54 protein-coding genes, 1 tRNA gene, 1 other RNA gene and 1 pseudogene (2 of these 57 cut by a window edge) are annotated in these 55,712 nt (G+C 58.5%); 21 read left to right on the plus strand and 36 right to left on the minus strand.

What is annotated here, in order from left to right; translation table 11 throughout:
• On the minus strand, window positions 1-289 hold the 5' portion of the coding sequence (gene fur, locus ADS46_RS03165) for a ferric iron uptake transcriptional regulator (RefSeq protein WP_066316169.1). The gene continues 164 nt to the left of window position 1, outside the view; only the first 289 of its 453 coding nucleotides appear in the window; it begins with the start codon at window positions 287-289; its stop codon lies off the left edge, out of view.
• A gap of 72 nt (window positions 290-361) precedes the next feature.
• Between fur and ADS46_RS03170 the strand changes: the two genes are divergently transcribed.
• A complete protein-coding gene (locus tag ADS46_RS03170) occupies window positions 362-805 on the plus strand; it encodes an outer membrane protein assembly factor BamE (RefSeq protein ID WP_066316172.1) in 444 nt (147 codons plus the stop codon).
• A gap of 8 nt (window positions 806-813) precedes the next feature.
• Here the strand turns inward: ADS46_RS03170 and ADS46_RS03175 are convergent, their stop codons facing one another.
• Both ADS46_RS03175 and ADS46_RS03180 read right to left on the minus strand, forming a co-directional pair.
• Window positions 814-1,140 (minus strand): RnfH family protein, encoded by a 327-nt coding sequence (locus ADS46_RS03175; RefSeq protein WP_066316175.1) that lies wholly within the window; start codon window positions 1,138-1,140, stop codon window positions 814-816.
• A complete protein-coding gene (locus ADS46_RS03180; RefSeq protein WP_066316177.1) occupies window positions 1,130-1,564 on the minus strand; it encodes a type II toxin-antitoxin system RatA family toxin in 435 nt (144 codons plus the stop codon). Before ADS46_RS03180 ends, ADS46_RS03175 begins: the two co-directional genes overlap by 11 nt.
• 125 nt (window positions 1,565-1,689) lie before the next feature.
• Here ADS46_RS03180 and smpB point away from each other — a divergent pair, with 125 nt between their 5' ends.
• Both smpB and ssrA read left to right on the plus strand, forming a co-directional pair.
• Entirely contained in the window at window positions 1,690-2,181 is a 492-nt protein-coding gene (smpB, locus tag ADS46_RS03185; protein ID WP_066316179.1) for an SsrA-binding protein SmpB, read from the plus strand.
• A gap of 44 nt (window positions 2,182-2,225) precedes the next feature.
• Window positions 2,226-2,603, plus strand: a transfer-messenger RNA (tmRNA) gene (ssrA, locus tag ADS46_RS03190).
• Window positions 2,604-2,681: 78 nt separating this feature from the next.
• On the opposite strand, the gene ADS46_RS03195 is transcribed toward ssrA, so the two are convergent.
• Together ADS46_RS03195 and ADS46_RS03200 are read right to left on the minus strand one after the other, a co-directional pair.
• Complete coding sequence (locus ADS46_RS03195; protein ID WP_234346755.1) at window positions 2,682-3,110, minus strand: lysozyme inhibitor LprI family protein; 429 nt, start codon at window positions 3,108-3,110, stop codon at window positions 2,682-2,684.
• Between the two features lie 119 nt (window positions 3,111-3,229).
• Entirely contained in the window at window positions 3,230-3,946 is a 717-nt protein-coding gene (locus ADS46_RS03200) for a metal-binding protein ZinT (RefSeq protein ID WP_066316182.1), read from the minus strand.
• Between the two features lie 188 nt (window positions 3,947-4,134).
• Here ADS46_RS03200 and ADS46_RS03205 point away from each other — a divergent pair, with 188 nt between their 5' ends.
• Window positions 4,135-5,100: a calcium/sodium antiporter gene (locus ADS46_RS03205; RefSeq protein WP_066316185.1), complete on the plus strand. Its 966-nt coding sequence runs from the start codon at window positions 4,135-4,137 to the stop codon at window positions 5,098-5,100.
• Window positions 5,101-5,280: 180 nt separating this feature from the next.
• Window positions 5,281-6,756 (plus strand): sodium:proton antiporter NhaD, encoded by a 1,476-nt coding sequence (nhaD, locus tag ADS46_RS03210; protein WP_066316187.1) that lies wholly within the window; start codon window positions 5,281-5,283, stop codon window positions 6,754-6,756.
• A 39-nt stretch (window positions 6,757-6,795) separates the two neighbouring features.
• Here the strand turns inward: nhaD and ADS46_RS03215 are convergent, their stop codons facing one another.
• The 5 genes from ADS46_RS03215 to ADS46_RS03235 form a co-directional block, all read right to left on the minus strand.
• Entirely contained in the window at window positions 6,796-9,399 is a 2,604-nt protein-coding gene (locus tag ADS46_RS03215; protein ID WP_234346756.1) for an EAL domain-containing protein, read from the minus strand.
• Between the two features lie 8 nt (window positions 9,400-9,407).
• Window positions 9,408-10,079 carry a glutathione S-transferase gene (locus ADS46_RS03220; protein WP_066316188.1) on the minus strand — a complete coding sequence of 224 codons (672 nt, stop codon included), beginning with the start codon at window positions 10,077-10,079 and terminating at the stop codon, window positions 9,408-9,410.
• 137 nt (window positions 10,080-10,216) lie between these two features.
• Window positions 10,217-10,792: an antibiotic biosynthesis monooxygenase gene (locus tag ADS46_RS03225; RefSeq protein ID WP_066316190.1), complete on the minus strand. Its 576-nt coding sequence runs from the start codon at window positions 10,790-10,792 to the stop codon at window positions 10,217-10,219.
• A gap of 141 nt (window positions 10,793-10,933) precedes the next feature.
• Window positions 10,934-11,317, minus strand: a complete 384-nt coding sequence (locus ADS46_RS03230) for a hypothetical protein (RefSeq protein ID WP_066316197.1) — start codon at window positions 11,315-11,317, stop codon at window positions 10,934-10,936.
• 6 nt (window positions 11,318-11,323) lie between these two features.
• Window positions 11,324-11,551: a DUF2835 family protein gene (locus tag ADS46_RS03235; protein WP_066316201.1), complete on the minus strand. Its 228-nt coding sequence runs from the start codon at window positions 11,549-11,551 to the stop codon at window positions 11,324-11,326.
• 108 nt (window positions 11,552-11,659) lie between these two features.
• On the opposite strand from ADS46_RS03235, the gene ADS46_RS03240 reads away from it, so the two are divergent.
• The gene (locus ADS46_RS03240) at window positions 11,660-12,307 is read left to right on the plus strand and encodes a putative metalloprotease CJM1_0395 family protein (RefSeq protein WP_066316202.1); all 648 of its coding nucleotides are present in this window, start codon (window positions 11,660-11,662) and stop codon (window positions 12,305-12,307) included.
• Between the two features lie 24 nt (window positions 12,308-12,331).
• Here ADS46_RS03240 and ADS46_RS03245 read toward each other — a convergent pair whose 3' ends face one another.
• The 8 genes from ADS46_RS03245 to ADS46_RS03280 all read right to left on the minus strand — a co-directional run bounded on the left by ADS46_RS03245 (window position 12,332) and on the right by ADS46_RS03280 (window position 22,393).
• Window positions 12,332-14,137 (minus strand): putative bifunctional diguanylate cyclase/phosphodiesterase, encoded by a 1,806-nt coding sequence (locus tag ADS46_RS03245; RefSeq protein WP_082925962.1) that lies wholly within the window; start codon window positions 14,135-14,137, stop codon window positions 12,332-12,334.
• 232 nt (window positions 14,138-14,369) lie between these two features.
• On the minus strand, window positions 14,370-14,849 hold the full coding sequence (locus tag ADS46_RS03250) for a C40 family peptidase (RefSeq protein WP_066316204.1): 480 nt from the start codon (window positions 14,847-14,849) through the stop codon (window positions 14,370-14,372).
• Window positions 14,850-14,915: 66 nt separating this feature from the next.
• The gene (gene phnE, locus ADS46_RS03255; RefSeq protein ID WP_066316207.1) at window positions 14,916-15,731 is read right to left on the minus strand and encodes a phosphonate ABC transporter, permease protein PhnE; all 816 of its coding nucleotides are present in this window, start codon (window positions 15,729-15,731) and stop codon (window positions 14,916-14,918) included.
• Window positions 15,732-15,776: 45 nt separating this feature from the next.
• Complete coding sequence (phnE, locus tag ADS46_RS03260) at window positions 15,777-16,610, minus strand: phosphonate ABC transporter, permease protein PhnE (protein ID WP_066316210.1); 834 nt, start codon at window positions 16,608-16,610, stop codon at window positions 15,777-15,779.
• On the minus strand, window positions 16,607-17,449 hold the full coding sequence (gene phnC / locus ADS46_RS03265; protein WP_066316212.1) for a phosphonate ABC transporter ATP-binding protein: 843 nt from the start codon (window positions 17,447-17,449) through the stop codon (window positions 16,607-16,609). The genes phnE (ADS46_RS03260) and phnC overlap by 4 nt, the downstream gene beginning before the upstream one ends.
• A gap of 76 nt (window positions 17,450-17,525) precedes the next feature.
• Window positions 17,526-18,491: a phosphate/phosphite/phosphonate ABC transporter substrate-binding protein gene (gene phnD, locus ADS46_RS03270; RefSeq protein WP_066316214.1), complete on the minus strand. Its 966-nt coding sequence runs from the start codon at window positions 18,489-18,491 to the stop codon at window positions 17,526-17,528.
• Between the two features lie 107 nt (window positions 18,492-18,598).
• Window positions 18,599-20,359 carry a bifunctional diguanylate cyclase/phosphodiesterase gene (locus ADS46_RS03275; protein WP_066316216.1) on the minus strand — a complete coding sequence of 587 codons (1,761 nt, stop codon included), beginning with the start codon at window positions 20,357-20,359 and terminating at the stop codon, window positions 18,599-18,601.
• Window positions 20,360-20,464: 105 nt separating this feature from the next.
• Window positions 20,465-22,393 carry a hypothetical protein gene (locus ADS46_RS03280; protein WP_066316220.1) on the minus strand — a complete coding sequence of 643 codons (1,929 nt, stop codon included), beginning with the start codon at window positions 22,391-22,393 and terminating at the stop codon, window positions 20,465-20,467.
• Window positions 22,394-22,533: 140 nt separating this feature from the next.
• Here ADS46_RS03280 and ADS46_RS03285 point away from each other — a divergent pair, with 140 nt between their 5' ends.
• Window positions 22,534-23,526 carry a DUF1853 family protein gene (locus ADS46_RS03285; RefSeq protein ID WP_066316222.1) on the plus strand — a complete coding sequence of 331 codons (993 nt, stop codon included), beginning with the start codon at window positions 22,534-22,536 and terminating at the stop codon, window positions 23,524-23,526.
• Here the strand turns inward: ADS46_RS03285 and proB are convergent.
• The 4 genes from proB to rplU form a co-directional block, all read right to left on the minus strand.
• The gene (proB, locus tag ADS46_RS03290; RefSeq protein WP_066316224.1) at window positions 23,523-24,662 is read right to left on the minus strand and encodes a glutamate 5-kinase; all 1,140 of its coding nucleotides are present in this window, start codon (window positions 24,660-24,662) and stop codon (window positions 23,523-23,525) included. The two genes, ADS46_RS03285 and proB, sit on opposite strands and share 4 nt — an antisense overlap.
• A 41-nt stretch (window positions 24,663-24,703) precedes the next feature.
• On the minus strand, window positions 24,704-25,891 hold the full coding sequence (gene cgtA / locus ADS46_RS03295; protein ID WP_066316227.1) for an Obg family GTPase CgtA: 1,188 nt from the start codon (window positions 25,889-25,891) through the stop codon (window positions 24,704-24,706).
• Between the two features lie 137 nt (window positions 25,892-26,028).
• The gene (gene rpmA / locus ADS46_RS03300) at window positions 26,029-26,286 is read right to left on the minus strand and encodes a 50S ribosomal protein L27 (protein WP_066316237.1); all 258 of its coding nucleotides are present in this window, start codon (window positions 26,284-26,286) and stop codon (window positions 26,029-26,031) included.
• A gap of 31 nt (window positions 26,287-26,317) precedes the next feature.
• Window positions 26,318-26,629: a 50S ribosomal protein L21 gene (gene rplU / locus ADS46_RS03305; RefSeq protein ID WP_027337601.1), complete on the minus strand. Its 312-nt coding sequence runs from the start codon at window positions 26,627-26,629 to the stop codon at window positions 26,318-26,320.
• Window positions 26,630-26,925: 296 nt separating this feature from the next.
• Between rplU and ispB the strand changes: the two genes are divergently transcribed.
• Window positions 26,926-27,930 carry an octaprenyl diphosphate synthase gene (gene ispB, locus ADS46_RS03310; RefSeq protein ID WP_066316239.1) on the plus strand — a complete coding sequence of 335 codons (1,005 nt, stop codon included), beginning with the start codon at window positions 26,926-26,928 and terminating at the stop codon, window positions 27,928-27,930.
• Between the two features lie 86 nt (window positions 27,931-28,016).
• Window positions 28,017-28,093: transfer RNA gene (locus ADS46_RS03315), tRNA-Pro, on the plus strand.
• 95 nt (window positions 28,094-28,188) lie between these two features.
• Here ADS46_RS03315 and ADS46_RS03320 read toward each other — a convergent pair.
• The 8 genes and pseudogenes from ADS46_RS03320 to ADS46_RS03350 form a co-directional block, all read right to left on the minus strand.
• A complete protein-coding gene (locus ADS46_RS03320; RefSeq protein ID WP_066316240.1) occupies window positions 28,189-28,971 on the minus strand; it encodes a sulfite exporter TauE/SafE family protein in 783 nt (260 codons plus the stop codon).
• 38 nt (window positions 28,972-29,009) lie between these two features.
• On the minus strand, window positions 29,010-31,334 hold the full coding sequence (locus ADS46_RS03325; RefSeq protein WP_066316241.1) for an ATP-dependent DNA helicase: 2,325 nt from the start codon (window positions 31,332-31,334) through the stop codon (window positions 29,010-29,012).
• On the minus strand, window positions 31,331-33,022 hold the full coding sequence (locus ADS46_RS03330) for a VRR-NUC domain-containing protein (protein WP_066316243.1): 1,692 nt from the start codon (window positions 33,020-33,022) through the stop codon (window positions 31,331-31,333). Before ADS46_RS03330 ends, ADS46_RS03325 begins: the two co-directional genes overlap by 4 nt.
• A gap of 53 nt (window positions 33,023-33,075) precedes the next feature.
• Window positions 33,076-33,411 (minus strand): hypothetical protein, encoded by a 336-nt coding sequence (locus tag ADS46_RS03335; protein WP_066316246.1) that lies wholly within the window; start codon window positions 33,409-33,411, stop codon window positions 33,076-33,078.
• A 72-nt stretch (window positions 33,412-33,483) separates the two neighbouring features.
• A complete protein-coding gene (locus tag ADS46_RS03340) occupies window positions 33,484-34,521 on the minus strand; it encodes a histone deacetylase family protein (RefSeq protein WP_066316298.1) in 1,038 nt (345 codons plus the stop codon).
• A 69-nt stretch (window positions 34,522-34,590) separates the two neighbouring features.
• A pseudogene (locus tag ADS46_RS18820) lies at window positions 34,591-34,836 on the minus strand (GIY-YIG nuclease family protein); the annotation flags it as partial.
• Window positions 34,833-38,825: an EAL domain-containing protein gene (locus ADS46_RS18955; protein WP_082925964.1), complete on the minus strand. Its 3,993-nt coding sequence runs from the start codon at window positions 38,823-38,825 to the stop codon at window positions 34,833-34,835. The pseudogene ADS46_RS18820 and the gene ADS46_RS18955, both read right to left, overlap by 4 nt.
• A 39-nt stretch (window positions 38,826-38,864) precedes the next feature.
• Window positions 38,865-39,845 carry a tripartite tricarboxylate transporter substrate binding protein gene (locus ADS46_RS03350; RefSeq protein WP_082925965.1) on the minus strand — a complete coding sequence of 327 codons (981 nt, stop codon included), beginning with the start codon at window positions 39,843-39,845 and terminating at the stop codon, window positions 38,865-38,867.
• A 74-nt stretch (window positions 39,846-39,919) separates the two neighbouring features.
• Between ADS46_RS03350 and ADS46_RS19070 the strand changes: the two genes are divergently transcribed.
• Complete coding sequence (locus ADS46_RS19070; protein WP_267886931.1) at window positions 39,920-40,042, plus strand: hypothetical protein; 123 nt, start codon at window positions 39,920-39,922, stop codon at window positions 40,040-40,042.
• A 221-nt stretch (window positions 40,043-40,263) separates the two neighbouring features.
• Complete coding sequence (locus ADS46_RS03355; RefSeq protein ID WP_066316248.1) at window positions 40,264-40,575, plus strand: hypothetical protein; 312 nt, start codon at window positions 40,264-40,266, stop codon at window positions 40,573-40,575.
• Between the two features lie 52 nt (window positions 40,576-40,627).
• Here the strand turns inward: ADS46_RS03355 and argE are convergent, their stop codons facing one another.
• On the minus strand, window positions 40,628-41,797 hold the full coding sequence (gene argE, locus ADS46_RS03360; protein WP_066316250.1) for an acetylornithine deacetylase: 1,170 nt from the start codon (window positions 41,795-41,797) through the stop codon (window positions 40,628-40,630).
• A 202-nt stretch (window positions 41,798-41,999) separates the two neighbouring features.
• Between argE and ugpB the strand changes: the two genes are divergently transcribed.
• The 4 genes from ugpB to ADS46_RS03380 all read left to right on the plus strand — a co-directional run bounded on the left by ugpB (window position 42,000) and on the right by ADS46_RS03380 (window position 46,231).
• Complete coding sequence (gene ugpB / locus ADS46_RS03365) at window positions 42,000-43,325, plus strand: sn-glycerol-3-phosphate ABC transporter substrate-binding protein UgpB (RefSeq protein WP_066316252.1); 1,326 nt, start codon at window positions 42,000-42,002, stop codon at window positions 43,323-43,325.
• 88 nt (window positions 43,326-43,413) lie between these two features.
• A complete protein-coding gene (gene ugpA / locus ADS46_RS03370; protein ID WP_066316254.1) occupies window positions 43,414-44,298 on the plus strand; it encodes a sn-glycerol-3-phosphate ABC transporter permease UgpA in 885 nt (294 codons plus the stop codon).
• Window positions 44,299-44,322: 24 nt separating this feature from the next.
• Entirely contained in the window at window positions 44,323-45,165 is an 843-nt protein-coding gene (gene ugpE / locus ADS46_RS03375; protein WP_066316255.1) for a sn-glycerol-3-phosphate ABC transporter permease UgpE, read from the plus strand.
• 1 nt (window position 45,166) lies between these two features.
• The gene (locus tag ADS46_RS03380; RefSeq protein ID WP_066316258.1) at window positions 45,167-46,231 is read left to right on the plus strand and encodes a sn-glycerol-3-phosphate import ATP-binding protein UgpC; all 1,065 of its coding nucleotides are present in this window, start codon (window positions 45,167-45,169) and stop codon (window positions 46,229-46,231) included.
• Here the strand turns inward: ADS46_RS03380 and ADS46_RS03385 are convergent.
• Complete coding sequence (locus tag ADS46_RS03385; RefSeq protein WP_066316260.1) at window positions 46,217-46,882, minus strand: SDR family oxidoreductase; 666 nt, start codon at window positions 46,880-46,882, stop codon at window positions 46,217-46,219. The genes ADS46_RS03380 and ADS46_RS03385 overlap by 15 nt on opposite strands.
• Window positions 46,883-47,065: 183 nt before the next feature.
• Between ADS46_RS03385 and ADS46_RS03390 the strand changes: the two genes are divergently transcribed.
• The 5 genes from ADS46_RS03390 to ADS46_RS18695 all read left to right on the plus strand — a co-directional run bounded on the left by ADS46_RS03390 (window position 47,066) and on the right by ADS46_RS18695 (window position 50,364).
• Window positions 47,066-48,229 carry a glycosyltransferase family 4 protein gene (locus tag ADS46_RS03390; protein WP_066316262.1) on the plus strand — a complete coding sequence of 388 codons (1,164 nt, stop codon included), beginning with the start codon at window positions 47,066-47,068 and terminating at the stop codon, window positions 48,227-48,229.
• Window positions 48,192-48,731, plus strand: a complete 540-nt coding sequence (locus ADS46_RS03395; RefSeq protein WP_066316263.1) for a phosphatase PAP2 family protein — start codon at window positions 48,192-48,194, stop codon at window positions 48,729-48,731. Before ADS46_RS03390 ends, ADS46_RS03395 begins: the two co-directional genes overlap by 38 nt.
• Window positions 48,732-49,429: 698 nt before the next feature.
• Window positions 49,430-49,561, plus strand: coding sequence for an entericidin A/B family lipoprotein (locus ADS46_RS03400; RefSeq protein WP_066316266.1), 132 nt, complete (start codon window positions 49,430-49,432; stop codon window positions 49,559-49,561).
• A 7-nt stretch (window positions 49,562-49,568) separates the two neighbouring features.
• A complete protein-coding gene (locus ADS46_RS03405) occupies window positions 49,569-50,117 on the plus strand; it encodes a YqiA/YcfP family alpha/beta fold hydrolase (RefSeq protein WP_066316267.1) in 549 nt (182 codons plus the stop codon).
• Between the two features lie 70 nt (window positions 50,118-50,187).
• Entirely contained in the window at window positions 50,188-50,364 is a 177-nt protein-coding gene (locus ADS46_RS18695; RefSeq protein WP_156524465.1) for a DUF6435 family protein, read from the plus strand.
• Window positions 50,365-50,386: 22 nt separating this feature from the next.
• Here ADS46_RS18695 and ntrC read toward each other — a convergent pair whose 3' ends face one another.
• The 4 genes from ntrC to glnA form a co-directional block, all read right to left on the minus strand.
• A complete protein-coding gene (ntrC, locus tag ADS46_RS03410) occupies window positions 50,387-51,814 on the minus strand; it encodes a nitrogen regulation protein NR(I) (protein WP_066316268.1) in 1,428 nt (475 codons plus the stop codon).
• Window positions 51,811-52,869, minus strand: a complete 1,059-nt coding sequence (gene glnL, locus ADS46_RS03415) for a nitrogen regulation protein NR(II) (protein WP_066316302.1) — start codon at window positions 52,867-52,869, stop codon at window positions 51,811-51,813. Before glnL ends, ntrC begins: the two co-directional genes overlap by 4 nt.
• Before the next feature lie 206 nt (window positions 52,870-53,075).
• A complete protein-coding gene (locus ADS46_RS03420) occupies window positions 53,076-53,597 on the minus strand; it encodes a DUF4124 domain-containing protein (RefSeq protein WP_082925966.1) in 522 nt (173 codons plus the stop codon).
• A gap of 80 nt (window positions 53,598-53,677) precedes the next feature.
• A complete protein-coding gene (gene glnA, locus ADS46_RS03425) occupies window positions 53,678-55,084 on the minus strand; it encodes a glutamate--ammonia ligase (protein WP_066316270.1) in 1,407 nt (468 codons plus the stop codon).
• A 540-nt stretch (window positions 55,085-55,624) separates the two neighbouring features.
• On the opposite strand from glnA, the gene ADS46_RS03430 reads away from it, so the two are divergent.
• On the plus strand, window positions 55,625-55,712 hold the 5' portion of the coding sequence (locus ADS46_RS03430) for a hypothetical protein (RefSeq protein WP_066316272.1). It continues 485 nt past the right edge of the window; only the first 88 of its 573 coding nucleotides appear in the window; its start codon is at window positions 55,625-55,627; the stop codon falls past the right edge of the window.

Raw genomic sequence — 55,712 nt, forward strand, 5'->3', positions numbered from 1 at the left:
TTTCCAGACACACCATGTGGTCATGGTGGTCTTCTTGCGTCATCTCGAATACCGCGTGGCCGCCATCGAAATTATGACGAATCACGAGGCCCGCTGACTCGAACTGAGTCAGCACACGGTAGACAGTTGCCAGCCCCACATCTTCGCCCGCATCTATCAGTGTTTTATACACTTCTTCTGCGCTAAGGTGGTGCTGACCCGATGCAGTTTCGAGAATCTGCAGGATTTTGACGCGCGGCAGGGTCACTTTCAGCCCGGCTTTACGTAATTCATGGTTCTTATCGGCCATGGTTGCTCTTCGCAGTAACAGGTTAGGTCGGGTATGATCGACCGAAACCACGATAGTGAAGAATAGGCTCAAATGCAAAAATTGACTCGAATCATTACGCTTTCCGTCTCCATTGCCGTGATCAGCGGCTGTAGCTACGTTGGCGTGTATAAACGCGACATCCCGCAAGGCAACCTGGTCACCGAGGAAATGGTCGACCAACTGCAACCAGGGATGACCCAGGAACAGGTGACCTATGTGATGGGCCGCCCACTGCTTGAAGCCCCCTTTGATGCTAGCGAGTGGGATTACGTGTTCCGGCTCGACAAAGCTTACGCGGGCGTTGAGCAGCGGCGTGTCACGCTGACGTTTGATGACCAGGGACGGCTTGCCAATATCGATCAGGAAGGCGATTTCTCCAAGGACATCCCTCTGGAGGCCGACAGCACTGGCGGCCCGGCGCCGGACACAACCGACCCCACTGAGGCGATTCCTAACGAGCCGAGGCAAAACACGACGCCCAGCACCACCAATTGATCGTGCGGCTACTCGCCTTTATCGGCGCTCCCGCTCGCCTGACGTTTTGCACGTTCGCGGCGAGCGGCCTTGGGGTCGATGAGCAGTGGCCGATAAACCTCCACCCGATCGCCGGGCGCCACCTGATACTGGGATGGGTCGCGTAGCGCCTGACCAAAAATGCCCAGTGGTGCGTTTTCAAACGTTTCCGGGGCCAGCTCGGGGAAAAGGTGGGGCAAATCTGCCAGGGCGACAGCTTCACGTGCCGTCGTCCCCGGCGGCACGCTCAGTGCGACCAGGCGTTGTTTGTGCGGGAGACCAAACGCCACCTCGATGGCAAGGGTGTCATCGTCCATGGATCTCGTCGGCGCGGCGGGTAAAGGCATCCACTAACTGCCCGGCAATCTGCTGGAACAACCTGCCGAATGCCATGCCCAACAGCCGGTTGGCAAATTCAAACTCCATGTCCAGGCTCACCTTGCAGGCACCATCCCCCATCGGAATGAATTGCCAGCGCCCTTTCAATCGCTTGAAAGGGCCGCTAACCAAGGACATTTCAATACGTTCGGGAGCAAATAGGTCGTTGCGGGTAGTGATCGATTGCTCAACGCCGGCGCGTCCCAGGGTCATTTCGCCGATCAAATGATCGTCGTCGTGCTCAAGCAAACGCGCACGCCGACAGCCCGGCAGGAACTCTGGATAGCGTTCGAAGTCGTTGACAAGATCGAACATTTGTTTCGGGGTGTGCCGCACCAAGGCGGAACGATTGACGGTTGGCATTGACCTCTCCGCTGACTTCACAGTGCCCAAGGCGTATCATGGGAATCATAGTTAAGACCTTGAATGGTATCATGCCTCCCCACATAACGAAGGGGGTGTCACAGACAGATCGAATATGAGGTTTCATGGCCACGAAAAAAGGTAAGAGCAAAGGCCCTACCAGCAGCGTTATCGCGCAAAACAAGAAGGCACGCTTTGAGTATCATATCAATGAAACCTTCGAAGCGGGTCTATCGCTGGCAGGCTGGGAAGTCAAAAGCCTTCGCGCAGGCAAAGGGCAGTTAACAGACACCTATATTTTAGTTCGCAATGGCGAAGCGTGGCTGCTGGGTAGCCATATCATGCCGCTGAACACCGCGAGCACCCATGAAATCGCCGACCCTACGCGGACGCGAAAATTGCTCCTGCATCGCAAAGAAATTGCCAAGATCTTCTCGGTGACTCAGGACAAAGGCCATACCTGCGTTCCCCTGAAGCTTTACTGGAAGCGCAACAAGGTGAAGTGCGAACTGGCCCTGGTGACCGGCAAGAAAATCCACGATAAGCGGGCCACCGAGAAGGACCGTGACTGGAATCGTCAAAAAGGGAGAATCATGCGGGAACATAACAAGGCATAGCTGGTCAATTCTGGGTGAGCACGTTAGAATGCTTAGGTAACTAAGGGGGCGACATGGTTTCGACGCCGGTGACAACCCCTGCGGTGCATGCCGAGAGTGTGATGTATCTCGTAAATACCACATCACGAAAAATAGTCGCAAACGACGAAAACTATGCTCAGGGCGCGCTAGCAGCGTAAGCTGGTAGCTTCTTGTCCGGCCCCAAGGCGATGTGCCTATCCATCGTTGAGGGGATACGAGCTAAAGCTGATAGGACCGCGGTTGGCGGTGTCTTCTCGTCAACCGTTAAACCTTAGAAGACTCGCGAGGCTGAATCCTGATCGTCGGAGTCAGCCGAGTTAAAGCAAAAGACGAAATCTAAGCATGTAGAGCCAATGGGCGAGTGCTGGCGGACGCGGGTTCAATTCCCGCCGCCTCCACCAGACACCCCTTCAAATCAAGCACCTATGGGTGCTTTTTTTGTTTCTGTAGCCCTTACACCGCATTAATAGTGTGTGTCATTAGCGCGGGCAGCTCAGATCGCCCTCTTCGCATTGCGCATGCTCGCGCAGCCGCTCCGTGCGCTGCTTGGTCAGCGTGGCAAGGCAGCCGTTACGGACCATGGGCTGCGCGCTGCCGCCTTCTACGCCACTGCTCTCGAGCGTGCATTCGGCATCGCGAAAGCTTATCCAGGCCCGCTGGGCAACGCGCAGTTTTTCGAGCGTTGCTGGACTTGCCTCCAGTTTGCTGACAAGTGACTGATACGCTTCGTTAAGCTCATCATCGGCCGATTGATACGCCTGCGCCGAACATTCCGTTAGCGCTAACTGGGTTGTCGGGTTAGCGCATCCCGTGTCTGCGGTTACCCAACTGCTCGAGACCAAAAGCCCGATCCCCAGCAAACGTGCAAATGAAGGTATTGCGCTTGATAAAGACCAATAGGGCATCATGGGTCGACTCTTCGCAGCTTTCGTTTCGCCCCATACAAGCAAAGCGCTGGCATTTCTGCCAGCGCTTTTTCACATTGCCGAACCTGTCAGAAGGCAGAGGACCGTCTTGACCACCGACATCAGTGCGCCAGCATTTCATCGACGATCTCATCACCATCCAGCGCTGAAGGGTAGTACGTCGGCCAGTTAGTGACCTCTTCCAGCAGCGCTTCACGGTCATCGCCCCAGTAGAGATGGAAGTGGGACGCATCGGTGGGATAGATACTGTGATCACTGAACTGGATATAGTGAGGAAGGTCGTCAGATGGCTCTTCCAGCTCAAAGATAAAGCGTACACCGCGGTTGCCAGCCTCGTAGGTCAATATCTCATAGCCATCGTACTGATACTCCCCCGTACGCTGCGCGCCATCTTCATGAAAGGTCACGTTTTGCCCTTCAATCACGATACGATCCACGTCCGTTTGATACCCTGTATCGTAATACGCCTTGTACTCTTCAGCCGTTTTATCGCCTTCCGATGCTTTATGCGCAAACACCTCGTCCAGCGTCCCATCTTCCAGGTAGGGGTAGACGGACTGCCATTCACCTTCCCAGTCTGAAAGAGCCCGATCCTTTACTTGCTCGTCATCAAAGTAGCCTGCATAGATATCGCTGTCATGGCTGTGGTCGTGGTCGTGGTCGTGGTCGTGGTCGTGGTCGTGAGCATGGTCATGATCGTGCGAATGGTCATGATCGTGCGAATGGTCATGGTCCTTGGCATACCCATTTTGCACCCCCGCCATCAGCACGGTGCTCAGGGCCAATAAAATCACTTTTTGACGATACGTCTTCAACATGTCGATGTATTCCCTTGGTCAGAAACAGGCTCAAAATAGCGGCTTTAAATTATGTTATAACATAATAAATGTCAACTAACTGGATCTCGTTGCCACCGATATAAAAATCATTAGGCAGAGACCGATACTCTCCGCTATGTTATGCCAACGTCCGACGATTTCGGGCCAATATCAGAAGGAAATGGTACATGCTGTATGCTTTAAGCTTATTGATAGGGATAGGCTTTTTAACCCTGGGAGGCGAGGCGCTGATACGGGGCGCCGTAGCAGGCGCACGGCGGGCGGGCGTCTCTCCGTTATTGACCGGGTTAGTGGTTGTGGGGTTTGGCACCTCTGCTCCCGAGCTGGTGGTATCGATACACGCGGCCATGAACCAACAGCCGGATATTGCCGTAGGCAACATCGTCGGCAGTAATATCGGCAATATCTTATTAATCCTGGGGCTGTGTGCCATCATCTGCCCCATGACCGTGCAACCCAAGGCGCTCAGCCGGGACGGTGTCGTCATGGTGGCAGCCAGCTTGCTGTTTATCGGCCTGGCGTTCGGGGGCGCCTTGGGGCGCATTGACGCGGGTATCTTCCTGGCCGGGCTGGTCAGCTATCTCGTTTGGGCTTATCTCAGCGAGCGCCAGCAGACGATCCCCGCCGCCCAGATGCATGCCTCAGAAGCGGATGAGCTGAACGCGCTGCCTAGAACGTCTATAGGGATCATCATTGCGCTGGCGCTGGGTCTTGGCCTACTGATCGGCGGGTCTCAGCTATTACTTTATGGCGCGATCGGTCTGGCCCAGGCGATGGGCATTTCAGAAGCAGTCATTGGCCTGACCATTGTCGCCGTAGGCACCTCTCTGCCGGAAATGGCCGTGTCGGTAATCGCCGCTTTACGGCGTCATGCGGATGTTGCCGTGGGCAACATTCTGGGTAGCAACATCTTCAATATTCTCGGCATTTTGGGTATTTCGGCGTTTTTACAGCCGCTGCCCATTGCTGCGCGTGTGAACCTGTTCGACCAGTGGGTGATGCTGGGTGCGGCGGGCCTACTGGTGCTGTTTCTATATACCGGTATGCGGCTATCGCGCCTGGAGGGGGCTTTATTGTTAATAGGCTACATCATTTATCTCATGTTGAGCTTCACCTTGATCAGCGGGATATGAACCGCAATATTCACCACTTTACTATTACCTAAACGATTAATTTGCTAAAAAATAATCGTTGGTGGATAAGAAGCGCTAATTTCATTCGCTTTTATTACATATTGCATCGCAATACAGACTGATAGACTGACGCGGCTTATAAATCCTTCCAATAATCCAAACGAAAGGAAACGCATCGTCATGCCTTTTTTTCGCCCCCCATGCCAGCCACGATTTGATCGTCGCTGGCTTTTTTTGTTGGCCGCCTTGCTGCTGGTGTTCAGCCCTGCCGTTTCAGCCGTGACCGGTGAGCTCGACCTTACCCAGTCCATCGTCGGCTTTTTCGCGCTGGGCATTTTCGTGATGGCCTATGCACTGGTAATGGCCGAAGAAAAAATCCACATGCGCAAGTCCAAGCCCGTACTGGTCGCTGCCGGTATTATCTGGAGCCTCATCGGCTGGGTGTATGTCCAAAACGGCATGTCGGAGGCATCTGAGCATGCTTTCCGTGTGACGCTCCTGGAGTTCACCGAGCTGATGCTGTTCCTGCTGGTGGCCATGACCTATATCAATGCCCTGGAAGAGCGCCGGGTGTTTGATGCGCTGCGTTCGTGGATGCTGCGCAAGGGCTTCAATTACCGTTCGCTCTTCTGGTTAACGGGTGGATTAGCGTTCATTCTGTCGCCGATTGCCGACAACCTGACCACGGCGCTGCTCATGTGTGCGGTGGTGACCAAAGTGGCAGAGGGCGACAAGCGCTTCATCAACGTTGCATGTATCAATATCGTGGTCGCCGCCAATGCGGGCGGGGCTTTCAGCCCCTTCGGTGATATCACGACGCTGATGGTCTGGCAGGCTGGCATCGTGCCGTTCCAGGACTTCTTTATTCTGTTCTTCCCGGCGCTGGTCAACTTCCTGATCCCCGCTGTCATCATGAGCTTGTTCATTCCCAACAAGAAACCGGAAAGCGTGCAGGAAGACGTGTGGATGAAGCGCGGTGCGCGGCGCATTGTGGTGCTTTTCCTGCTGACGATCACCACCGCCGTACTTTGCCATACGCTGCTGCACCTGCCACCGGTGCTGGGCATGATGACGGGTCTTGGCTATCTGCAGTTTTTTGGCTATTACCTGCGCCGCAGCCTGCCGCGCTCATTGGAGCGCAAGCGCGAGCGCTACAGCCGTCGTGGCGACAACAAGAAGCTCGAGCAGCTGGGCAGCGTCGTGCCGTTCGATGTCTTCAATCGCGTGGCGCGCGCCGAGTGGGATACCCTGCTGTTCTTTTACGGGGTGGTAATGTGTGTGGGCGGACTTGGCTTTATGGGCTACCTCGGCCTGCTCTCGGAAGCGCTATATCTCGGCTGGAACCCCACGGCGGCCAACATTGTGCTCGGCGTCGTCTCTGCCGTGGTCGATAATATTCCGGTCATGTTTGCGGTGCTGACAATGGAGCCCGAGATGTCGCACGGGCACTGGTTGCTCATCACCCTCACCGCCGGGGTCGGCGGTAGCCTGCTGTCGATTGGCTCCGCAGCGGGCGTCGCCGTCATGGGCCAGGCACGCGGCTCCTATACGTTCATGGGCCACCTGAGGTGGTCGCCGGTCATTTTGCTGGGTTACGTTGCCAGTATCCTGGTTCATATGTGGCTGAATGCGGAAAGCTTCGCCCTGTTTGGCTAGCCGCACCCGGCGTTTTTGATGATTGATGCCCTGCCGCGCTTAGCGGCGGGGCATTTTTTCTTTGAACAGGTCATCAATGGGCTTGGGGTGACCCAGCAGATAGCCCTGATACCGATAGCAGCCATGGCCTTTTAACCAGTCCAACTGGGCCTGGGTTTCCACGCCTTCGGCCACTACCAACAAGCCCAAACTCACTGCTAACAGAATAATGGTATCGACGATCGCAGCGTCCGCCTTATCCGTCAGCAACTCACGGATAAACGACTGATCGATCTTGAGCTCATCGAGAGGCAGCCGTTTTAGATAACTCAGAGACGAATATCCCGTACCAAAATCATCCAAGGCAAAGCGAACGCCCTGTTCTCGCAACCTGAGCATGGTGTGACGTACACGGGTCGGCTCGCGCATCAGCAGACTTTCGGTGACTTCCAGTACCAACCGATTGGCAGGTGCCTGTGTCTGCTCGAGGCGTTTTTCCACCAGGTTGATAAAGTCGGGCTGCTGGAACTGAACCGAACTGACATTGACCGAAAGGGTCAGCGGTGCATAGGCGGTTTGCTGCGACCATTGGGCAAGTTGCTGGCAGGCCTGGGTCAACACCCAGTCGCCAATGGGAATAATCAGGCCGCTTTCTTCGGCTAGCGGTATAAACTCGGCGGGCGAAACCCAGCCACGCGCCGGATGATACCAGCGCAGCAACGCTTCGACGCCGGTCGTGACGCCCTTGTGGTTCACCTGAATCTGATAATGCAATTCCAGTTCATGACGAGCCAGGGCATGGTGGAGGTCGGCTTCCAGGTTCGCCCGTTCCAGCACGCTGGCTTGCATGTCGGGGTTGAAAAAGCGCAGCGTATTGCCGCCCGACGCCTTGGCCTGCTGAAGCGCCATATCTGCCTGCTGCAGGACCGCATCAAGCGACCCCGACTTGCCATTGAAAAGCGCCAACCCCAGGCTCGCGCTGATGGGCAGCGAGCGACTATTGCGCAATTGGTGGATCGTGGTCATCAGTTGCCGTGCAATGCGCTCAGCCTTGGCGGCAGCCTCCTCCTGCTGCGGGTCCAACTGGTTGACCAGCACCACGAATTCGTCGCTACTGAAGCGCGCCAACATGGCGTCCTTATCCAACGCCTGGCGGAGTTGTTCGGCCACATTGATCAACAGCTGGTCGCCGCTGGCATGCCCCTGCAGATCGTTCACCAACCGGAAATGATCGAGGTCGACGACCATCAACGCACCGAACTGCCTGTTCTGTCCGTCTTCCTCTATGGTGGTCGCCAGGGATTCCATCAGCAGACGCCGGTTAGGCAGACCCGTCAAGGCATCGTAATACGCCAGATAATGCGTACGCGACTGCATCTCCAGGTACTCGGTCAATTCGGTCGAGATCCCACACAACGAAGGTGGGCTACCCGGCGTTAATGTCAGCGGCATCTTGATCGACAGGAAGGTTCTTACCCGGTCGTCGTGCTTGAGGACATGACTCTCTTCCAGGGTGATTTTTTCACCCGACGCCAACACGCGGCGGTCGACCTGGACAATCTCGGCAGCCGTCGCAGGGTCAAAAAAAACCTCGTCGCGCTGCCCTATCACCGCCTCTGCTGGGCGATCAAAAAGCTCACAAATGCGATGATTGACATACTGATATGTCAGGTCAGGCGATTTGATGTAGATATAGGCATCCACGCTATCCAGAATGGTGCCCAGCATGGCCTCATTGGTTGCCAGCCGTACCCGCTGCCGTGCCACGCGCCGTTTCAATACAAGGTTCACCAGCAGCGCCACGACCAGTGACACAATCAATGCCGCCACGCCCCAGCGCAGCCACTTGTGGGTCTCGGGTGGGCTGGGTGCTCCCGCCTGCCAGGCTCGAAGCGTGGTAAAGTAGGGGGAACCCGTGTCCGCTTTCCAGCGCGTCAGATAGTCATCAAGGCGCTCAAGTACCGTTTGGGGAAACGATGGTGACCCTGCAAAATAAAGCTGGACGGGCTGAAACATTAACGGGGTATCAACCAGCCCAACTTCCCTAGCGCGCCATTCGCCAAACTGACGATTCGCTGCAGCGGCGTCAGCCTCACCGCTGGCAACCTTTGTAAAGCCCTCTTCAAAATCGGGAACGTTGATCCAGTCAACCGGTATATCAAAGCGTTGGGTAAGCGCTAATAAATGGTCTTGCTGAATTGATCCATCGACCACGGTTACCCGCTGTTCGGCTAAGTCCACCACTGCCTCTATCGATAGCCCTTCCCGCTGGTAAATTTGCGACCAGCTGTGCAGCGCGGGTTCGCTATGAAACCTGAATCGCTCGGCCCTTGCCTCGCTCCATGCCACATCGGGCAACAGGTCGATATCGCCGCGTTCGAGAAGCGCCAGGCAGCGCTGCCACTCACACGCGACCGGCTCGACCTGCCAGGTTTCGCGCTCGGCAATGGCCAGTAGCAGATCGCCCAAAATACCATCCAGGTGCTGCTGGTCATTGAGAAACAGTTTAGGTGGGTTGTGATGAACCCCGACACGCAGAGGCTCATCTGCCATTAGCGCCGGGGCTATCAGCAGGCTACCAAGCGCAAAGACGGCTCGGCCGACGCGATACCCTCGTGACAGACTTACGTTGGGACCTGACCGAGCCGCCATCAAGGTTACCATGATGCCTTTTACGCCCCGGGCATGGTGAGCGGGCCTGCGCGCTCCACAACGCGCTGCCAGGCGGTGTCAGCTTCAACGCGCTCGACGAAACGGGCAATTGCCGGGTAGGTCGACAAGGAATGCGTTGCCGCTACCGCCTGGAGGGGGAAGCTCATCTGCACATCCGCCCCACTCGGCCATGGGCCGGCAAAATGCTCGCGTGTTGCCAGATAGTCATCAATAAAGCGCAGGTGCTGATTGATTTGCGGATGCAGGAAAGTGCGGTTAACGGTCTGGGTAATGCCGTTGGCGACCGGCTTTACCAACCAGGGCGCGCGCTTGGGGAGTTGGCCAAACACCAGGTGCATGACCAGCAACGGCATCAAGGAGCCTTCGGCATAGTGCAGCCAGTAACGATAATCGACCCAGTCATTGGCGTTATCGCTATTCGGCTGGCAGCGGCCGTTGCCATAGCGTTGCAATAGATAGTCGATGATCGCGCCGGACTCGGCGACCGTCAGCTCACCGTCAGTGATCACCGGCGACTTACCCAGCGGATGCACTTCCTTGAGCGTTGCGGGGGCCTGCTGAGTGGAAGCGTCACGCTGATAAACGATGATCTCGTAGTCCAGCCCCAGCGTTTCGAGGAGCCATAAGATACGGTGCGAACGGGACTTTTCCAGATGGTGGACGTGGATCATAGTCTCTCCATGGGCAATTGGGCATGCCAGCCATGTACTGGCGCCAGTCTTCCTTTCACTGTGCCCATTCAGCATAGCAGCGTTGGCTGCGTAGTAGAAAACCTCTCTATGACCCTGCAGCCAACGCTAACATCAACTTAGGTGCTACGTTCAGAAAAGCACCGCTGGAGAGCTTCCAAGGGTGACACTTTGCCTTCAAGCCAGGGCGCCAACAAGCGCATCGAGAGCGGAATAAAGACAAACACCATGACCGGCGTCAGCATCAGCGTGCTGACCATAACCCGGGAGAGCATCGGCCAACTGGCGAAGGTGCTACCAAATAGCCAATGAAAAAGCAGCGATACAGGAAAAAAGGCGAGCCATACCGCCACGGCCTGTTTCCAGCGGGGCGGCGCTGGCGAATTCGCCTGGAACCAGGCATCGAGGCCGACAGCCCGATGCTCATGCGGGGCATCAAACAGGCCCTGGCCACGGGCCAGCCAGGCGCGCCGGGAAGCCGAATGTTCCCAAACAGCCAGTGTCTCGGCACTGCTGAAACGGAAGATAATCTGATACTCATCGTCGTCGGCGGGCGGTGCCAATACCCCGGATCCCAGGTAACCGGGGAAGTCCGCGGCCAGATGGCGGCCTTCATTGAGCCAGCGGGTGAAATGCGGATAACGTTCTTTGGCGACGCGACGCGCCACCATCAAGGTGACCGGTGAGGCAGACATGGTATATCTCCTGATAGCTCAGCAGCCGTCGCCGGGTAGGCAGGCTGTCAACGTACCCGGCGGGTAAGCCAGGACGTTCATTGAAGCGATCATTATAGCCTAGACCGAGGTCTTTTGGAGGTTCGGACCTGCAGAGGGAACTTAGCGGTTCGCCAGGGGATGGCGGCGCTCACCCCGCTGATAGGCCCGCACATGCTGATAAATCTCAACGGCACTGCGCAACGCCTGTGCCTCGTCGGGGTCAAGGATCACCTGCGGGCCTCTTTTACGGCCGTCGGCGTTCACCAGGGCCTCTACTTCCTCCCGATAGCGCGTCAACACATGCTCGAGGTGCATGCGCACAAGGCGCGCTTCCAGACGGAAAGCGTCCTGCTGTTCTTTGCGCCGCATAATCTCCAGTGGATCCGCGGACGCCTCCATAATGCTTTCCAGGGTATTGTTGATCAGCTTTTCGGCCGTATTGAGGTTGGGAATCACCTCGTAGACGACCTCATATAATGACACGTCAGATTTAGTATCGGGCATATAAACTCAACAGATACCGAGCGGATGAATACTGATAAATCGGCCCATTTCAGAAAACTTTAGTCGGTAGTGACCGTAAACGCCGTCGTGGGTCATGACGCGACGCAGCGCCTCTGCCGGGAACACCACACGGCGGCCGTCAAGGCTGTAGGTATAGACCTGGGCAATGCGCCCCTCGTAGTGCGCCAGGCACGCCTCATAGGAGAGATTAATCACCACATCAATCGTCTGCATCGCCTGTTTTCCTCGTCTCGGAGGTCCATTCAGCCAACGTTAACTTGCGCGACCGGCTTACCTCACCGATACTTTACGACACTTCTTTGTTTTCATGGAGCGCTTGCCATGACAATCGCCGTGCTAGGTGCTGCCTCGCTGTCAGCTTGGGCATCACCCACCTTCAATGCAGGTTCAGCCAAGGTCACAACGGCTGAGCCCAAGGCGGCTAACGCGTCATCTGCAGAGCCGGAAGCCTCATCGGACGAAGTCTCATCCGACAATGCGACCCGTGGCGAATCGGCGGGCCCAAAGCGCGCCGACGGTACGCCGATGGCCCCAGAAGAAATTGAACAGCTGGAGCAGCTCAAGCAGACCGACCGCGCAGTCAGGCAACACGAGATGGCCCACCAGACGGTTGGCGGTGCTTATGCAGGCGGTGCAAGCTATGATTACGAAGTAGGCCCTGACGGCCAGCGCTACGCCGTCGCGGGCGAGGTGTCGATCGATTACGGCCCGGTGCCTAACGACCCCAAAGCCACCATTGAGAAAATGCAAACCGTGATTGCCGCCGCGCTAGCCCCCGCCGATCCTTCACCAAAGGATTATCAGGTCGCCGCCCAGGCCAGGCAATATCTGCTTGAAGCCAAGCTTGAAGCGGCCATGCAAACCAGCGAAATGGCTCAGGCACGTGCCAGCGCAGAAGGTACAACACCGGCCAACGATGCAACGACTGACAGTGCCTTGAACCCTAGCAACGCGCCAAGCGCTGCTTAAGCTGTCGGCTTCTGCGCCTGACGGTTAATGCGTCTTTCCAAGCCCGCTCCAATCGGCCCGTCTCGGCCACGCGGCCAGCCATTGCGGCAGCTCAGTAGGCGGCATGGGGCGAGCAATGCCATAACCTTGTGCCAACTCACAGCCCAATGCGATCAGCGCTTTCGCATGCGCCAGCGTCTCAACACCCTCCGCCAGCATCGGCCGCTGAAAGCGATTTGCCATATAGATCACGCTTTCCACAATCGCCATGTCGTCCGCATCGCTTAACATATCGCGAACAAAGCTCTGGTCGATCTTGATCAGGTTCACCGGCAGTTGGCGCAGGTGGGTCAGCGATGAGAAGCCGGTACCAAAATCATCAATCGCAAAGTTGACCCCCAGGGCCTGGCATTTCGCCATGGTGTTCAACGCCGCCTGGATGTCGTGCATGGCCGCGCTTTCCAGCACTTCGAGCTTGAGCATGGCCGGCGGCACGCTGGGGTAGCGCGCCAACAGCTCACCCAGGCGCTGGCTGAAGTTTTCCAGGAGCAGGTGCGACGGGCTGATGTTGACGTTGACGGGCAGCGAAATCCCCGCCGCTTGCCACTTCACCAGTTGGCGCATCGCCTCTTCCAGCACCCATTCGCCAAGGTCAACCTCAAGCGGCGTCGCTTCAATGGTGGGCAGAAACTGGCCGGGGGCCAGCAGCCCTCTTTCAGGGTGCTGCCAGCGAATCAGGGCTTCCACCCCCACGACCTGGCCGGAACGCATATCGACCTGCGGCTGGTAGTAAAGCCGCAGCTCGTCGTTTGCCAATGCGTCCACAAAGCGCTGACGCTTTTCGTGGCGAACCTGCAGCAGACGGTCATGATTCGGATCAAAGACATGGAAGGTATCACGCCCCCGCTGCTTGGCCCGGTACATCGCCTGATGGGCATGGCGTAACAGGCCGTCTCCCTGCGCCGGGTCGTTAGGATAAAACGTCACCCCCAGGCTGACCGTGAGGTGAACCGTGTGCCCTTCAATAAAGAGCGGCCGCCGAATGGAGGCCAGCAGCTTTTCGAGGAACGCCTCGTCCACACCATGGTGGAGCAGCAGCACAAACTCATCACCGCCTACCCGAGCCAGCACATCGTCGCCATACAGCAGGTGACTGATACGTTGCGCAAAGCTCGATAGCAGCGCATCGCCCACGCTTGAGCCCAGACGGTCGTTGATGGCTTTAAAAAGGTCGATATCCAGGGAACACACCGCCAGCGACTGCTGCTTGTTTTCAGCGTGCTGTATGGATTCTTGAATGAGTTGCGTCAGCAGTTGCAGGTTGGGCAGCCCCGTCAAGGCATCAAAGTACACTTCCCGGTTAAGATGCCGCGCATGGGCAGGAATCGCGGACAGATCCGCCAGTACGATGACATGGTGGTCAACGTTACCCTCGGCATCGCGCACTCGATTGGTCGACATCATCCCGGGATAGAACTGGCCGTCGTGACTACAGTAACTCACCTGACTTTTACTGCGGTCTCGAAGATGAAGCTCTTCACGCATCAACCGAGCGGTGCGGCTGTCGTCCAACGGCAGGACACTGAATGCCTCGGGCGTCTTTCCCTTCACAGCCTCAAGCGTGCAGCCGGTCAGTTCACTGAAGGCCGGATTGACATCGATCACGCGGTTTTCCGCATCGGTAATGATAATTGCCTCGTTGGCATGCAGGAAAGCGGCTTGGGCGGGCTGCAGGGCCGACAGTCCAGTCGCGTCCAAGTCGTCGAGCGCATCGGCTTCGCCATGGGATAACGATAAAGCACGGGAATGAGGCAAAGACTGCGCCTTTGGTGTCGTGAAAGACTGGCTCATACGTCCCAGCGCTCCTCAATTTATAATAGTCGTCAATGTATTTTTAGCTGCGTCAGAGGCCTCCCATACACAGCAGGCTCATTATATTATCACCTGCTGTTAAACCCTGCGCGACACGAAAATCATCGCTAATCATCCGATCATGTCATTATCGGGAAAAAGGCAGATAACTTTAGGGTAATGGCGAATAAGGCGTATTGATCTGGTTCATCAAATTGATCGTTGGGAAGACTCAGGGGGCGGGGCTGGCAGCGCCCAAAAAACGTTGCTGCCAGTAGTCGATATCCAGCGGCACACTCACCACTTTGCGGCCGCTGCCGGGGGCGTGAATCATCTGCCCCTGCCCGCGGTAAATGCCCACATGGGTGGCCTTCTGGCGTGAGCCAAAAAACAGCAGATCACCGGGGCGCGGGGCATCCACGGTGGCCAGTTGGCGAAACTGCTGGTCGGCGGTGCGAGGCACGTTAATGCCCGCCGCTCGATAGACCATTTCCACCAGCCCGGAGCAGTCCAGGCCGTCGGGCGAATTACCGCCAAAGCGGTAGGGAGTGCCCAGCGCTTGCTGGGCATGGGAAAGAATCAGCGCCCGCTCCATGGACAAGCCCTGGGCGTCGTCGAGGCGTTCATTGAGCGCGGTGTCGCGGCTGGCACAGCCTGACACCATCATGAGGATTAGCACACCTACCACAGGTAAACCGCGCGCGAAGGGCATGGATGCGCCTCTACTTAGGCCGATTCGTCTATAGCATGGCGCAAACACCGCCACTCTGCAAAATGGTCATATAATCGCGTGGCGTACCCGGGCGGATATCCATTCGGACACCAAGACGGTGGCAAAAATCATGACGAAAATCACGCTGACCTGATCCCAGGCAAGACTGTTGATCGAGGCGTTCAACTGCAGGCCGATACCGCCCGCCCCCACCAGACCCAGCACGGTCGATTCGCGGATGTTGATATCCCAGCGGTAAACGCTGATACCGGCAAACGCCGGCATGACCTGGGGCAGTACGCCATAGTTCATGACCTGCATGCGGCTTGCTCCGGTCGCGCTGATCGCCTCGACCGGCGTGGGATGAATCTCTTCGATGGATTCGTAGAGCAGCTTGCCCACAAAGCCGATGGAGCGCAGGGCAATGGCGATAATGCCTGCCAGCACGCCGGGGCCCAGAATGGTCACCAGCAGCATTGCCCAGATCAGCGAGTTGATCGAGCGCGACGACACGATCACCACCAGCGCGGCGCTGCGAATCAGCGGATGCGGTGTGGTATTGCGAGCCGCCAGAAACGCCACCGGAAAGGCCATGATAATGCCCAGTGCCGTGCCCAGGGTGGCAATGTTCAGGGTGTCCCACATGGGCTTCCACAAGACATTGGCGTAGCCCCACGCCGGTGGGGTCATGCGGCTGATCAGGTCGGCTCCCTGGCGGCCGGCGTCTTCGACAAACACCCACATGGTGTTATCCGAAATCAGCTTCCAGCAGAGCAGAAACAGGCTGACCCCTGCCAGCCAAGCCAGGTACTGCAGCCATTGCGCGCGGGTCGTGCGCCGCCGCCAGACCGGTTGACCCAGAGGTGAGGTGGAAACGGGCATTCAACTTCTCCACAAAGTATCGATTCAGCAAGGACTGATTCAGGGTTATTGGGTCCAGCGGCGGACATGGCTCGAACTGTATTCGCACAGCAGGACGATGGCGATGATGATCAGCAGGATCGCCGCGGAGGTATCATATTCGTAGCGGCTCAGCGAGGTGTTCAAGGTGGCCCCGATACCGCCTGCGCCGACAATCCCGATGACCGAAGATTCGCGGAAGTTGATATCCAGGCGGTACATGGAAAGCCCGATCAAACGCGGCATGACCTGGGGTTGAATCGCGTGATTCATGGTCTGCCACCAGCTGGCACCCGTGGCGCGCACTGCCTCGACCTGCCGCCAATCCAGGTCCTCGATGTCTTCGGCCAGCAGCTTGGCCATGAACCCAATCGTCGCAAACGCCAGGGTAATCATGCCGGCAAAAGGCCCGAAGCCGAACATCACCACGAACAGGATGGCGATGATGACCTCCTGAAAAGTGCGTGATACCGCAATGATCGCCCGGCAGACAGTGTAAATCGGCAATGGTGCAATATTGCGCGCGCCCCCCAGCCCGACGGGTATCGCCAGCAGCACCCCAATCACCGTGGAGGTCAGCGTCATGGTCAAGCTTTCCAGCAGGCCCGCGACGATATCGTCGTAACGGCTGACAAAATCGGGCTGCATAAACGCGCCCAGAAAATTCACGGCACGGCCCGCCCCCTCGGCCACGCGCTCCCAGTCCACCTCCACCGAGGCCAGTGCCAACACAAGATACACCAACACCCCGAGGACAATGCCCCAGCGCAGCCGCGGGCTTTCGATCAGCGGTAGCCGCCGCCACTCGCCGCGGTGCGCCGCTTGCTGGCGCGCTGTCAACATCTCGGCCTGCTCGCTCATCGTCCGCCTCCGACGGCCATTGCGGGGGCCGCGCCGTACGAGGCTGTATCGCGCGGGTCTTCGCTAACCTCGTCATCCATTGGTTCGGGCGTGGTATCCCAGTCCTCCTCGCCGTAGATCGTGGTGAGAATCTCGCTGGTGAGCTCACTGGGGTCACCGTCGAAGACGATTTCACCCGCCCGCAGTCCGACGATGCGGTCGGCAAACTGCTTCGCCAGCGCCACATCATGGATATTGATAATCGCCGCCAGATCGCGCTCGGCACACAGCTCGCGGATCAAGCGCATGATTTGACGGGAGGTTTTCGGGTCCAGGCTGGCAGTAGGCTCATCAACCAACAGCAGCTTGGGGCTTTGCAACAGGGCCCGGGCGATCCCCACGCGCTGGCGCTGGCCGCCCGATAACGCATCGGCTCGTTTATCGATGGCGTGGGTCAAGCCAACCCGCTCCAACAGCCGAAACGCTTCCACCACCGCTTCCTGGGGGTAGCGGCGCAGAAAGCTGCGCCAGAACCCCACGTAACCCAGCTGACCGGAGAGTACGTTTTCCATCACCGTGAGCCGGTCAACCAGGGCGTACTCCTGGAAAATCATGCCCATGGAACGCCGCGCATGACGCAGCTTGTGGCCTGAAAGCTTGGTGAGCTCGGTATCTTCCAGGCGAATGCTGCCCTGGGTGGGCTCTACCAGCCGGTTCACACAGCGAATCAGGGTGCTTTTACCGGCACCGGATGGCCCAATCAGCGCCATCACCTGGCCATTGGGGAGTGTCAAATCGATATCGGTCAGCGCCCGGTCCCCGGTTGGGTAGCGCTTGGCGACACCACTGAGTGTCAACATTTTCTTACCTCGCGTGTATAGCGAAACGGCCAGAAAGGCGCGCCTTCCTGGCCGGTTAACAACCTCTATCCCGCGATCAGTCGCAGTCGTAGGTCACTCCATTGGCGTCAGCGATGGTGCGAATTACCGCCCAGTTATCCTCATAGGTAATCGGAATGAACTGCGCTTCGCCGGAGTTAGCGAACTCTTCTTCCAGGGCCGTGCCTTCCCAGTCGTAGCTGAAGAAGGCGTCCTGGATGTCCTCTGCCAGTTCGGGGGCCAGGTTATGGGCCGTGCCATAGGCAGTGGTCGGGAACGTATCGGAGGTGTAGATGACTTCGTAATCGCCTTCCTGGACGACGTCACGCGCCAGCATGCGGCGGGCGACAGAATTGGCGATGGCGGCCGCTTCGTAGTCTTCGTTGACCACGCCGAGAATCGAGTTGTCATGGGAACCGGAGAACGCTGTTTCAAAGTCTTCTCCCGCTTCCATATCGTACTCGGAGCGCAGCAGCGCGGAAGGTGCACGGAAACCGGAGTTGGACGTCTCGGAAGTGAACGCCAGTTGACGACCTTCCAGATCTTCAACGGACTCGATGCCGCTGCCCGGATAGGTGATGATCTCCATTTCGTAACCGAAGCTGCCGTCCTCGGCGGCCATCATGGCGAACGGGCGGAAACCACCGCAGTTGACCGCCACCGGAACGCCGCCAGTGTTAAAACCGGCGACGTGCAACCGGCCCGCGCGCATGGCTTCCTGCTGGGCAGCGTTGGACTGCACCGGGAAGAACTGCACCTCTTTGCCTGTAGCCTCACTCAAGTGATCAAGAAAGTCAGACCAGACATCGGCATAGACCGCAGGGTCTTCCACCGGCGTGTAGGCAAACACCAGCGTATCCGGGTCAACCCACTGGGACTCATCGCTGGGTACATCCGCGATCAGATCGCCATCCGAATCCTGGTAGCGGCTGGAAAGATCGGCCTGAACCGCCACGGCGGAGAAGGCAAAGGCACTGGCAACGGCGGCGCTGATGAGGGTACGAGGAAGAGATAACGTCTGCATGGATCACCTGATGCGTTGTTAGAAGACACAACGATACTGACGCGCTCATATGACAGGAGCGGGACATTCAGATGACCCATTGATGACGTTTTGACGAACGTAATGTGTCATTCCGCCTTGGAGCTGGCAATGTTGCGGCTACGTCGCTCGACAAACAGGCTGTTGCCAGGAATTTTTTTGGCCTGCTTTTTTAACTCCGAAAGCTCGGCAGCGACATCCAGGGCCTTACAGTCGGCGGCGGGAGGAATCGGCTTGACAGCAATCGAGACGCTGACGAACGGGAAAAAGCTGATTGTTCCCTGCCGGTTTTCAATGTGAATTCCACCACGCTTGCGGTCGTCCTCTTCATAAAACCCGGGGGCCATCAATTCCATATGATGCAGGATCTGCTGGCACGCTTTTTCCCAATGCGCCAACGGCAGCAGCAGCATGAAATCATCCCCGCCGATATGGCCGATAAAGCCACCGACGCTATCCACCTGAGCCTCCAGCAGCCGGGATAACGAAATGATCATATGATCGCCACGGGCATAGCCGTAGGCGTCGTTAAAGGCCTTGAAATTGTCCAGGTCGACATAGGCAGCGGCCACCCCCTCACCGGCATTCAGGTAGCGCCCCAGGGTTTCATTGATCAGGATATTGCCTGGCAAGCCGGTAAGCGGGTTGGCGTGGCGCGCCTGGCGAACCTGGATGGCGGTAATTTCACGCAACAGGTCGACAATATTGCCCATGCCCAGGTAGTGGCTGTTTTCGTCGACAATCACAAAGTCTTCCTGCTCGATATCGCGGCTATCCGTCAGTTGCTGACTCAATATTTCCAGCGGGGTACTGGCATTGGTGATCAATGACTTGTTGTCGGCGACATCCAGCACGCAACGCTTGGCATAAAGCGCATGGCTGTAGGGGTTAGTAAACAAGGTTAAAAACGCATTACGGCGTACCACGGCCACGGGCTTGCCGTCATCGACCACCGCCACGCAGCGAAGACTCGTCTGTTGTCGAAAGCGCTCGGCCAGCGTGAGAACAGCGCAGTTGGGGGTGACCGCGTCAATCGCCTGACAGATCGAACGGGCCGTTCGTCCCGCCGGGCTTGCCTGCGGTTTAGCGGCAGGCAGCCGCATATGCAGTTGCAGCGGTGGCTCCGTGCTGGGCCTGGCAAAATAAAACCCTTGAAGCAAGGCCAGGCCACGATCAAGCTCCCATAGGCACAGGTGCTCAGCGGCGGTTTCAACACCCTCCGCAATCAACTGGCAGTCCAGGCTACGCGCGACATCCAGAATGGAGCGCAGAAACTCGCGCTTGGCGGGCTCCTGGTCAATGCCCGAAATAAAGTGGCGATCCAGTTTGACGAAGTCCGGGCGCAGCTCCGACCAGTGGCGCAGGCTTGAGTGGCCTGCGCCGAGATCGTCCAAGGCCACCTGAAAGCCCATCTGGCGATAGTGATCCACGGCCTGGCGCATCAACTGGTAATCATGAATGGGCACATGCTCCGTCAGCTCGATCACGACACGTTCTGGAGGAAGGCCGCTTTCGCGAATGAAGCCTAGCGTCAAGCCTTCGCGAAAATCACGCTCCAGGATGGTGAGCGGCATGACGTTCAGAAATAGCAGGCCGGGTAGCTGAAGCTCTGCAAAGCGACAGATTGCCAGGCGACGGCAAAGCAGGTCCAACTCCACCAGAAGCCCTGCCTGAGTGGCGACTTCAAACAACCGCAGCGGTGAATAAAGGGGGGAGGCGCGAGGCCCACGCACCAATGCCTCGTACCCATAGATGGCTTGCTGGCTGGCATCCACAATGGGCTGGAAAAGAACCTGCAAGTCTTCTGTATGAATGATGCGGTTAAGCCACTGCGCTTCTTGTGCGGTCATTGCCTGTTCGTCACATTAAATAACAATCGGTTATCCCTAGCGTTTTTATCCATTCGCTAAGCGTGGGCCAATACCGTGACGAAATGATGACAGCCGCTATAACCCCTAACGCGCCGGTATATCGGGCGGTGGAAAACAGGCTTCTCCTCCGCTGGCGTCCAGCTGGCGAATGTCGACCGGGCAGCCGTGTTCGTCGAGGGTCACCAGCCCGATACCGCTGGCGTTCCAAAGCCGTTCGCCAGCACTTGCACGGTCGGGGTCCCGGGGGTGAACACTCAGTTTACGTCGTTTGGTAAACCAGTTGAGCGGTGACCAGGGGGCATACAGCCAGCGATTGAGCCGATCGAAGGTGTCCAACAGCGAATCGGGAAAGGTATTTTTGACCCCGCTGGAGGTGATCTGCCATAGCCTGGGCGCCTGCTTGCGGTGACGCACCACGATGTCGTAGGCAAAGGAGTAGTGCACATCGCCGGACAGGATCACGTAGTTGCCGGGGGTTTTGGAATGCTGCCAAATCTGCAGCAGCACGTTTGCGGCCCCGCGATGCGCCATCCAGTTTTCGGCGTCGACCATCAGCGGTTTGCCCGCCAGGGTAAACAGCTTCTGGATGCCTTCGATCAGCTTGACGCCAAACATCGGCGCGGGAGAAATGATCACCGCGCTGGGCGCTCCGATCAACGCCTGCTGCATTTCGATCAGCGCCTCCCAATCCATCAACCCGGAAGGGCGCTGCGGGTGTCGCTCGTTACGCCAGCGGCGCGTACGCGTGTCCAGCACGATCAATGGCGGTTCGCCGGCGACCTGAAACGCCCAGCTCTGGAACGCCAGCAGGCTGTCAATCAGCCCATCCTGGGCAACGGTGGCGAGATAGCCGGTGCTGTCTACCGACTCAAGCATCGCCTTGGTCTCGTCAATCAGCGGGTTGAGCCTTTCCGGCGCGTTACCCCACCCCTGACAAAGCAGGTAAGCGATCAAGGCATTGCCGATAATCTGCTTCGAGAACGGGTGGCCATAGGCACTGCGCTCCCACTCGGCGGTCAGGTTCCAATCGTCGGTTACATCGTGATCGTCGAAGATCATCAGACTCGGCAAATGCGCCATGGCGCGCGCGCACTGGGGCAGCCCCGCCACAAACGCCTCGATCACGGCCTGCTCCTGCTGATAGCGCGCAGCGTCCTTGTCACTCAGTGGTGGCTGAGTGGGCGCAATGACCTGCCATGCCACGGGCGACCACACCAGGCAATACATGGCCAGCATTTCGCCCAGCGTCATCAGGTGATTCTGCGCATTGGCCGAGGTAAAGACGGGCTTTTTGACGCCGCCAAAAAAACGCTCGCGTAGCGCCACGTTGCTGGTGATATCCGGTAGTAACTGACTGCGCTGGTAGTAGCTATCCGGGGACGCATAGAGCGCCTGGCTGTCGCTGATGGTCGCCCCTTCCAGATACTCGTCGACCAGCCCCAGGCGTTCCGTCAGAGCATGAATTGCCCGCAGCATCGGCCCTGCCACGTCATCCACATACACCTGATCGCCGGTCATCAGCAACCACGCGGGCCATTCACCTGGCGTCGCCTGACGCTCGCCCAACCACTGGTCGGCACGCACCAGGCCGTCGGCGCTATCATGGTGGGGCTTGCGGCAGGAGCCGTGCATCAGGCGATGATGCCGCGAGGCGATCACACAACCCGGGTAGGCCTGGTCGTCGTAGCATAACCACGGCGCCCATTCGGGAAGCGACAGGTAACCGCCATCGCGCTGCTGCACCTTCAGGTCATAGGCAATGCGCTCATCCCGGGGCAAAGGGCTCGCCAAGGGCACGTCGATCAAATGGATAAACGCATGCTGCCCGACCGGCAGGCATTGCTGGTAAGCCGCGAGCGGATACGTCTGCGCTTGCGGCTCTCCGGGGTGCAACACCAGGGACATGGTGAGCGGCCGCGACGTCAGGCACCACATCACCCAACGTGATGGGGTGATGCGGCGCAGAATAGGACCAACCAGTACATCCGGGAGGGCTGCCGCGGGGTGGCTCATTGATGGCTCCTTGTCTACTCATCGTCCAAATGGCAACGCGCCACGGCTGATACATTCGAGCGGTGCCGCTACCCGTCAACGCCATAACACGATACCGTATTTCTCAAGCGGCGAGAGCCGTCACTTGATCAGGAGGTGTCATGCTAGCCATCAACACACCGCCACTGGAAGGCGTGTCGTCAACGCATCAGGACGTGACGTTGCGCGATCTTGCGTGGCTGGCGGTGACCCCGGACGTAATCGAGTTGCCACCCTCCTTCCCTCAGGCAGGTCGCCCGAGCCTTGAAGAACTCGGCCTGGGCGAGTCGCTGGATGACTGGCTGCAGCGCTTGGCAATACCGATCTTGGCAGGCAACGGCCAACGGGCAAACCGGATGGGCCATTACCATGAGCGGCTGTGGCACTGGCTGCTGGATCGCGCGCCCAACACCTGTTTGCTGGGCCATAACCTGCGCATTACCCGCAAGCGCATTACCTTGGGCGAGCTTGACATGCTCTACCGCAGGCGGGATCACCCGGCACCGGTGCACCTGGAAGTGGCGATCAAGTTTTATCTGGGCTTGCCCGAAGGGCCTGGAGACGCCACCAGCCAGAGCCGCTGGATAGGCCCGGGCGGTCTGGACAGCCTGGCACTGAAATACCGCCATTTGCAGCGTCATCAGTTGCCACTGTCTTCCACAACACCCGCGCTGGAAACACTAGGCCACTGGCTGGCCCCTCGGGATACAGGACATATAGAGGCGGACCTTGGCGGGCAGCTAACCCAGCGGATGGCCATGCCGGGCGTGCTGTTTTATCCATGGCACGCGCCCATGCCATCGCCGGAGGGTGCCACCGCTGCACACCGCAGAGGACGCTGGTGCCACGTTAGCGATTGGCCAGCGTTTGCCTCTACCCTACCCGCTGATTTTCTGGTGGCCTGGCTCGAAAAACCGCACTGGTTGGCGCCGCCAACGTTTGACGCCTTCAAACCAGCGTCACAATCACTGATGCCGCTATTGGCGATGGCCCGGCATCAGCCGCAGCAGGTCATGATATACCTGCCCTCGACCCAGCGCTGCGAGCGGCTGTTTATCGTGCCCGACGACTGGCCGCGCCAGGTGCCTTTGCCACCGCGTTTGCAAGCGCATTAAACCACCACCAGATTATCCCGGTGAATCAACTCGTGAGCCTCCACGTAGCCAAGGATGGCTTCAATTTGATGGCTTGGCTTGCCCGCTAGCTGACGGGCTTCGTCGGCCCCGTAGTTGACCAGGCCTTTTGCCACGGTCGTGCCCTGTTCATCGACACAGGCCACCATATCGCCGCGCTTGAAGCTGCCCTGGACGGTGCGCACGCCAACGGCCAGCAGGCTGGAGCCTTTATCGCGCAGTACCTTGACCGCCCCAGGGTCAAGCACCAGGGTGCCACGCACCTGGAGTTGCCCTGCCAACCAGCGTTTACGCGCCGCGATGGGGGCTTGCTCCGGTCGCAGCAGCGTGCCCAGCACCTCGCCCGCCATGACCCGGGTGATGACATCGGGCTGCCGACCACTGGCGATCACCGTGACCGCACCGGAACGGGCCGCCAATTGAGCGGCGCGCACCTTGGTGGTCATGCCGCCCCGCCCCAGCGACCCGCCGCTACCCGCAACGGCCGCCAGGCGCGGGTCGTCGGCCCGGGCCTCGCCAATCAGCTGTGCGTCTGGGACGTGGCGGGGATCCGCGTCGAACAAGCCTTCCTGGTCAGTCAGCAGCAGCAGGGCGTCGGCTTCGAGCAGGTTGGCGACCAGGGCGCCCAAGGTGTCGTTATCGCCAAAGCGAATCTCATCGGTGACCACGGTGTCGTTTTCGTTGACCACCGGGACGACGCGCATTTCCACCAGGGTGCGCAATGCGGAAAGCGCGTTAAGGTAGCGCTTGCGGTTGGAAAGGTCGTCGTGGGTCAGCAGGATCTGCGCGGTCAGCACACCGTGGCGGGCGAAGTGCTGCTCATAACACTGGGTCAGGCCGTTTTGGCCCACCGCCGCCGCGGCCTGGAGTTCGTGTACCGCGCTGGGGCGTGCCTGCCAGCCCAGCCGCACCATGCCAGCGGCAACCGCACCCGACGACACCAGGACGACCTCGATGCCCCGCTGGTGCAAGGCCGCCACTTGATCGACCCAACGGCCAATCGCCACTTCATCCAGGCCACGACCGTCATTGGTCAGCAGCGCGCTGCCCAGCTTGACCACGACGCGGCGAGCCCTGCTCAACGCCGCTCTACCCAGCACCGACTCATTGCTTGCCACGTCGCTCTCCTCCCTTTTGGCCAACCCTGCGCCTTTAGCCCTCAAGGCGCGTATTCGACGTCCACATCGTAATCATCATCGTCGAAGTCGTCGTCATCTTCATCGTCGCGTTTGCGCTTGCGGCCGAGTCGCGCTTCGGTGCGGGCCACGGACTCTTCCTCCATGCGCCGACGCATTTCCTGTTCGCGGGCATGGGCTTCTTCGTCTTCGTGTTCCAGGCGCTGCTGCTCGGTGAGCCACCGATAGGCCGCCTGCACCAGTTTGTCGGTGCCGTCGCTGCTGATCGCCGAAATGCGGAACACCGGCCCTTGCCAGTTCAGCGCATCGATAATCGCCTGGGCACGCGCCTCGCGCTCTTCTTCATGCAGCAGGTCGAACTTGTTCAGCACCAGCCAGCGGGGGCGCTCGGAAAGCGCCGGTGAGAACTGGCCCAGTTCGTGAACGATCGCCTTGGCCGCCTCGACCGGGTCGGATTCATCGAACGGAGCCACGTCGACCACATGGAACAGCAGCCGCGTACGGGTCAGATGCTTCAAAAAGCGCAATCCAAGCCCCGCGCCATCGGACGCGCCTTCGATCAGGCCCGGCACGTCGGCCATGACGAAGTGCTCGTGCATGCCCAGCTTTACCACGCCCAGGTTGGGCACCAGGGTGGTAAACGGATAGTTGGCCACCTTGGGCTTGGCCGCCGATACCGAACGAATCAGCGTCGACTTGCCCGCGTTGGGCATGCCCAGCAATCCCACATCCGCCATGACTTTCATTTCAAAGCGCAGGTTGCGGCGATCCCCCTCGGTGCCCGGCGTGGTTCGCCGGGGGGCACGGTTGGTGGACGACTTGAAGTGGATATTACCCAACCCGCGACGGCCGCCTTCGGCCACCAGCACGACCTGACCGATCTCGGTCACATCGGCAATCACTTCGAGGGTATCCTCGTCGATCACCGTTGTCCCCACCGGCACTTTGACGTGCAGGTCTTCTCCGGCCTTGCCGCTCATCTGGCGGCCCATGCCGCCCTGACCGTTTTCGGCTTTGTAGAAACGCTGGTACTTGAAGTCGATCAGCGTATTCAGCGCATCGTCACCAATCAGGTAAACGCTGCCGCCGTGGCCGCCGTCGCCCCCGTCAGGACCGCCTTTGGGCACGTATTTTTCGCGGCGAAAGCTGAGACAGCCATTGCCGCCTTTTCCCGCCTCAACAATGATGGAGGCTTCATCGACGAACTGCATTGGTTTCTCCCGGCCGCTTTCGCCGCCCGATAGTCACCCGACCTTTGCTTCATGCGTTCAGCAAAAGGGGTTAACAGACAAAAAAGCCCCGCCATGGCGGGGCTTTTTCTCGCAAATGCGAGCGCAGCGTTAGCCGTTTACTCGGAAACGATGCTAACGAACTTGCGGTTGTGCGGACCCTTGGTCTCGAACTTCACATAGCCTTCGTTCAGAGCGAAGAGCGTGTGGTCACGACCCAGACCAACGCCGGTACCGGCGTGGAAACGCGTGCCGCGCTGACGAACGATGATGCTGCCTGCGCTCGCTGCCTGGCCACCAAAGAGTTTCACACCTAAGCGTTTGGACTCGGAATCGCGACCGTTACGCGTGGAGCCGGCTGCCTTTTTATGTGCCATTGCAAAATCCTCCTGAAAGGGAATTGGCCGCTTACGCGGAAATTCCGGTAATTTTGACTTCAGTAAACCACTGGCGGTGGCCCTGGCGCTTCATGCTGTGCTTGCGGCGACGGAACTTGATGATCGTCACCTTATCACCGCGGCCGTGGGAAACCACCTCGGCAGACACTTTCGCACCGCCAACCAGCGGTGCGCCGACATTGACGTCGTCACCGTCGGCTACCAGCAGCACTTGGTCAAACTCGATCGTCTCGCCAGTGGCGACTTCGATCTTTTCAAGCTTGAGGGTCTGGCCTTCCTGAACGCGGTACTGCTTGCCACCGCTTTTAATAACTGCGTACATGTCTCTCTCCGGACGTCAATATTGCCGCTTTGATCACCGAAAACGGCGCTCATCAAAAATCGCTCTTGTCGACCTGCGGCGAGTGGCGCCCCTTTTGGCAGCCATCTGACAGGGAGCATGATGAGTGGGTCGCGGATTATAACGATGATTGCGTTTTGCTACAAGGACTATTGCGCCATTACAGATGATAGGGTATCACACACCCGCAGGCGCCTTGACGCCTAACGGACAGCCCCATAGCATGGCTTCAATTTAACGCGGCATATGCCGCCTCCATCTGCCGCGACGAACACTCCATGACCGCTAACGTCTCATCAGTCCAGCCTGCCAGCTCCACGCCCTCACCGCTGCACGCCGTGGTGGCGGATGACTTCGATGCCGTTAACCGGACCATCGTCGCCCAGCTCAATTCCAAGGTGCCGCTGGTCGAAACCATCGGCCAGTACATCACCGAGAGTGGCGGCAAGCGCCTGCGGCCACTGCTGGCGTTGCTGGCGGCACGTTCGCTGGGTTACACCGGCGACAAGCATATCCCGCTGGCCACGCTGATCGAGTTCATGCACACCTCGACGCTGCTACACGACGACGTGGTCGATGAATCGCACATGCGCCGAGGCAAGAAAACCGCCAACGACGCCTGGGGCAATGCGCCATCAGTCCTGGTTGGCGACTTCCTCTATGCACGCTCGTTTCAGATGATGGTCGACGTCGGCTCGATGCGCATCATGGCGATTCTGTCCGGTGCCACCTGCGTCATCGCCGAAGGCGAAGTTCAGCAGCTGACCAATATCGGCAATCCCAGTGTTTCAGAAGACGACTACTTCGAGACGATTCTCGGCAAGACGGCCATGCTCTTCGAAGCCGCTTCCCACAGCGGCGCGGTGCTTGCTGAAGCCACACCCGAACAGGAACAGGCGCTGCAACTCTACGGGCGTTATCTGGGATTGGCGTTTCAGTTGATCGATGACCTGCTGGATTACCAGGGCGACGCCGAGGCCATGGGCAAGAATGTCGGCGACGACCTGGCCGAAGGCAAACCGACCCTGCCGCTGATCCATGCCATGGAACAAGGCACGCCCGAGCAGGCCAAGCTGATTCGCCAGGTCATCCGCGATGGTGGGCTTGAGCAACTTAACGCGGTACTCGACATTGTTCACGCCACCGGCGCGCTGACTTACACCCGGGCGCGGGCCGAGGAAATGGCCGATAAAGCCCTTTCCCAGCTTGACGCTCTGCCTCCCAGCCCCTACCGCGACACGATGGCAGAGCTCGCTCGCCTGGCGGTTGATCGGCAAACATAATTGCGTTTTCAGCCCTGGCAAGACTTGAAAAAAACCGCCTGGCTACGTATTATGCCCCTCCGTTGTCGCAGCATGCGGCAAAAAATCGGAATATAGCTCAGCTTGGTAGAGCGCTGCCTTCGGGAGGCAGAGGTCGTAGGTTCGAATCCTGCTATTCCGACCAGAATTCCATGAAAACGGCCACTTAGCTCTTGGAGCAAGTGGCCGTTTTTTGTTGGCGTTCAGGGTAGCCAACCGCCTATTTTGAGGAGGTGCGCGTCACCCCGGCGGATGAATCAACCCCACCACGCTGACCAGAATCAGCACGGCCCCCAACACACGGAAGAACAGTCCGGTGTCTGCCTTGAGCATATAGCGGTGGGCCTTCTCGCCGAGCAAATGGCCAATAAAAGCGCAGGGCAGCAGCCACAGTTGGTGTATCAACTGAAGGTCGACGCCTGCGATGACGAACGACAGCATCTTGATCACCACCAGGATAAACCACAGCACGAACAGGGTATCCCGCAGCTGTTCCTTGGCGACGTGCGTGGCAAACACCGCCACGATCAGCGGCGCACCGATCAGTGAGGTACCGCTGACATAGCCGCCCAGCGCCAGCAGCACATAGTCCACATACTTGTTCTTGCTCTTGAACGGCTTGTTAAGCACATAGCCAATGGCATAGATGATCACGATGCCGAAGATGATGCTGGTCATCACGTTAGCCGGCAGTGTCAGCAGCCCCACCACCCCAATCAGCTTGGGAATGATCATGATCTTCAAGGCTTTGGCCAGGTAGCCCCAATCGATATTACTCTCCGGCGCGGCGCCTCCCGCCTCCTCTTGCTGCACTTGACGATGCCCGCGCCAGGCAATCCAGCTGGAAAAAATCAGCAGGTGAATGGCAATGATCGGCAGGAAGACCAGGGGCTCGTTCACCACCAAAAGCAGAAACGGCAGCGCCAGCACGGCACCGCCGAAGCCCAGGCTCGTCCTGACAAAACCGCTCCAGGCAAAAATTAGCCCGATCAATGCATACTGGTACCAGAGTAGATCCGTCATTGGTTCGCCTGCCTAACCATCGTCGTTATTGAAAGCCGTTATTGAGAAAAGGTCTCCACCGCCCACCAGGAAGGTAGTAGCGCACGTACATTAGCTTGCGCGAAACGATCATCCATTAATACCACAACGCCTTCATCTTCTGGACTGCGAATCACCCGGCCAGCGGCCTGCACCACTTTGATCATGCCGGGAATGCGGTAGGTGTAGTCGTCACCCTGGCCAAAGCGCGCGCCCAAGCGCGCTTTCAGCGCTTCGTTGAAGTCGTTAAACGGCGGCAGGCCCAGGGTCGCAATAAAGGCGCCGATTAGCCGGTCGCCGGGCAGGTCGATACCCTCCGCGAAGGCACCGCCCAGCACCGCAAAACCGATGCCTTTTCCACCGGGGGTAAAGCGCGCCAGAAACGCCTCGCGTTCGACCTCCGGCATCCCGCGGGTTTGGCTGAACACGGGTATCTCCGGGTGCGCCTCGCGAAAGCGTGCCAGCGCTGCCGTTAGGTAGGCAAAGCTGCTGAAGAACGCCAGGTAATGGCCTGGCCTGCGCTGATACTGCTGCGCCATGGTAGCGACGATGGGCTCGATGGAGGCGTCCCGGTCACGAAAACGAGTGGAAATATCGCGTCGGATGCGTACCTCAAGCTGGCGGGCGGCAAACGGCGACGCCACTTCGCGCCAGACGGTCTTTTCCGGCAAGCCGAGCAGGTCCCGATAGTAGTGACCAGGGGTGAGCGTTGCCGAGAACAGCACCACCGAGTGCGCGGCGTTAAAGCGCGGGGCCAGAAAATCGGCGGGTATCAGGTTGCGAAGACCCAACACCGCCCGCCCTCGCCCGTAGCGGGTAAGATCGCACAGCGAATGCTCGCCAAAGCGCTCGGCGAGGCGGCAGAATGCCAGCGCTTCGAACAGCAGTTCCTGGAGTTCCAGGCTGGCGTCTTCAGGGTGCTCACCCAGGTGATCGGTTACCGAAGCCCCCACCTGCTGAGCGGCAGCCACCAGTTTATCGGGCAGCGTCGTGAGCAGCCGATAATCCGGCTTGCCCGCTTCGCCTACCGCCTCCCGCCCCGCGTCCTTAAGCGACGTGTCTTTGCAAATCGTGTCTTGAAACAATGCCTGCCACTGGCGGGCTAAACGGTTCAAAGGCCGGACAAGCGCTAGCGGCGCGGCACGTCGCACCCGGTTAAGGCGCTGCTGGTCGAGTTCGGCGCTGTACATGCCGCGGGCGCGCTCCACCAGGTTATGCGCTTCGTCGACCAGTACGCCCGTTCGCCAGTCGTTAGCCTGGGCCAGGCCGTGCAGCAGCGCGTGGCTGTCGAACCAGTGATTAACGTCGCCGACCACCACATCTGTCCAGCGCGCCAGTTCCTGGCCCAAGTAGTAGGGGCATACATCATGGGCCAGCGCCACTTCCCGCAGCGCATCGCGATCCAGCCAGGCTTGCGCTACCGCCGCTTGTCGCGCCGCAGGCAGGCGGTCGTAAAAGCCTGCCGCCAAGGGGCACGACTCGCCGTGGCAGGCGCGGTCGGGGTATTCGCAAGCCTTGTTCCGGGCCACCAGTTCCAGTACCCGCAGCGGCTGGGCTTCCTCGCCCTGGCTAGCGCCTAGGGTGGCAAGCGCATCCAGCGCCAAACGGCGGCCGGGGGTCTTCATGGTCAGAAAGGCGATACGATCGAGTTGCTGACGCGGCATGGCCGAGAGCATGGGGAACAGCGTGGCCACGGTCTTGCCAATGCCCGTGGGTGCCTGAACGAGCAGGCAGCGCCCGGTGCTGGTGGCTTTATAGACGTCTTCAGCGAGCTCGCGTTGGCCGGGGCGAAAAGTGCCGTGAGGAAAGCCTAGCGTTTGCAGGCAGCTGTCGCGGTACTGACGATGGTCGGCTTCCTGCTCCGCCCAGGCGAGAAAGCGTTGGCACTGGGCAGTAAAAAACGCCTGCAACTCGGTAGCGGACGCCTCCTGGTTAAGCAATGTCTCCTTGCCACTGGCGATCTCCAGGTACACCAGCGTCAAGGTGATGTGTTCCAGGCCGAGCTCTTTGCAGAGCAGCGCGCCGTAGACTTTCACCTGCGCCCAGTGCAGCGCGCGCTGGTTATCGGCCATGCGCTCCAGGCTGCCGCGGTGGGTTTTGACTTCTTCCAGGCGGTTGGCCGCAGGGTCAAAACCATCGGCGCGGCCTGTCACCGTCAGCCCCTCAAAGGTGCCTGACAGCGGCAGTTCGGCGATATAGTCCGCCCCGCGGCGGCTGGCCACCAGCGTATGCCCTTGCATGCCTTCCTGGGCACTGGGCGCAGGGGTGAAGCGGTGGTCGAGATCGCCTTCGCGGGCGGTGAAATCGCACAGCGCCCGCACCGCCACCCGATAGGTCGCGCTCATGGCATTGGCTCGGCGCTATCCGCCCAGCGGACGTAACATACCGCAACGGGGACCTCGTGACGGTGAAAGAAGGTCAGCCAGCGACGCTGATTATCCTGCAGCCGGTCGCCGGGGCCCTTGACTTCGATCATCCGGTAGCGCGGCGTGCCCGCGGGTGCATCGGGCATCAACTGAATCAGGTCAGGCAGCCCGGCGCGGTTGGCTTTCAAGTCACCCAGCAAGCGCTCGAAACAGGCCCATAAGTGCTCTGCGGGGATACACTCAAGCGCCAGCTCGACAAGCGCCTCATCGACAATTGGCCAGTGGACAAAGGGCGATGCCAGACCAAACTTCTCCCGCCAGGTCGCCTGAATCACCTCGCGGTAGCTGCCGTCGTCCAGCCGCGCCAGGCAGGCACCGAAGGCATCACGCCGCCGCGCCACAAAATCGTCGCGGTATAAATCGGCGGGGCCGTTATGAAAAGGATAAAAGAAGGCGCCGGGCAAGGGTGCAAATATAGCGGGCCAGCAGAGCAGGCCAAACAGCCCGGTGATCAGGCTGTTTTCCACATAGTAGACCGGCGCCTGCGGTTCACCCAGGGCTTCAGCCACCGCCCGCTCGACACATTGCGGCCCCGGCAGTGTGAGATCCCAACGCTCATGGGTGGGCTCAATGTCCCTCGGCACAACAGGCAGTTTAAGCCGCCGTCGCAAACGGGGCAGAATCCGCGCCAGCGCCTGGCGTTCGGTTTCGTTGGGGCTGCTCTCCAGGGCTTGGGTGGCGAGCTCAAACGCCGCCTGGTGCTCGCCCAATCGCTCCAGTACGCGCAGTTGCCGAACGCGCGCCTCACTACTGCCAGCGTCGCCATAAAGCGTCAGCGCAAGCGCCGATTCACCCCTACGCTCCGCCTCGCGGCCTAGCTGCAACAGCAGCCGTGCGCGCCGCGTGGCGAGCCAGCGGTTATCCGACGGCGGCGGCACTTCAGGGTGAAGCTCGGCGGGAAGTTCGCCCTCATCGAGACGTTGGCGCAAATAATGGAGCGCCAGGTAGGTATCCACTTCATGACGCGATTGGAACGCGCGGGAGTGTGGCGTAAAGGGCACCGTTTCAAACCGCTGCAGGCCAAGCTCGGTTAGAACGAACTCCGCCCAGTCCTGGCGCAGGTTGCCAAAGAACATCAGGCGCAGCCGATCGCAGATATCCATCACGGTGAGGCGCACCACCCGGTCAGGCGCGTTGGGCCACCAGGTCTGAAGAGCAGCCGCTTTAGTGAACCTGCCTGCCAGCGTGTCATAAAGTACCGTTTTGGCACTCGACGCGTTAAGCCCGGCGGCGCGTATCTCATCGGCTAAAATGTGGCGAAGTTCCGCCAGGCGCAGCTGATTAAACAGCTCGTCAATCCCCAGCGCTGGCTGATCATCGACCCACCCCAGCGCGATCAAGGGCGCCATTGCAGTCGCGCTGTCGCCGACCTCGGCATAGCGGAGTTTGCTAAGCCGAAACAGCTCGCCTTTGCGCATCACCATGCGCACCAGCAGCGCCTGGGATGATCGCGGCAGGGTGTCGAACTGGTCCAGGAAATCGCGCTCGTCTGCCGAAAGCAGGTCAGCGTGGCGCTCCCCCACCCAGTCCAGAACGAAGCGAAAGTTCGTCAGGTAGTAGAAAGGGTCATCGAGGGAGGCGGTCGGCGTCGCGAAAGCACTGTTCATTTATCCATTGTAACAGTGCGAGGGTTTCGACGTCATGGCGTATGGAGGTCTGTTTAACCCACCCGGTGCTGCTTGAGCACGGTGAGGCTTCGTTCTTCTTCGTTTTGCGGCTGGGTGGGCGCTTGGCGGGTGCCGACCAGCACGTACCACTCTGCCTCACTCAGATAGCCTTCGCACCAGCGACCTAGATCGGCGGCACATGACTCGCGGGTGAGCTCTCCCGCACGATAGTCATTGGCCAGGAGTAACAAGCTCTGGCGTGCCGCACGGGCACGCGCATCGCCGCCGTGCACCTTGGAAAGCGGGCAGCGCCTATCGTAGGCAGCGTTGGTCAAGGCATTTAACCAACGCTCCAGCTCATGTGCTTGAATACCGCCGTAAACGGCCACACGCGTACTCCCTGCCCTGTATGAAGGGCGATAGACTGCCCGAACTGACGTCGGGTGTCATCTTTTGATGTCTTAACTTATACCCTGTTTAAAGCCTTGTAGCACATTGACGACATTGATACCAATGTCGTCCACGGCATAGCCGCCTTCCATGAGCAACACTGTCGGCAGGCCAGCCTGGGCAAGTCGTTGACCCAGCAGGCTAAAGTCGTCGCTTTTGAAGGTAAAAGCGCTGATGGGGTCGCCTTCGAAGATATCCACGCCCAGCGACACGATCAGCATGTCGCATTGTGACTCCTTGATCCTGGCAAGGGCGTTATCCAGCGTGACCATCCAGGTATCAACGGCCGTGCCCGGCGGCAGCGGGTAGTTGACGTTGAACCCCTCGCCGCTGCCCCGCCCCGTTTCATCCGCATAGCCTGAATAGTAAGGAAAGGTCACCTCGGGGTCGCCGTGCAGCGAGATAAACAGCACGTCATCGCGTTCATAGAAGATCTGCTGGGTGCCGTTGCCGTGGTGAAAATCCACGTCCAGAATCGCCACGCGGCGCTTGCCCGATGCCAGTGCTCGCTGCGCGGCGATCGCCGCATTATTGAAAAAGCAGTAGCCGCCATACTGGTCAAAAGCGGCATGGTGACCCGGAGGTCGACACAGGCCAAAACTGGGCTCACCGGTCGCAAGCGTCTGCTCGACAGCCCCTAGCGCCACATCTTTACTGGCCATCGCGGCTTCAAAGGTGCCCTCGCTAATCGAGGTTTCCGCCGCCAGGGCGTAATAGCCCAGCTTGGCGCTTATCACGCGGGGTATACGGTCACCACGCAGGGTGCGCGCAGGCCAGATATTGGGAATTGCCTCCCCTTCGTGTCCGGCGGCTACCCATTCGTGCCAGCAGTCGGCCAGGAAATTGACGTAGTCAGCATCGTGCACTGCCAGCACCGGCTCCAGGCCGTAGGCGCGCGGCTCGCAAAGCTCGCCCACCGCCGCCTGCTGGAGTTGCTTCAACACCAGATCAACGCGCTCGGGGCATTCGAAGGGGGCCACCAGCGCGCCGTCATGGAGTTCCGTTCTCGCCTGTCGCAGGCGGGTCTTGTCTGAATAAAAAATGTGCATGGTCTCTCCTGCCATCGGCAAAGGATCAGGGCTCGGCCAGGCTGATGCCCAGGCACGCTTCTGCCGCGCCGACTGACGCTTGAGCTGGTATTCGGCACGACTGGCGCTCGCCCGGTCGGGAAACGGCTGCGCGCCCAGCAGCGCCACCGGCGGGTTCGCACGGGTGAAACGCGCGCCTTTACCTGAAGTATGGGCGCGGTAACGCCTGGTCAAATTATTGGTGATGCCCACGTAAGTGCCGCGCTGACATTCAAGCAAATAAAGATACCACTTGCCGCCCCCCGGCGCAGACACACGATTGGCTGACTGGGTCACCGCTGGCTCCTGACGACTGGCTGCTGGTCGAGCGCATCGATGAACGTGATCAAGCTCGCCAACGGCATGGGCCGCGCCAAGCCAAAGCCTTGAAAGGCATCACAATGATAGTCCAGCAGTTGGTGATGCTGCTCAGACGTTTCAACACCTTCCGCAACGACGTTCAGTCCCAGGTGATGGGCCATGGAAATAATGCCTTTGACGATGGCGTTGTCGGCCTCACTTTGATGCAGCTCGTGTATAAAGCTGCGGTCGATTTTCACCGTATTCACCGGCAGGTGCTTCAAGTAGTTGAGGCTCGAAAAGCCCGTGCCGAAATCATCAATGGAGACCCGAACATCCATATTGCGCAAGGCGCGCAAGGTATCGATGGCGACCTCGGTATTTTCCATCAGAATCCCTTCGGTAATCTCCAGCGCCAGCTGCTTAGGCGGCAGGCCGGTGTCCGCAAGCGTCTGGTGCAGGGTGGCCAGAAAATTCGAGCGCTGAAATTGCAGTGGCGATACATTCACGGCTACCGACACCTCTCCCAGCCCTTGCTGGGCGAGGGCTTGCATGTCATCGCAGGCGCGGTTCAACACCCATTCGCTGATCGGCATGATCTGCCCGGTGGCTTCCGCCAATGGAATAAAACGCGCCGGTGAGATAAACCCCTTTGTCGGGTGCGGCCAACGCAGCAAGGCCTCGACACCTACGAGCTGACCGTTGCGGTCAAGCAGCGGCTGATAATACAGCTCAAACGCCTGGTTCTCGATGGCTTCCTGCAGTTCGTTGCGCAACACCAGCCGCTCGCTGGCGGTGTCGTTGAATGCTGCCGAAAACCATTGGTAGGCATTACGCCCACGCTGCTTGGCTTTATACATCGCCATGTCGGCCTGCTGGATCAGCATTTGCGGCTCCAGTAAAGCCTCCTCACTGATGGCAATGCCCACGCTCGCGGTCAGATATAGCTCGTGCTCTTCGATATAATAAGGACGCGACAGCGCCGCCAGCAGCCGCTCGGCCACCTCCACCACATCGACTTCATCCTGGACCCTTGGGTGCAGAATGACGAACTCATCACCACCCAGGCGCGCGACCAGGTGCTGTTCGTCCACCGCACCGAGCAGTCGCTGGGCCACCTCCTCCAGCACCCTGTCACCCACGGCGTGCCCCAGGTTGTCATTGATCGGCTTGAAGTCATCCAGGTCGACAAACAGTACCGCCACCCGCTGGTACTGCGCTTGTGCCTTCGTAAAGGCGTCACTCAGGGTTTCTTCAAAAAGCGATCGATTGGGCAGTTGGGTCAGGTCATCGTGGGTCGCGTGATAGGCCAGCCGCGCTTCGAAGGCCTTGTGTTTGGAGATGTCATGCTGGACACCCACGAAATGGGTCAACTGTCCATCGGGGTTGCGCACCGGGGCGATGTACAGATCATTCCAGAACAGGCTGCCGTCTTTGCGGTAATTACGCAGGGTCACATGAACATCACTCTGCTCACTCAGCCGCTGACGGATTTTTTCAACAACCTCCGGGTCAGTCTCCTCGCCTTGCAGGAAACGGCAGTTGCGGCCCAGTATTTCCGCCTGTTCATAGCCCGTCATCTGGGTAAAGGCATGATTGGCATAGACAATCGGCAGTCCCGGCTGTGTTGCATCGGCGATGACCACCCCGTTAACGCTGGCTTCCACGCTGCGTTCAAGGGTGCGCAGCCGAGATTCCTGCTGCCGCTTATCGGTGACTTCCTGGGCAATCCCATAAAGCCCCTGAATCTCGCCGTCGACCACGATGGGCAGGTTGATCAGGTCCATGATATGCGGCTCGCCAGCGCGATCACGGATAACTAACTCATAGCGGATAATACTGCCCTGCATGACGGATTGGTAACGCTGGTTGACTGAATCGACATCCTCGCCGTAGATAAAACAGTTGAAGTGGCTACCGACAATCTCATCAACGGCGTAGCCACTGATCGTCGCGCAAGTGGCATTGGCCGTCGCAAACCGGCCTTGCTCATCAAGCGAGAAAACCGCATCCGGATGGTGGGTGAACAGCGAACGATAGCGCTGCTCGCTTTCCTTGAGCGAGCGGCGAACCTGAAAACGCTCTACCGCCAGCGCCATTAGCCCAGCGGCCTTTTCGATCAATAAGTGATCTTGCTCATCGGGCACCCGAGGTTGGTGGGAATAGGTGGCGAAAGTTCCCAGCAGTTGGCCATTACTGCCCATCACCGGACTCGACCAGCATGCGACCAATCCCGCCTGCCGGGCAACGTCGTGGAACCCCTGCCAGCGCTCATCATCGGCGATGCACTCACTGATCACCTGGCGACGCTGGTAAGCGGCGCTGCCGCATGCGCCCATTGAAGGCCCAATAGCCACCCGTTTGACCGCCTCGCGGTAGTCCTCAGGCAACCGCTTACCCGCCGCCAACGTAAGGTGAGTCTTCGCTTTATTCGCCAGCATGATCGAACACAGCGAACCGGGCAGTTGGCGCTCAAGCAACTGGCAAAGGCTTTCCAGAATATCGTCCAGGGGCGCCTCCTGAGCGATCATCCGCTGTATATGCTGCTGGTCCTCAAGGGTTTGACGCGCCTCGGCGAGTTCTCTCGCCCGAGCGATACTGGCCTCGACAAGCCCCAGAGAAAACGCCAGCAGGCCGCTTAACATCAGCCCGACCATGGCCACGATGACCGGCACGAAGCCCGCCAGATACCAATTGTAATGGCTGCCCGGAAACGCCTCCAGGTCCAGGCTAATTCCACCGGGTAGCCCCGCCTTCCGTGTGGCCAACGCCATCCCGGGATTCAGCGACGTATCGGCGCGAAATCCAGGCGGGTGAAGCATTAGCAGTGAGTTATCGTCACGGCTAACGTTGATCTGAAACGGCCCCAGCTCAAGACGCAGCTCGTTATTGAGCATGACGGCCAGATCAAGGCTGGCCACCAGCTGTCGGCCCTGCTGGGCAATCGGTACCGTCATGAGTGCCATGCTGGGCACCTGCTGATCGCTGATCATGAGCCGTGCCCGACTAAACGGCACGGCCAGCCACTCCTGTATAGCAGGTTTGTCGAGCTGTTGTTGAAGCCACTCCCCACTGCTCGACGTCCGCCACTGGGTCCAGGAGGGGCGCATTTCATCGCCCACTAACGCCATGGCCTGCAGACTGGGCGTATCGCGCAGATAGCTCTGACCATCCTGGGTCAACAGCTCGCTATTGAAGTCACCCGGATACGCATCGATGCGCTCGGCCATGCGCTGCATCAAGCTTAGCCGGGTGTTCATCGCCTGCTCGGCATTGAGTTGTACGTTGTCGAGCAGATACATGGCTTGCTGCTGGGTGGTCGTGAACTGCTGCAGACTAAGTACCCACCAGACCACACCGCTAACGACGACCCCCGCCAGGCCGGATAATGCTGTCAGGCGGCTGAGTTGCAGCGGCCCGGTTAAGCGGCGACTGGCCACCCCAATCTTGGCCGCCCCCAGCAGCAGCGTGAACACCACCACGCCCACCGGCGAGGATGAAAAAATCGGGTGATCCAGTTCCACCCCTACCCACAGCCTGGCCAATAGCAACCCGCCAAACAGCCATAAACCGATCCCCGTGGCCAGCCACAACCAACGCCACCTGGAGGTTGAGCGCCCCCACCATAAACACAGCGCCACCGCTAACAACACACCTGCGCCCAGGCTGGTCATGCGCTCCTGCCCCGTTAGCCAGGAGGATAACAGCGAGCCGGACAACGCATTGTGGCCCAAGGTATACAGCGATATTCCCGCTATTCCCAATGCGCACAGCCAGCGAACACGCCGCCAGCGCTGCAGGGTGGCCAGCACACCAATGCTTGCCAGACAGGTGGCGAACGCAGCATCCGGTACCAGGGCAACGGCAAACAGCGAATGGGTGTCAGACACGCCAAACAAAACGCCTACCACACCCATCAGAAGCAGGGTCGCGGCGGCCATCAGTAGCAGCGTGTCTAGCGCAAGGTCACGGGCATTGATCGGCACGAGGGCAGTTTCTCCTATGGGTGTCTCACTTCACATTGGCTAACGTGAGAAGGCTATTTCCTCGGTCAACGATTGGAGCACGGTGTACTGATCGTCAAGATATAGGGCGTAGTCGTCCAGGGGGCGATAATCCACCAGCGAACCATGTGCCTTCTCGATCCGACTGGCCAGTTCAGGGTTCTGGACGGCTTGGCCAAAAGCCTCAGCCAGCGTCGAAAGGACCGTGACCGGCGTTCCGGGCGGCGCAAAGAGACCGCGATTGGTGGTATTAACAAGGTCGATGCCTTGCTCTTTCAGGGTAGGCACTGTCGGCAGGCCAGTCAGCCGCTGTTCCCCCGCAACGCCGAGCGGGGTTAACGCCCCGGCTGCAAACAAGCGTCCCGCAGAAGGCAAGTTGAGCATTGAAAAATCGATCTCTTGTGCAAGCAGAGCCTCGACCTGAGAGCCGGTATCGGGATAGTGAACAAGCTCAATGGTATCGAGCGGGATATTGGCCTGACGGAAAAAATGCACCCAGAAAAAGTGGTCGGTGGAGCTCGGGATCATCCCAAATCTGAGCTCCCCCGGTTGCTCTTTGACCAGCGTGGCAATATCACTGGCCCGCTTGGCATCGTGCCCAGCATAGGTCGCGGGAATATTCACCGTTCGGGTGAGCAAGGCAATCGGCGAGAAAGCGTGATGAGAATAAGCGGCGAGACCAGCAAAATAGGATAAATCGATGGTTTGGTGGCTACCCAGGAGGGTATGCCCATCAGGCGGGGCGTTTTTGACGAACTGAGAGCCGCGGGTTGCGCCGCTCCCCGCCATGTTGACCGTCACAATGGTCGTATCCAGATAGTCTTGAGCGTACTCCGCGATATCGCGAAACAGCACATTGGTGGCGCCTCCCGTTCCAAAAGGCACTACCAGGGTAATATCCGAGGCAGGAAAGCTATCATCAGCGCAGGCAATGCTCAGCCAACCCCACAGACAGCAGCCTAGCCACCAGCGGTTTAACGTTATTGTTCCAGGCAACCCCATCGCGTTTCCCCATCCTGCTAGTTGTTATGTTTGCCTACGTTACTTAACCGCTGTATTGCCTGCGTCAACGCCTGATGCCTTTCCTCAAACGCGTTTTCTGCTACCTGCCGGGCATGGATCAACTCACTTTCCTGACGGTCATTACGCTATATCGGCAGCTCGGCGACTTGCGTGAGGCGCGCATCTTCAACGGTTAGCCGAACAGCCCAGCAAAGTAACGGAAATAGCCTAATGATGAACGGAGCGTAAGGTTAAGTGTACTTCATCAACGCCCCTTGTGGTCATCATGCGAAAGGCGATATGCGTTTTGTTTAGGGGATAGGCGACAAGTTAGGTATAGTAGTAGCGCAATATCATCAGACTGACGGAGTACGAATCACGATCGATCATTCTTTCCAAATTGCAGGAGGTTCTCCCTATGAAGGTTTACAAACCCGAGTGGCAGTGCACGTTTAGCGTAAACGAAGGCGCGGAAGAATCAGCTGGCTGGAAAGAGAGAATCGCGTGGCGTCTCAGAGGGGTTGCGGATCGGTTGGAGGGCGGCGGACGTACGGTAAAGATTGACTATCGCGTAACGCCGACCGTTAGCCAACACGAAGTCGATACCTGCCTGGGTAAAGGCTTTGAGGTAACCCAGCGTTTGCTTTCTCAATTGGCACAACAGCAAGCCTGTGAAGATGTGATGCGCCATGCCAAGGCTGAGCTATATGTAGAAGATCATCAGCATTGATACGGTAGTAACTGTCCCACCCTACACCGGGTGGGACACCCGCCAGTTTTACTCATGACGTTGCGTCGCTTTGCAACGCCTTTGTCATGTTGTCCAAAAACGCTGTACACGCCTCCAACTGGCTGCGCTCAACGTATTCATCGGGTTGATGCGCCTGGGCAATGCTGCCTGGCCCCAGAATAATCGTCTGTAACCCCTGCCCCTGAAACTGCCCGGCCTCGGTCGCATAGGCCACCGCGTGGTCGCAGCACCCTGCTGGCAAATGATCTTTCGCCAGGCGTATGACGCGGTCGTTATCACGATCCGCAAGTCCCGGCACTGTCACATTCAACGCTTCGGTGGTGATCTCAACCTGCTTGCCTTTGGCCTGCAGTTCAGCACTGAGCTCCGCGCAGAACGTTTCAAAACGCGCGTATATGTCGTCGAAGGTCTCCGTGGGCAAGTGACGAATCTCCCACTCAAACTGGCACTCCCGCGCCATGATATTGATCGCCGTGCCGCCCTTTATTTTGCCGACGTGCAGGCTGGTATGGGGCACGTTGAAGGCCTCATCGACACGGCCCTCTTCGACCAAGGCCGTCATGGTGTCCTCAATAAAGGTCACCAGTCTTGCCGCGACGTGAATCGCCGAGGTGCCCTGGTTGACCTGGCTGCTGTGAGCCTCTCGCCCCACTACCGTGGTGCGCAGGTTAGTTGCGCCTTTCTGCGCTACCACCGGCTGCATGCTGGTGGGCTCGCCGACAATCACATGGGCGGTGGTGGAGTAGTGCTCGTAAAAGCGCTTAATGAGGCTTGGTGCGCCCACACAGCCGATTTCTTCATCGTAGGAAAACCCCAGGTAAACAGGTTGCTTGAGGGGGGCGTTCACCCACTCGGGCACTTTAGCCAGGGCGCAGGCCAGAAAGCCTTTCATGTCGCAGGTGCCGCGACCGTATAACCGACCATCACCGCCATCGCGCAGGGTGAAAGGGTCACTCGACCAGGGCTGACCCGCCACCGGCACCACATCGGTATGCCCGGAAAGCATGACACCGCCCGGCGCCTCAGGGCCGATACGGGCAATCAGGTTGGCTTTATTGCCACACGGGCTCATTACCCGCTCGGCGTCAACACCATGGGAAGCCAGGTAGTCTTCCACATAGCGGACCAGCGCCAGGTTGGATTCGCTCGAGGTGGTATCAAACGCCACCAACCTTGCTAACAGTCGCTCCGCATCGCTCATTATTGCCCTTCCTGTCGTTGGCTGTCTTGCCCGCAAGCCTATCACCCCGCCACGTAGGCGCCTACATGGGCAAGTTGTCATAGGGAGTTCATCAGGCATTCACCTAAACGTCATCTGCACTTCCTACAGTCTATACATCAAAAAAACCTTAACAAACGCAGGGCACTGCCTGATCCATTTCAGGCCCACAAGGAGCTTCTTTATGTCTCGTTTTACACTGCACGCGCTTGCCGTAGGGGTGGCAACGGCCAGCCTGAGCCTGTCTGCTCAGGCGGCAACAGAGATTAGCTGGTGGCACGCCATGGGCGGGCAGTTGGGCGAAATTCTTGAAGACATGACCCAGGACTTTAACGAGTCCCAGGATGATTACCATGTGACCCCCAGCTATCGCGGCACCTATACCGAAACAATGACGGGCGCGATCGCCGCCTTCCGTGCCAACGAGCAGCCGCATATCCTGCAGGTGTTTGAAGTCGGCACCGGCACCATGATGAACGCCGAAGGCGCCATCTATCCAGTGCATGAACTGATGGAAGCGCACGGCCGTGCTTTCGATAACGATGCCTTCCTGCCCGCCGTGGTGGGTTATTACACCGACACCAACGGCAACATGCTGTCGTTCCCTTTCAACTCGTCCACGCCGATCATGTACTACAACCGCGACATGTTTGAAGAAGCGGGTCTGGATCCCGAGCAGCCGCCACAGACATGGGCAGAAGTGGCCGATTTTTCACGCCAAATCGTCGACGCTGGTGCGGCCAGCTGTGGCTTTACCACCTCCTGGCCTAGCTGGGTAATGCTGGAAAACTTCTCCGCTTGGCATAACGTGCCGCTAGGTACGCTGGAAAACGGCTTTGGCGGTATGGAAACCGAGCTTACCTTCAACAATGAGCTGGTCGCCCGCCATTGGGACAACCTCCATGACTGGCAGGAAGAGGGGGTCTTTAAATGGGGCGGCCCCGGCTCCGGCCCCGACTCAGAGCCGCTTTTCTACTCCCAGGACTGCGCGATTTTCTTCGGCTCTTCTGCTTCACGAGCGGATGTCGCCGCCAACTCAGAATTTGAAGTTGGCTTTGGCATGCAGCCCTACTACGACGACGTAGAAGGCGCACCGCAGAACTCGATTATCGGTGGCGCGACGCTTTGGGCACTGCAAGGCCATAGTGAAGAAGAGTACGCAGCCGTTGCGGCCTTCTTCGAGTACCTTTCCCAACCCGAAGTACAGGCCGAGTGGCACCAGCAAACCGGCTACCTACCCATCACGCAGGCCGCCTGGGATCTGAGCAAAGAGCAGGGCTATTACGAAGAGAACCCGGGGGCAGATATTTCGCTTGAGCAGATGACTCTCAACGAGCCAACCGAAAACTCCAAAGGCCTGCGCTTTGGCAATTTCGTGCAGATACGCGACATCATCTCCGAAGAGATGGAAGCGGTGATGACCGGCGATAAATCCGGCCAGGAAGCGGCGGACGACGCCGTAGCACGCGGCAATGATCTGCTCCGTGACTTTGAAGCTGCCAACCAGTAAATAAGCACTGACTTCGCCGCTCACCCTAAGGTGGGCGGCGATTTCGTTTGTTGATGCTCATATTTGCTAACCCATTGCAGAGCTGCCCATGCAAACCAAACGCATGACCTACCCTGATCGCTTTTTGCCTTACGCGCTGCTAGCGCCACAGGTGATTGTGACGCTGATTTTCTTTATCTGGCCTGCGGGCCAGGCGCTGTATCAGTCGCTGTTGCGCGAAGATGCCTTTGGCCTTAAAACGACTTTTGTGGGCTTCGAAAACTTTGTTCGCCTGTTCCGCGATGGTAGCTATCTCAACTCTCTGTCGGTCACGGTAGTATTCGCAGTCGGTACCACACTGCTATCAATGACGGTGGCACTTTTATTGGCCAGCACCGTCAACCGGATGATTCGCTCCCGCAGCACCTATACCACGCTGCTGGTGTGGCCCTACGCCATCGCCCCCGCGCTTGCGGGCGTGTTGTGGTGGTTTATCTTCAACCCCTCTATCGGCATTGTGCCCTATATGCTGGAAATGGTGGGTTACCAGTGGAATCACCGTAACTCGGGCAGTGACGCCATGCTGCTGGTGATTTTTGCCGCCGCCTGGAAGCAGATATCCTATAACTTTTTGTTTTTCCTGGCGGGCTTACAGTCAATCCCGCAATCGCTGATTGAAGCCGCCTCCATTGACGGCGCCAGCCCGACTAAGCGCTTCTGGACGATTATTTTCCCGCTGCTCACGCCGACCACTTTCTTCTTGCTGGTGGTTAATGTGGTGTATGCCATGTTCGACACCTTCGCGATCATCCACGCCACCACCGCAGGCGGCCCAGCTCAGGCGACCAATATTTTAGTGTACAAGGTCTACGCCGATGGTTTTGTGGGCCTCAACCTCGGTTCCTCGGCAGCTCAGTCGGTGATTCTGATGGTGATCGTGGTGGCCTTAACGATGATCCAGTTCCGCTTTATTGAGCGCCGAGTCAACTACTAGGCCCTAGCCTTTGGGAGAACGTTAATGGTTGAAAACCGCCCTTGGGCTAACCTGATAGCCCATATTGTTTTGATCTCTGGTGTCGCGCTGGTGGTTTTTCCGGTGTATGTCGCGATCATCGCCTCTACCCATTCCCTATCGGGTTTGCTGCAGGGTACGCTGCCACTGCTGCCCGGTGGCCACGGGATCGAAAACTACACGCGCATGTGGCAGTCGGGCGTCTCTAATGCCGGTGCACCGCCCGCCGCCTTAATGCTATGGAACAGCTTTATCATGGCCATGGCGATCACCGTGGGTAAGCTGTCTATCTCGCTGCTTTCCGCCTTTGCCATCGTCTACTTCCGTTTCCGTTTTAGGATGTTCTTTTTCTGGGTGATCTTCGTCACGTTGATGCTGCCGGTGGAAGTTCGCATTATCCCTACTTTTCAGGTAGCGGCGGATCTCAATATGCTCAATAGTTTTGCCGGGCTGTCGATTCCGCTGATTGCCTCGGCCACCGCAACCTTCCTGTTCCGCCAGTTCTTTATGACCATTCCCGAAGAGATGCTCGAAGCTGCCCGGGTCGACGGCGCCGGGCCGCTGAAGTTTTTTAAAGACATCTTGATGCCGCTCTCGGTGACCAATATCGCCGCGCTGTTTGTGATCATGTTTATCTATGGCTGGAACCAGTACCTCTGGCCGCTAATTATCACCACCGACCCTGATTATTACACCATCGTGATGAGCATTCAGCGCATGACTTCTGAAGAGAACCCACAGTGGCAATTAGTGATGGCCGCGGTGGTCATGGCAGCGCTGCCGCCTGTATTAGTGATTCTGTTTATGCAACGCCTATTTGTGAAAGGCCTGACCGAGACGGAGAAATAAGATGGCCAGCATTACCTTGGAAGGGCTAAAGAAAACCTATAGCGGCGATGTTCAGGCCGTCAAAGGCATCGACTTACAGATTGAAGATGGCGAGTTTGTGGTTCTGGTGGGGCCTTCCGGCTGCGGCAAATCTACCCTACTGCGCATGGTGGCGGGGCTTGAAACCATTACCGAAGGCACGCTCAAAATCGGTGACCGGGTGGTCAATAAGCTAGAACCCGCCGAGCGTGATATCGCCATGGTGTTCCAGAACTATGCGCTCTACCCGCACATGACGGTGTACAACAACCTTGCTTACGGCCTCAAGAACCGCGGGTTTAACAAAGAAGACATTGAAAAGCGCGTGCGAATTGCCGCCAAAATGCTCGAGATCGAAGAGTTTCTGGAGCGCAAACCGCGCAAGCTCTCTGGTGGTCAGCGCCAGCGCGTCGCCATGGGCCGTGCGTTGGTGCGCGACCCGGCAGCCTTTCTATTCGATGAGCCACTTTCCAACCTGGATGCCAAACTGCGCGTGCAGATGCGCGTGGAGATCAAACAGCTGCAGCGGCGCCTGAAGACTACCAGCCTGTATGTGACCCACGACCAGCTGGAAGCCATGACACTGGGTGACCGTTTAGTGGTTCTTAACGCCGGGCAGATTGAGCAAGTGGGCACACCCATGGATATCTACGCCCGCCCCGCCAGCATGTTTGTGGCCGGGTTTATCGGCTCCCCCGCCATGAACATGCTGCCGGTGGATTACTTGAACGAACAAGGCGCCAATGGCCTGCTGGATAACCTGCCCGACGGCACCGATGTCGTCGGCATTCGCCCGGATGATATGCACTTAGCCCCGCCTGCCGCGCCTCACCTAATTGTCGACTCAACGCTGGCGCTGTTTGAAGCCGCGGGGGCCGAAAGCCACCTATATGTGAACCTCGCCAACAGCGACCAGCCCATGGTTATCCGCGTCTCCGGCCAGCCGCCGGTGGCCGAGGGCGAAACGCTGCGGTTCTACGTGCCCCGCGACGCGCTGCATCCTTTCAACAGCGCCACGGGGCAGCGCACGTCATCACCAGGGGAGTGACTCGCCGTTGCTGTGCCAAAATCCGCCGCTGGTGTCGAGGGTCAATTCCTCAATCCGCGCGGCAATGCCAAGCGCGGCATCCTGCGGGCTGATAAATCCACCAAAATTGACCATGCGCGTTTGCACATAACCAGGATGCAGTTGGGCCACGGCGATGCCGCGTGGTTTTAAATCCATCGCCAGGGATTTGCCAAAGGCATTGAGCGCCGCCTTGGACGCACGGTACCCATAGCGGCCGCCCGAGTCATTATCCGCGATGGATCCCATGCGGCTGGTGATGTTGGCGATCTTGCTGCCTTTGCCGAGATTGGGCAGCAGCGCCTCCGCCACCCTTAGCGGCGCATAGGCATTGATTTCCATCTGCTCGCGAATACTGTCGAAATCAAGGCTGCCCAGGGATTCATCGCGCAGCAATCCGGCATTGTTGATAAGCAAGTCCAACGTCTGGCCTTTCAGGGTCTTGGCAAGGCGGGCAACATCTTCAGGCTGAGTGACATCCGTCGACTCAATCACCTGATCGGCCACGCGGTCCAGCGCGTCGGATGACTGACGGCAAACACCGATAACGCGATAGCCTTCATCAGCATAATGCTCTGCCAGCGCCAGCCCGACACCCCGGTTGGCCCCCGTGATTAACACCGTTGATTTCATCTGTAACTCCCATTGATGGAACACGACTCACGGCGACATGGTACATCCTTGCACAACCCTTAGGCTGGCCTTCTTTAAACGCTGACAGGTGCCTTGCTGTCATCGCTTGTTCACCTGTCTGTCTTAGTCATGTCATGCCTGCCGCCCACACTCTGCATAAATGGACAAGAGGGCGGATCGCACATGCGGCTTTGCATTGTCAGTGAAACATGGGCACCGGAAATCAATGGTGTCGCGCACACCTTGAGTCGGCTTAGCCGCGAGCTTGACCGCCATCAGGTGCGTATTGATGTGATTCGGCCAAAGCCCCCGCTTGCCGCCAAGGCACCTCAGGCACTGGCCGAACTGCAGGTACCGCGCTTTGCCATCCCGGGCTACCGCGACGTACAGGTGGGCTTTTGCCGCCCCGCGACCTTGCGCAAGTTCTGGAAAGCCCAGCGCCCCGATGTGATTTACCTGGCCACCCAAGGCCCGCTGGGTTGGTCGGCACGCCTGGCGGCACGCCAGATGGGCATTCCGCTGGTGGCAGGCTGGCACACCAATTTCGACCACTACTGTGGCGATTACGGCGTTCCCTGGCTCGCCTCGGCCACCCGCCGCTATTTGCGCTATTTCCATAACGGTTGCGGCTTAACTCTGGTGCCTACCCAACTTCAGGCCAGTCAACTTCGCCAGCAAGGCATCAACGACGTCGCGGTGATGTCACGCGGCATCGATGGTGAGCGTTTTTCACCCGCCCATCGCGACCCTGAATTACGCCGTGCCTGGGGGGTGAGCGACCATCAGCCAGTGGCGCTTTATGTCGGGCGGCTCGCCGCCGAGAAAAACCTCGCGTTGCTACAGGAAACCTATCACGCCATGCGCAACGTCCGCCCCGACATGGCCCACGTAATCGTGGGCGATGGCCCTGCAAAGGCGCAGCTTGAAAGCGCGCTTCCGGATGTGCATTTTACCGGTTTTATTGATCCCGACGCGCTTGCCCGGCATTACGCAAGCGCCGACCTGTTCATCTTCCCCTCGCTTTCCGAAACCTGGGGCAACGTGGTCAGTGAGGCCATGGCCAGCGGGCTCGCCGTGGTCGCCTATCGGCACGCGGCCAGCGCCGAGCTGATCCAGAGCGGCTACAACGGCATTACCGTCCCCATCAACGACGCTGCGGCCTTTTGTCAGGCGGCGGTGACGCTATGCCAACACCCGGCAGACTATGCCAAGTACAGTCGGCTCGCCCGGCTGAAAGCCCTCGAGCAGAGCTGGGCGGGCATTGCCCGGCAGTTTCTTGATTATCTTCTAAAGGCCCAGGAGGCTTATCATGCGACCCCGTCCCCTCGTCGTATTCGATCGTCTTGATTTGCTGGAATGGCAGTTTTGCCAACGCGTGTCGCGCCTGTCGCTCTACCGGCCCTGGCGACTGACCCTCCAGGCCGCCAGCCGGTTGGGTGATTGGCCGGTCTGGGTGCTGCTGATCCTGGCGCAACCCTGGCTTCAGCCTGACGGTGCCTGGCGAATGCTGCAGTACACCCTGATTGCCATCATCGCCATCGCCATTTACCGGTTGGTGAAAACCCGCCTGTGCCGTGAGCGGCCGTATATTACTTATCGCAACGGTATTCAGTGCAACGCACCGGCCCGGGATCGCTATAGCTTCCCCAGCGGACATACCATGCACGCCGTGATGTTCAGCGTCTTGGTCGCCGCTCACACCCCTTGGTTATTGCCTGTGGTCATCCCCTTGGCGATGCTGATTGCGATCTCCCGGGTTGGCCTGGGGCTGCACTACACAAGCGATGTTATCGCCGGGGGTGCCATGGGCTATGGCTTTGCGCTGCTCAGCCTTTACCTGATGGGCTAGCCAGTCAAGCGATGGGTGATCGTCCAGACGCAAAAAAACCACCTCGCCGGAACAAGGTGGTAATTTCGCATCGTCGCCATTCCATGACGCTGATGTTTAGCGCATCCTTACGCTAAAGCGGGGAGTGCCCATTCCTTTGAATGTTCCATCCATTATCAATTGGCTTCCTGCCTTCCTTTTACTGCTGCGACACTCCCCTGACCCGCTTTACCTTTCAACTACTGACGTTTCGACTGCTGTACCTTCCTACCCATTACCTTCTAGCTGATGACTACCTTCCTATTACCTTCCAACACGAGAGCAACCTTCCTGCGTAACAGCTTTCCAATACGACTTTCCAATACAACTTTCCAATTTCCTGTTTAACACCACTGACCAACTGCCTTGACGTTGATAACAGTGAGGTTTATCCATGCGAATAAAAAAGCATCCATGACATTTCGCATGTAATGCTAATGGAGCAGACATCAGGCCAACCAGGCTTTAAAAAATACAAAATTTATTTAAATCATGCACTTAACTTATGGCGACATGGGCCACTCATCGCGCCGATGGCACAGAAAACATGTAGCGTAATGGCACATGCGACAAAACAGCATGGTGATATGACAAAAGAGGTACATACTGGCGGTGTGGCTAAACGGCAAACCTTTGCTAATCTAGCTGATATCACGATCTACCTGAGTAAGGAGGCTTCCATGAAACGCGTCACGGCCATTGCCATTCTATGCACCACTGTCCTGCTCCTCGTGAGCGGCTGCAACACCATCCGCGGTGCGGGTGAAGACATCGAGCAGGGTGGAGAAGCCATCCAGCAATCAGCGAGTTAACACGGTTATGCTAACGGTCTACCTGTCACACGGCCTGGAAAGCGGCCCCGGGGCGCTGAAAATGCAGGCGCTGAAAGGCATTGCCGAAAAGCTCGACGACTGTGAGGCCGTGGTGATGGATTACCGTGACCAGCCCGACCCGCAACAGCGCCTTCAGCACCTGCTGGCGACGCTGGAGACCCGGGGAGATGACCCTGAACGCTGCGTTTTTGCCGGTTCAAGCCTGGGCGGCTGGCTGAGCGCAGCGGTCAGTTCGCAGCAGCCCGTGTTGGGCTGCTTTTTATTGGCCCCGGCCATCGGGCTTCCGCATTATCCGGAAACCGCCCCCACGCTCCAAGCCAGCTGCACTCACGTCATTCACGGCTGGCAGGATGATGTGATCCCACCTCGCCCTGTCATTGACTGGGCCGAACGTCAGCAGCTGTCACTGCGCATGCTGGATGACGATCATCGCCTCCACGAAAGCCTTGATACCCTGCTCAGCGACTTCGACGCCTTCCTGATGCGATGCAGCGCCGTATTGCACGCCCGCTCGATCGCCTGTTCACGCCGTTAAAGGTCTCGCAGCATTAGACAAACACTCCCCAAAGGTGTACAAACAATGTACACACAGAAGGAGAGCGTCCATGTTTGGCCTTTTCAAGCGCGACCCTAAAAAGAAGCTACAGCAAGACTACGAACGCAAGCTGCAAGCCGCCATGGAAGCTTCCCGCAACGGTGACATGCGAGCGAACGCCACCTTGACGGAAGAAGCCGATGCGCTGCTCGCTGAAATAGAGCGCCTTAAAAAAGCAGACCAGTAGCAAACCCTGGTGGTCGTTTCAGCTATTCGTCCGCCAGCGCGGGTAACAGCGTCTTCAGTTTGCGGGTCAGCGTATTGCGCCCCCAACCCAACAGCTCTGCCGCCTCGCCCTTACGTCCGCCGGTATGCTTGAGTGCGGTTTCTATCAAGATGCGCTCAAAGTCCGGCACCGCCTCTTCCAGCAGATGGGTATGGCCTTCCGCCAAGGCGTGATCTGCCCAGTCGCGAAAAGCGCTGCGCCAATCGCCGTGGGCGCTGGACTCCGAGGCGCTGGGTGAGCGCAGCTCTGCTGGCAAATCCTCCACCAGCACTTCTCGCCCCGAGGCCATCACCGTCAGCCAGCGGCAGATGTTTTCCAACTGGCGAACATTACCCGGCCAGGGCAGGCGGGTCAGATGCGCTTCCGCTTCGGGGGTCAGCACCTTCACATCCGTGGACAACTCTTTGGCCGCTTCGGCCAGAAAATGACTCGTCAGCCTGGGGATATCCTCACGCCGCTCGGCCAGCTTCGGCAAGTGGATGCGAATGACGTTCAGGCGGTGAAACAAGTCTTCCCGGAAGCGCCCGTCGTCGACCAGGGATTCAAGGTTCTGGTGGGTGGCCGCGATAATCCGCACGTCGACCTTGGTCGGGGTATGCCCCCCCACGCGGTAGAACTCGCCGTCGGCCAGTACGCGCAGCAGGCGCGTCTGGGTTTCCGCTGGCATGTCGCCAATTTCATCCAGAAACAGCGTACCGCCATTGGCCTGTTCAAAGCGCCCCTGACGCTGCGAGGTTGCACCGGTAAAGGCCCCTTTCTCATGGCCGAACAGCTCGGACTCGATCAAGTCCCGGGGAATCGCCGCCATGTTCAGCGCGATGAACGGCTTGCCCTGGCGCGGGCTGTGCTGATGCAGCGCCTCGGCAACACGTTCTTTACCGGTCCCCGACTCACCGTTGATCAGCACGGTGATGTGCGAGTGGGATAGCCGTCCGATCGCCCGGAATACTTCCTGCATGGCAGGGGCTTCACCGATAATTTCAGCGTTGAGCCCCTCCGGTACCGTGACCGGGCGCTGGCGTTCGCGAGCATGGGCAATGGCACGACGTACCAGCGCCAGCGCCTCATCAACGTCAAACGGCTTGGGCAGATACTCGAAGGCACCGCCCTGATAGGACGCCACTGCACTGTCCAGGTCCGAGTGCGCGGTCATCACGATGACCGGCAAGTCGGGGTGGGCCTCGCGTACCCGGGCCATCAGGTCCAGCCCATCGATCCCCGGCATGCGAATATCGGTAACCAGGACATCCGGCGGACTCTCAAGCAAGCGGGAAAGGGCCGTGTCGGCACGCTCGATACATTCAACCTCGAGGTCGGGTTGCGCCAGCGCACGTTCAAGTACCCAGCGAATCGCACGGTCATCGTCAACAATGACGACCCGCGCAACATCATTACGGGCAGGCTCTGTCATGACGCTTCTCCGGTGACATTAATAACCAAGGGAATCAATAAACGAAATTCGGTGCGCCCCGGGCGTGAGTCGCATTCGATCAGCCCTTGATGTTGGTGCAAAATTGATTGGGCGATCGACAGTCCCAGTCCGCTGCCTTCGGCACGGCCCGAGACCATCGGGTAAAACAGGGTTTCCTGCAGGGTGCCGGGAATGCCCGGACCGTTGTCGATAATGCCCACCTCGCTGACCAGACGATGACGCTCGGCCCCCAGCGTAAACTGGCGGCGCGCGCGCGTGCGCAGTACCAGGGTCGGCGTCGGCGTCTCGGCATCGCCCATGGCCTGAACCGCATTACGGGCCACGTTCAGTACCGCCTGGATCATCTGTGCTTCATCGCCGAACAGCTCCGGCAGGCTGGGATCGTAATCGCGCTGAATATCCACCCAGGGGTGCTCGGCGATCAGCAATGAACGCACGCGTTCGAGCACCTTGTGAATATTGACCGGCTCGTGCTTGACGATGTAGTTGGGCCCCAGCATGGAATCCACCATGTCCCGTAGCCGGTCCACTTCCTGGACGATGATATGGGTAAATTCACGCAACGCCGGGTTATCCAGGTCGCGCTCCAGCAACTGCGCCGCGCCGCGGATACCGCCCAGCGGGTTTTTGACTTCGTGAGCAAGGCCACGGGCCAGTACCTTGATGGTTTCCTGGCGGGTGGTGAGCGCTTCCTCGCGGGAAATCTGCATCAGCCGGTCGCGGGGCTCCACTTCCAGCAGCAGCTCCATGTCAGAGAGCGGTGTCACTGTATAGTCGACGGTGAGCGGATCGCTGTTCAGCGGCGTAATGCGCGCCTCGCGTTGGGTAAAGGGATGAAAGGCGTCGCGTGCCTTGGCCAGCACTTCGTCGATGCTTTCATCACCGCCCAGCATTCCGTCAAGGCTCATCCCCTTTACTCGGCTCAGACTCACGGCAAACAACGCCTCGGCGGCAGGGTTCATCCAGCGCACATTGAGGCGGCCGTCCAGCAGCAGCACCGCCGTGGTGAGGTGTTCAAGTAAACGCTGGTGCATGGTGGTGTCTTGCAAAGTCGCCTCGTCCATTATCTTGGGTCAACCTTCCGCTGGAAAGATGTAGAGAGAACTGCAAAAAGCGCGCCAAATGCGCCAGCGCGCTGATTTGCACGTCACTTGCGCCGTGTGGCGGTGCATGGCGAGCCGTTTTAGCGCAGACCATCGACGCTTCCAGCCATCGCATGCACCATAATGGCGCATTAGCGCTATTCTGCCACCACAATCGTCACCGCGGTTGTGCGGTGCTGCCGCCGCCCCTGGCTATCCAACAACTCAGCCTGAAGCCGATGCCGACCGGCGGGCAAGTTCGCCAGCCAGAACACATCGCTGTGCAGCGCCGACTGGCTGAGTTCGCCATTCACCCGCAGCTGCACCCGATGATCATCGCGTAACCGCGGCACAATACTGAGCATGACCGGCGTGGCGGCCCCCACCTCGGCACCAGCGCTTGGCGAGCGAATCTGGAAGCGGTCGTAAGGCATGAAGGGCTGGCCAGGGGCCGCAGGCGGTGCCTCGGGCGCCTTCGCGTACTCGCTTGGCAGCCCCGGCAGCGGCGCCAGCTCAAGCGCTTCGCCGCCTTCGCTCGGGGTGTCGGAAAAGGTGACATTGCCGTGTTCATCGACCACTCGATAGACGGTGGACGATGCAACCGTGATATCCCCCCATGCGACCAGCACCAGGCCCATGCCCCAGCCTTTTGCCTGCGCCACTAACGCCTTACGCGACATATGCCCCCCTTAACAAAAAAACCCCGCCGTGGCGGGGTTTAGGCTTATCTGCACCACATAGGTGAGATTAGCAGCTGTTCTTAGCAGCTATAGTACATATCAAACTCGACCGGGTGCGTGGTCATGCGAATACGCTCCACGTCTTCCATCTTGAGCTCGATGTAGGCATCGATCATTTCGTCGGTGAACACGCCGCCTTCGGTGAGGAAGGCACGGTCGGTGTCCAGCGCTTCCAGCGCCTGATCCAGGCTGCTCGCCACGGTCGGCACGGCCTTGCCTTCTTCCGGCGGCAGGTCGTACAGGTTCTTGTCCATGGCATCGCCAGGATGGATCTTGTTCTTGATGCCGTCGATACCGGCCATCAGCATGGCCGCAAAGGCCAGGTACGGGTTGGCCGTCGGGTCAGGGAAGCGGGTTTCAACACGCTTGCCTTTCGGGCTGGCGGTATACGGGATACGGATGGACGCCGAACGGTTACGGGCACTGTAGGCCAGCATGACCGGGGCCTCGAAACCAGGTACCAGACGCTTGTACGAGTTGGTCGAGGCGTTGGTAAAGGCATTCAGGGCACGGGCGTGCTTGATAATGCCGCCAATGTAGTACAGCGCCATTTCAGAAAGACCCGCGTACTCATCACCCGCGAACTGGTTGGCACCGTCTTTCCAGAACGACTGGTGAACGTGCATGCCCGAGCCGTTATCGCCTACCAGCGGCTTCGGCATGAAGGTGGCCGTTTTGCCATAGGCATGCGCTACGTTGTGGATAACGTACTTCATTTCCTGGACTTCGTCGGCTTTCTTCACCAGCGTGTTGAATTTCACGCCGATTTCGTTCTGACCGGCGTTGGACACCTCGTGGTGGTGAACTTCTACCGACTGACCGATCGCTTCCAGGGTGTTACACATGGCACCGCGGATATCGTGGAAGCTGTCGACCGGCGGAACCGGGAAGTAACCGCCCTTGACACGCGGGCGGTGACCCAGGTTGCCGCCTTCTACCTGGCTGTCCGTGGCCCATGCACCTTCTTCAGAGGTGATCTTGTACATGGCGCCCTGGATGTCGGATTTCCAGTGGACTTCGTCAAAGATGAAGAATTCGGGCTCAGGGCCGAAGAAAGCCGTGTCACCCAGACCGGTTGACTGCAGGTACGCCTCAGCGCGCTTGGCAATGGAGCGTGGGTCACGGTCATAGCCCTGCATGGTGGCCGGCTCGATGATGTCGCAGCGGAGCACCAGGGTGGCATCTTCGGTGAAGGGGTCAAGATAGGCAGTACCGTCTTCCGGACGCAGAATCATGTCGGATTCGTTGATGCCCTTCCAGCCGTTGATGGACGAACCATCGAACATCTGACCGTTTTCGAAAAACTCTTCGTCGACATCGCGGGCGGGCACGGTCACGTGCTGCTCTTTACCGCGGGTGTCGGTGAAACGCAGGTCTACCCACTTAACATCATGCTCTTCGATTAGCGCGAGAGTCTTGGCTGACATAGTGTCCTCCGGTATGAGCGTGGCTTAAAGCTAATGACAGTAAGCTACCAGTAAATGTTGTTCGACATGTCGCGTGCATCATGGCACGCCTGCCTTGCTTATTCACTCAACGTTTGTCCGTTGCAATCAACAGAACGTCTAGCGATAGAAACCGGCTAATGTTGTAGCACGCCGCAAGGCGAGTTGCCTATGACCTACATAGCCGCTGTCGTGGGTAATGCAGATTGCGTGCCACTTCTGCACCAATATGGCATAAATAAATAGCAACTTTTTGTTTTTAAATACTTTTTAAAATCAGTTTTGTGCCACTTCATGTTGCATTTCACGCGTGACTGCCAATACACGGCCCAACAAGGCTTCTCTATGCACCAATAAAGAACAAAAACACGGCTTTTTGCACAATCTTGGTGCGAACAACAATAAAGCCTGGCCCCCTCGCATAATTTGCTTGCGCGCCAAGCAGTAGATACTATATTAAACTTTTCAACACAATTAGTTACAATAAGCAAAAAACTACGTACATAGGCCGGAGGGCACCCCATGAAGTCGGTCTGCTTTATTGTTGACACCTGCGTAACGGGTGCCCAATTGCCTCGCCACCTTTACACCATTTACCAAGCCACTGCCG

The organism is Halomonas sp. G11 (assembly GCF_001663515.1).
Lineage (GTDB): Bacteria > Pseudomonadota > Gammaproteobacteria > Pseudomonadales > Halomonadaceae > Vreelandella.

What these genes read in the sequence shown, in the direction of transcription:
- ADS46_RS03230 (WP_066316197.1), bottom strand. Translation starts at nt 11,317, where the DNA reads ATGCCCGATACTAAATCTGACGTGTCATTATATGAGGTCGTCTACGAG.
- phnE (WP_066316207.1), bottom strand. Translation starts at nt 15,731, where the DNA reads ATGCCCGTTTCCACCTCACCTCTGGGTCAACCGGTCTGGCGGCGGCGC.
- ADS46_RS03380 (WP_066316258.1), top strand. Translation starts at nt 45,167, where the DNA reads ATGGCCAGCATTACCTTGGAAGGGCTAAAGAAAACCTATAGCGGCGAT.
- ugpB (WP_066316252.1), top strand. Translation starts at nt 42,000, where the DNA reads ATGTCTCGTTTTACACTGCACGCGCTTGCCGTAGGGGTGGCAACGGCC.
- ugpA (WP_066316254.1), top strand. Translation starts at nt 43,414, where the DNA reads ATGCAAACCAAACGCATGACCTACCCTGATCGCTTTTTGCCTTACGCG.
- ADS46_RS03330 (WP_066316243.1), bottom strand. Translation starts at nt 33,022, where the DNA reads ATGAACAGTGCTTTCGCGACGCCGACCGCCTCCCTCGATGACCCTTTC.
- ADS46_RS03220 (WP_066316188.1), bottom strand. Translation starts at nt 10,079, where the DNA reads ATGATCCACGTCCACCATCTGGAAAAGTCCCGTTCGCACCGTATCTTA.
- rpmA (WP_066316237.1), bottom strand. Translation starts at nt 26,286, where the DNA reads ATGGCACATAAAAAGGCAGCCGGCTCCACGCGTAACGGTCGCGATTCC.
- ADS46_RS03170 (WP_066316172.1), top strand. Translation starts at nt 362, where the DNA reads ATGCAAAAATTGACTCGAATCATTACGCTTTCCGTCTCCATTGCCGTG.
- ADS46_RS03405 (WP_066316267.1), top strand. Translation starts at nt 49,569, where the DNA reads ATGCTAACGGTCTACCTGTCACACGGCCTGGAAAGCGGCCCCGGGGCG.
- ADS46_RS03275 (WP_066316216.1), bottom strand. Translation starts at nt 20,359, where the DNA reads ATGACCGCACAAGAAGCGCAGTGGCTTAACCGCATCATTCATACAGAA.
- cgtA (WP_066316227.1), bottom strand. Translation starts at nt 25,891, where the DNA reads ATGCAGTTCGTCGATGAAGCCTCCATCATTGTTGAGGCGGGAAAAGGC.
- ADS46_RS18695 (WP_156524465.1), top strand. Translation starts at nt 50,188, where the DNA reads ATGTTTGGCCTTTTCAAGCGCGACCCTAAAAAGAAGCTACAGCAAGAC.
- phnE (WP_066316210.1), bottom strand. Translation starts at nt 16,610, where the DNA reads ATGAGCGAGCAGGCCGAGATGTTGACAGCGCGCCAGCAAGCGGCGCAC.
- ADS46_RS03225 (WP_066316190.1), bottom strand. Translation starts at nt 10,792, where the DNA reads ATGTCTGCCTCACCGGTCACCTTGATGGTGGCGCGTCGCGTCGCCAAA.
- ADS46_RS03390 (WP_066316262.1), top strand. Translation starts at nt 47,066, where the DNA reads ATGCGGCTTTGCATTGTCAGTGAAACATGGGCACCGGAAATCAATGGT.
- ADS46_RS03395 (WP_066316263.1), top strand. Translation starts at nt 48,192, where the DNA reads ATGCGACCCCGTCCCCTCGTCGTATTCGATCGTCTTGATTTGCTGGAA.
- ispB (WP_066316239.1), top strand. Translation starts at nt 26,926, where the DNA reads ATGACCGCTAACGTCTCATCAGTCCAGCCTGCCAGCTCCACGCCCTCA.
- ADS46_RS03420 (WP_082925966.1), bottom strand. Translation starts at nt 53,597, where the DNA reads ATGTCGCGTAAGGCGTTAGTGGCGCAGGCAAAAGGCTGGGGCATGGGC.
- ADS46_RS03325 (WP_066316241.1), bottom strand. Translation starts at nt 31,334, where the DNA reads ATGAGCGCGACCTATCGGGTGGCGGTGCGGGCGCTGTGCGATTTCACC.
- ADS46_RS19070 (WP_267886931.1), top strand. Translation starts at nt 39,920, where the DNA reads ATGCCTTTCCTCAAACGCGTTTTCTGCTACCTGCCGGGCATGGATCAA.
- phnC (WP_066316212.1), bottom strand. Translation starts at nt 17,449, where the DNA reads ATGTTGACACTCAGTGGTGTCGCCAAGCGCTACCCAACCGGGGACCGG.
- nhaD (WP_066316187.1), top strand. Translation starts at nt 5,281, where the DNA reads ATGCCTTTTTTTCGCCCCCCATGCCAGCCACGATTTGATCGTCGCTGG.
- phnD (WP_066316214.1), bottom strand. Translation starts at nt 18,491, where the DNA reads ATGCAGACGTTATCTCTTCCTCGTACCCTCATCAGCGCCGCCGTTGCC.
- ADS46_RS03385 (WP_066316260.1), bottom strand. Translation starts at nt 46,882, where the DNA reads ATGAAATCAACGGTGTTAATCACGGGGGCCAACCGGGGTGTCGGGCTG.
- smpB (WP_066316179.1), top strand. Translation starts at nt 1,690, where the DNA reads ATGGCCACGAAAAAAGGTAAGAGCAAAGGCCCTACCAGCAGCGTTATC.
- ADS46_RS03215 (WP_234346756.1), bottom strand. Translation starts at nt 9,399, where the DNA reads ATGGTAACCTTGATGGCGGCTCGGTCAGGTCCCAACGTAAGTCTGTCA.
- ADS46_RS03175 (WP_066316175.1), bottom strand. Translation starts at nt 1,140, where the DNA reads ATGGACGATGACACCCTTGCCATCGAGGTGGCGTTTGGTCTCCCGCAC.
- glnA (WP_066316270.1), bottom strand. Translation starts at nt 55,084, where the DNA reads ATGTCAGCCAAGACTCTCGCGCTAATCGAAGAGCATGATGTTAAGTGG.
- ADS46_RS03200 (WP_066316182.1), bottom strand. Translation starts at nt 3,946, where the DNA reads ATGTTGAAGACGTATCGTCAAAAAGTGATTTTATTGGCCCTGAGCACC.
- ADS46_RS03240 (WP_066316202.1), top strand. Translation starts at nt 11,660, where the DNA reads ATGACAATCGCCGTGCTAGGTGCTGCCTCGCTGTCAGCTTGGGCATCA.
- ADS46_RS03250 (WP_066316204.1), bottom strand. Translation starts at nt 14,849, where the DNA reads ATGCCCTTCGCGCGCGGTTTACCTGTGGTAGGTGTGCTAATCCTCATG.
- glnL (WP_066316302.1), bottom strand. Translation starts at nt 52,869, where the DNA reads ATGCACCAGCGTTTACTTGAACACCTCACCACGGCGGTGCTGCTGCTG.
- ugpE (WP_066316255.1), top strand. Translation starts at nt 44,323, where the DNA reads ATGGTTGAAAACCGCCCTTGGGCTAACCTGATAGCCCATATTGTTTTG.
- ADS46_RS03340 (WP_066316298.1), bottom strand. Translation starts at nt 34,521, where the DNA reads ATGCACATTTTTTATTCAGACAAGACCCGCCTGCGACAGGCGAGAACG.
- ADS46_RS03355 (WP_066316248.1), top strand. Translation starts at nt 40,264, where the DNA reads ATGAAGGTTTACAAACCCGAGTGGCAGTGCACGTTTAGCGTAAACGAA.
- ADS46_RS03245 (WP_082925962.1), bottom strand. Translation starts at nt 14,137, where the DNA reads ATGAGCCAGTCTTTCACGACACCAAAGGCGCAGTCTTTGCCTCATTCC.
- ADS46_RS03180 (WP_066316177.1), bottom strand. Translation starts at nt 1,564, where the DNA reads ATGCCAACCGTCAATCGTTCCGCCTTGGTGCGGCACACCCCGAAACAA.
- ADS46_RS03350 (WP_082925965.1), bottom strand. Translation starts at nt 39,845, where the DNA reads ATGGGGTTGCCTGGAACAATAACGTTAAACCGCTGGTGGCTAGGCTGC.
- ADS46_RS03400 (WP_066316266.1), top strand. Translation starts at nt 49,430, where the DNA reads ATGAAACGCGTCACGGCCATTGCCATTCTATGCACCACTGTCCTGCTC.
- ntrC (WP_066316268.1), bottom strand. Translation starts at nt 51,814, where the DNA reads ATGACAGAGCCTGCCCGTAATGATGTTGCGCGGGTCGTCATTGTTGAC.
- argE (WP_066316250.1), bottom strand. Translation starts at nt 41,797, where the DNA reads ATGAGCGATGCGGAGCGACTGTTAGCAAGGTTGGTGGCGTTTGATACC.
- ADS46_RS03285 (WP_066316222.1), top strand. Translation starts at nt 22,534, where the DNA reads ATGCTAGCCATCAACACACCGCCACTGGAAGGCGTGTCGTCAACGCAT.
- ADS46_RS03320 (WP_066316240.1), bottom strand. Translation starts at nt 28,971, where the DNA reads ATGACGGATCTACTCTGGTACCAGTATGCATTGATCGGGCTAATTTTT.
- ADS46_RS03205 (WP_066316185.1), top strand. Translation starts at nt 4,135, where the DNA reads ATGCTGTATGCTTTAAGCTTATTGATAGGGATAGGCTTTTTAACCCTG.
- ADS46_RS03195 (WP_234346755.1), bottom strand. Translation starts at nt 3,110, where the DNA reads ATGATGCCCTATTGGTCTTTATCAAGCGCAATACCTTCATTTGCACGT.
- ADS46_RS03235 (WP_066316201.1), bottom strand. Translation starts at nt 11,551, where the DNA reads ATGCAGACGATTGATGTGGTGATTAATCTCTCCTATGAGGCGTGCCTG.
- ADS46_RS03280 (WP_066316220.1), bottom strand. Translation starts at nt 22,393, where the DNA reads ATGAGCCACCCCGCGGCAGCCCTCCCGGATGTACTGGTTGGTCCTATT.
- rplU (WP_027337601.1), bottom strand. Translation starts at nt 26,629, where the DNA reads ATGTACGCAGTTATTAAAAGCGGTGGCAAGCAGTACCGCGTTCAGGAA.